General features: G+C 44.4%; 47 protein-coding genes and 1 riboswitch (1 of these 48 running past the window's edge). Of the genes, 22 read left to right on the top strand and 25 right to left on the bottom strand.

The window, feature by feature from the left end; translation table 11 throughout:
• Positions 1–1,109 carry the 3' portion of an NAD(P)/FAD-dependent oxidoreductase gene (locus ACE1OE_RS21015; RefSeq protein WP_102471365.1) on the top strand. It extends 181 nt beyond the left edge of the window, so 1,109 of the gene's 1,290 nt are visible here — the last part of the coding sequence; its start codon lies off the left edge, out of view; its stop codon occupies positions 1,107–1,109.
• Positions 1,110–1,202: 93 nt separating this feature from the next.
• Here ACE1OE_RS21015 and ACE1OE_RS21010 read toward each other — a convergent pair whose 3' ends face one another.
• The 4 genes from ACE1OE_RS21010 to ACE1OE_RS20995 form a co-directional block, all read right to left on the bottom strand.
• Positions 1,203–1,748, bottom strand: a complete 546-nt coding sequence (locus ACE1OE_RS21010) for a GNAT family N-acetyltransferase (protein ID WP_449212184.1) — start codon at positions 1,746–1,748, stop codon at positions 1,203–1,205.
• Positions 1,749–1,838: 90 nt separating this feature from the next.
• Positions 1,839–2,645, bottom strand: a complete 807-nt coding sequence (locus ACE1OE_RS21005; RefSeq protein ID WP_449212183.1) for a peptidoglycan binding protein CsiV — start codon at positions 2,643–2,645, stop codon at positions 1,839–1,841.
• Between the two features lie 138 nt (positions 2,646–2,783).
• Positions 2,784–6,242 (bottom strand): transcription-repair coupling factor, encoded by a 3,459-nt coding sequence (mfd, locus tag ACE1OE_RS21000; RefSeq protein WP_449212182.1) that lies wholly within the window; start codon positions 6,240–6,242, stop codon positions 2,784–2,786.
• A gap of 5 nt (positions 6,243–6,247) precedes the next feature.
• Complete coding sequence (locus ACE1OE_RS20995; RefSeq protein ID WP_102471369.1) at positions 6,248–6,817, bottom strand: PilZ domain-containing protein; 570 nt, start codon at positions 6,815–6,817, stop codon at positions 6,248–6,250.
• Between the two features lie 173 nt (positions 6,818–6,990).
• On the opposite strand from ACE1OE_RS20995, the gene lolC reads away from it, so the two are divergent.
• The 3 genes from lolC to lolE are packed head-to-tail and all read left to right on the top strand — an operon-like array spanning position 6,991 to position 10,129.
• A complete protein-coding gene (lolC, locus tag ACE1OE_RS20990) occupies positions 6,991–8,199 on the top strand; it encodes a lipoprotein-releasing ABC transporter permease subunit LolC (RefSeq protein ID WP_449212181.1) in 1,209 nt (402 codons plus the stop codon).
• Positions 8,192–8,881 (top strand): lipoprotein-releasing ABC transporter ATP-binding protein LolD, encoded by a 690-nt coding sequence (gene lolD, locus ACE1OE_RS20985; protein ID WP_102471370.1) that lies wholly within the window; start codon positions 8,192–8,194, stop codon positions 8,879–8,881. The genes lolC and lolD overlap by 8 nt, the downstream gene beginning before the upstream one ends.
• A gap of 3 nt (positions 8,882–8,884) precedes the next feature.
• On the top strand, positions 8,885–10,129 hold the full coding sequence (lolE, locus tag ACE1OE_RS20980; protein ID WP_449212189.1) for a lipoprotein-releasing ABC transporter permease subunit LolE: 1,245 nt from the start codon (positions 8,885–8,887) through the stop codon (positions 10,127–10,129).
• Positions 10,130–10,418: 289 nt separating this feature from the next.
• Here lolE and ACE1OE_RS20975 read toward each other — a convergent pair whose 3' ends face one another.
• Complete coding sequence (locus tag ACE1OE_RS20975; protein WP_102471372.1) at positions 10,419–10,928, bottom strand: DUF2062 domain-containing protein; 510 nt, start codon at positions 10,926–10,928, stop codon at positions 10,419–10,421.
• Positions 10,929–10,936: 8 nt separating this feature from the next.
• Here ACE1OE_RS20975 and ACE1OE_RS20970 point away from each other — a divergent pair, with 8 nt between their 5' ends.
• Genes ACE1OE_RS20970 through kdsB form a run of 5 tightly spaced genes read left to right on the top strand, consistent with a single transcriptional unit; the run spans position 10,937 to position 16,948 of the window.
• Positions 10,937–13,231: a DNA internalization-related competence protein ComEC/Rec2 gene (locus ACE1OE_RS20970; RefSeq protein WP_449212180.1), complete on the top strand. Its 2,295-nt coding sequence runs from the start codon at positions 10,937–10,939 to the stop codon at positions 13,229–13,231.
• A gap of 31 nt (positions 13,232–13,262) precedes the next feature.
• On the top strand, positions 13,263–15,017 hold the full coding sequence (gene msbA, locus ACE1OE_RS20965; RefSeq protein ID WP_102471374.1) for a lipid A ABC transporter ATP-binding protein/permease MsbA: 1,755 nt from the start codon (positions 13,263–13,265) through the stop codon (positions 15,015–15,017).
• The gene (lpxK, locus tag ACE1OE_RS20960; RefSeq protein ID WP_449212179.1) at positions 15,014–16,015 is read left to right on the top strand and encodes a tetraacyldisaccharide 4'-kinase; all 1,002 of its coding nucleotides are present in this window, start codon (positions 15,014–15,016) and stop codon (positions 16,013–16,015) included. The genes msbA and lpxK overlap by 4 nt, the downstream gene beginning before the upstream one ends.
• Positions 16,005–16,184, top strand: coding sequence for a Trm112 family protein (locus ACE1OE_RS20955; RefSeq protein WP_102471376.1), 180 nt, complete (start codon positions 16,005–16,007; stop codon positions 16,182–16,184). Before lpxK ends, ACE1OE_RS20955 begins: the two co-directional genes overlap by 11 nt.
• The gene (gene kdsB / locus ACE1OE_RS20950; protein ID WP_372060843.1) at positions 16,184–16,948 is read left to right on the top strand and encodes a 3-deoxy-manno-octulosonate cytidylyltransferase; all 765 of its coding nucleotides are present in this window, start codon (positions 16,184–16,186) and stop codon (positions 16,946–16,948) included. Before ACE1OE_RS20955 ends, kdsB begins: the two co-directional genes overlap by 1 nt.
• A 17-nt stretch (positions 16,949–16,965) precedes the next feature.
• On the opposite strand, the gene ACE1OE_RS20945 is transcribed toward kdsB, so the two are convergent.
• Complete coding sequence (locus ACE1OE_RS20945; protein WP_449212178.1) at positions 16,966–17,691, bottom strand: pseudouridine synthase; 726 nt, start codon at positions 17,689–17,691, stop codon at positions 16,966–16,968.
• A gap of 312 nt (positions 17,692–18,003) precedes the next feature.
• Here ACE1OE_RS20945 and ACE1OE_RS20940 point away from each other — a divergent pair, with 312 nt between their 5' ends.
• Positions 18,004–20,229, top strand: a complete 2,226-nt coding sequence (locus ACE1OE_RS20940; RefSeq protein ID WP_449212177.1) for an NADP-dependent isocitrate dehydrogenase — start codon at positions 18,004–18,006, stop codon at positions 20,227–20,229.
• 146 nt (positions 20,230–20,375) lie between these two features.
• On the opposite strand, the gene ACE1OE_RS20935 is transcribed toward ACE1OE_RS20940, so the two are convergent.
• The 8 genes from ACE1OE_RS20935 to ACE1OE_RS20900 all read right to left on the bottom strand — a co-directional run bounded on the left by ACE1OE_RS20935 (position 20,376) and on the right by ACE1OE_RS20900 (position 32,441).
• Positions 20,376–21,908: a SpoVR family protein gene (locus tag ACE1OE_RS20935; protein WP_102471380.1), complete on the bottom strand. Its 1,533-nt coding sequence runs from the start codon at positions 21,906–21,908 to the stop codon at positions 20,376–20,378.
• A 12-nt stretch (positions 21,909–21,920) separates the two neighbouring features.
• Positions 21,921–23,192, bottom strand: coding sequence for a YeaH/YhbH family protein (locus tag ACE1OE_RS20930; RefSeq protein ID WP_102471381.1), 1,272 nt, complete (start codon positions 23,190–23,192; stop codon positions 21,921–21,923).
• Between the two features lie 78 nt (positions 23,193–23,270).
• On the bottom strand, positions 23,271–25,205 hold the full coding sequence (locus tag ACE1OE_RS20925; RefSeq protein ID WP_102471382.1) for a PrkA family serine protein kinase: 1,935 nt from the start codon (positions 25,203–25,205) through the stop codon (positions 23,271–23,273).
• Positions 25,206–25,492: 287 nt separating this feature from the next.
• Positions 25,493–25,993: a YfbU family protein gene (locus ACE1OE_RS20920; protein WP_449212176.1), complete on the bottom strand. Its 501-nt coding sequence runs from the start codon at positions 25,991–25,993 to the stop codon at positions 25,493–25,495.
• Between the two features lie 162 nt (positions 25,994–26,155).
• Positions 26,156–26,896 (bottom strand): pyruvate formate lyase 1-activating protein, encoded by a 741-nt coding sequence (pflA, locus tag ACE1OE_RS20915; protein WP_449212175.1) that lies wholly within the window; start codon positions 26,894–26,896, stop codon positions 26,156–26,158.
• Between the two features lie 242 nt (positions 26,897–27,138).
• On the bottom strand, positions 27,139–28,119 hold the full coding sequence (locus ACE1OE_RS20910) for a lipid A deacylase LpxR family protein (RefSeq protein WP_449212174.1): 981 nt from the start codon (positions 28,117–28,119) through the stop codon (positions 27,139–27,141).
• Positions 28,120–28,351: 232 nt separating this feature from the next.
• Entirely contained in the window at positions 28,352–30,628 is a 2,277-nt protein-coding gene (gene pflB, locus ACE1OE_RS20905) for a formate C-acetyltransferase (RefSeq protein ID WP_449212173.1), read from the bottom strand.
• Positions 30,629–30,893: 265 nt separating this feature from the next.
• Entirely contained in the window at positions 30,894–32,441 is a 1,548-nt protein-coding gene (locus tag ACE1OE_RS20900; protein ID WP_102471387.1) for a DUF3360 family protein, read from the bottom strand.
• A 440-nt stretch (positions 32,442–32,881) separates the two neighbouring features.
• Here ACE1OE_RS20900 and ACE1OE_RS20895 point away from each other — a divergent pair, with 440 nt between their 5' ends.
• From ACE1OE_RS20895 to hisIE, 3 genes are all read left to right on the top strand, one after another.
• Positions 32,882–34,372 carry a hypothetical protein gene (locus tag ACE1OE_RS20895; protein WP_449212172.1) on the top strand — a complete coding sequence of 497 codons (1,491 nt, stop codon included), beginning with the start codon at positions 32,882–32,884 and terminating at the stop codon, positions 34,370–34,372.
• Positions 34,373–34,704: 332 nt separating this feature from the next.
• A complete protein-coding gene (gene hisF, locus ACE1OE_RS20890) occupies positions 34,705–35,478 on the top strand; it encodes an imidazole glycerol phosphate synthase subunit HisF (RefSeq protein WP_102471389.1) in 774 nt (257 codons plus the stop codon).
• Positions 35,475–36,101 carry a bifunctional phosphoribosyl-AMP cyclohydrolase/phosphoribosyl-ATP diphosphatase HisIE gene (gene hisIE, locus ACE1OE_RS20885; RefSeq protein WP_102471390.1) on the top strand — a complete coding sequence of 209 codons (627 nt, stop codon included), beginning with the start codon at positions 35,475–35,477 and terminating at the stop codon, positions 36,099–36,101. The genes hisF and hisIE overlap by 4 nt, the downstream gene beginning before the upstream one ends.
• A gap of 244 nt (positions 36,102–36,345) precedes the next feature.
• Here the strand turns inward: hisIE and cspD are convergent, their stop codons facing one another.
• Positions 36,346–36,567 (bottom strand): cold shock domain-containing protein CspD, encoded by a 222-nt coding sequence (cspD, locus tag ACE1OE_RS20880; RefSeq protein WP_198593072.1) that lies wholly within the window; start codon positions 36,565–36,567, stop codon positions 36,346–36,348.
• Positions 36,568–37,113: 546 nt separating this feature from the next.
• On the opposite strand from cspD, the gene clpS reads away from it, so the two are divergent.
• Together clpS and clpA are read left to right on the top strand one after the other, a co-directional pair.
• The gene (gene clpS, locus ACE1OE_RS20875; RefSeq protein WP_102471392.1) at positions 37,114–37,434 is read left to right on the top strand and encodes an ATP-dependent Clp protease adapter ClpS; all 321 of its coding nucleotides are present in this window, start codon (positions 37,114–37,116) and stop codon (positions 37,432–37,434) included.
• Between the two features lie 41 nt (positions 37,435–37,475).
• On the top strand, positions 37,476–39,752 hold the full coding sequence (gene clpA, locus ACE1OE_RS20870; RefSeq protein WP_102471393.1) for an ATP-dependent Clp protease ATP-binding subunit ClpA: 2,277 nt from the start codon (positions 37,476–37,478) through the stop codon (positions 39,750–39,752).
• A gap of 162 nt (positions 39,753–39,914) precedes the next feature.
• Here clpA and infA read toward each other — a convergent pair whose 3' ends face one another.
• The 3 genes from infA to aat form a co-directional block, all read right to left on the bottom strand.
• Positions 39,915–40,133, bottom strand: coding sequence for a translation initiation factor IF-1 (infA, locus tag ACE1OE_RS20865; RefSeq protein ID WP_005600159.1), 219 nt, complete (start codon positions 40,131–40,133; stop codon positions 39,915–39,917).
• 81 nt (positions 40,134–40,214) lie between these two features.
• Positions 40,215–40,913, bottom strand: coding sequence for an arginyltransferase (locus tag ACE1OE_RS20860; RefSeq protein ID WP_449212171.1), 699 nt, complete (start codon positions 40,911–40,913; stop codon positions 40,215–40,217).
• The gene (aat, locus tag ACE1OE_RS20855) at positions 40,910–41,656 is read right to left on the bottom strand and encodes a leucyl/phenylalanyl-tRNA--protein transferase (RefSeq protein ID WP_449212170.1); all 747 of its coding nucleotides are present in this window, start codon (positions 41,654–41,656) and stop codon (positions 40,910–40,912) included. Before aat ends, ACE1OE_RS20860 begins: the two co-directional genes overlap by 4 nt.
• Before the next feature lie 222 nt (positions 41,657–41,878).
• Between aat and aroA the strand changes: the two genes are divergently transcribed.
• Positions 41,879–43,159: a 3-phosphoshikimate 1-carboxyvinyltransferase gene (aroA, locus tag ACE1OE_RS20850; protein WP_449212169.1), complete on the top strand. Its 1,281-nt coding sequence runs from the start codon at positions 41,879–41,881 to the stop codon at positions 43,157–43,159.
• Between the two features lie 40 nt (positions 43,160–43,199).
• Here the strand turns inward: aroA and ACE1OE_RS20845 are convergent, their stop codons facing one another.
• Positions 43,200–43,445 carry a YciN family protein gene (locus ACE1OE_RS20845; RefSeq protein WP_102471593.1) on the bottom strand — a complete coding sequence of 82 codons (246 nt, stop codon included), beginning with the start codon at positions 43,443–43,445 and terminating at the stop codon, positions 43,200–43,202.
• A gap of 334 nt (positions 43,446–43,779) precedes the next feature.
• On the opposite strand from ACE1OE_RS20845, the gene topA reads away from it, so the two are divergent.
• From topA to ACE1OE_RS20825, 4 genes are all read left to right on the top strand, one after another.
• Positions 43,780–46,413, top strand: a complete 2,634-nt coding sequence (topA, locus tag ACE1OE_RS20840) for a type I DNA topoisomerase (protein WP_449212168.1) — start codon at positions 43,780–43,782, stop codon at positions 46,411–46,413.
• Positions 46,414–46,910: 497 nt separating this feature from the next.
• Positions 46,911–48,128 carry a glucose-1-phosphate adenylyltransferase gene (gene glgC, locus ACE1OE_RS20835; protein ID WP_102471398.1) on the top strand — a complete coding sequence of 406 codons (1,218 nt, stop codon included), beginning with the start codon at positions 46,911–46,913 and terminating at the stop codon, positions 48,126–48,128.
• A gap of 1 nt (position 48,129) precedes the next feature.
• Positions 48,130–49,587 (top strand): glycogen synthase GlgA, encoded by a 1,458-nt coding sequence (glgA, locus tag ACE1OE_RS20830; protein ID WP_449212167.1) that lies wholly within the window; start codon positions 48,130–48,132, stop codon positions 49,585–49,587.
• Between the two features lie 195 nt (positions 49,588–49,782).
• On the top strand, positions 49,783–50,577 hold the full coding sequence (locus ACE1OE_RS20825) for an alpha/beta fold hydrolase (RefSeq protein WP_102471400.1): 795 nt from the start codon (positions 49,783–49,785) through the stop codon (positions 50,575–50,577).
• Between the two features lie 34 nt (positions 50,578–50,611).
• Here the strand turns inward: ACE1OE_RS20825 and ACE1OE_RS20820 are convergent, their stop codons facing one another.
• The 5 genes from ACE1OE_RS20820 to torD all read right to left on the bottom strand — a co-directional run bounded on the left by ACE1OE_RS20820 (position 50,612) and on the right by torD (position 54,704).
• Complete coding sequence (locus ACE1OE_RS20820) at positions 50,612–50,932, bottom strand: DUF2007 domain-containing protein (protein WP_449212166.1); 321 nt, start codon at positions 50,930–50,932, stop codon at positions 50,612–50,614.
• Positions 50,929–51,615, bottom strand: a complete 687-nt coding sequence (locus ACE1OE_RS20815; RefSeq protein WP_372060856.1) for a TVP38/TMEM64 family protein — start codon at positions 51,613–51,615, stop codon at positions 50,929–50,931. The genes ACE1OE_RS20820 and ACE1OE_RS20815 overlap by 4 nt, the downstream gene beginning before the upstream one ends.
• 123 nt (positions 51,616–51,738) lie before the next feature.
• The gene (locus ACE1OE_RS20810; RefSeq protein ID WP_449212165.1) at positions 51,739–52,329 is read right to left on the bottom strand and encodes a TfoX/Sxy family DNA transformation protein; all 591 of its coding nucleotides are present in this window, start codon (positions 52,327–52,329) and stop codon (positions 51,739–51,741) included.
• A 113-nt stretch (positions 52,330–52,442) separates the two neighbouring features.
• Positions 52,443–52,526, bottom strand: a riboswitch (cyclic di-GMP riboswitch).
• 172 nt (positions 52,527–52,698) lie between these two features.
• Positions 52,699–53,709, bottom strand: coding sequence for an HTH-type transcriptional repressor PurR (gene purR, locus ACE1OE_RS20805; RefSeq protein ID WP_449212164.1), 1,011 nt, complete (start codon positions 53,707–53,709; stop codon positions 52,699–52,701).
• A gap of 347 nt (positions 53,710–54,056) precedes the next feature.
• Positions 54,057–54,704, bottom strand: coding sequence for a molecular chaperone TorD (gene torD / locus ACE1OE_RS20800; protein WP_449212163.1), 648 nt, complete (start codon positions 54,702–54,704; stop codon positions 54,057–54,059).
• 291 nt (positions 54,705–54,995) lie between these two features.
• Between torD and torR the strand changes: the two genes are divergently transcribed.
• On the top strand, positions 54,996–55,706 hold the full coding sequence (gene torR, locus ACE1OE_RS20795) for a two-component system response regulator TorR (protein ID WP_102471594.1): 711 nt from the start codon (positions 54,996–54,998) through the stop codon (positions 55,704–55,706).
• Positions 55,707–55,939: 233 nt separating this feature from the next.
• Here the strand turns inward: torR and elyC are convergent, their stop codons facing one another.
• The gene (gene elyC, locus ACE1OE_RS20790; protein WP_449212162.1) at positions 55,940–56,887 is read right to left on the bottom strand and encodes an envelope biogenesis factor ElyC; all 948 of its coding nucleotides are present in this window, start codon (positions 56,885–56,887) and stop codon (positions 55,940–55,942) included.
• Between the two features lie 114 nt (positions 56,888–57,001).
• Here elyC and ACE1OE_RS20785 point away from each other — a divergent pair.
• The coding region (locus ACE1OE_RS20785; protein ID WP_449212161.1) for a methyltransferase domain-containing protein at positions 57,002–57,671 on the top strand (670 nt) is incomplete at its 3' end.

The raw sequence follows: 57,671 nt of genomic DNA, 5'->3' as shown, positions 1-57,671 counted from the left end.
CGTTGAGCTACCGAGCTCACGCAAAAAATCATCATTTTGATTTTCAAATGGGTAGCTTGAAAGCTATCAACCGCGAAAAAAAGTGTATTGAACTTAGCGAACTTAAAGACGAACAGGGCTCGTTGTTAATGCCTGCTCGTGATATTGATTATGACATCCTCGTGTTGGCAATTGGCTCGACTTCCAATGATTTCAACACTCCAGGGGTACGTGATAACTGCATTTTCTTGGATAGCCCAGAGCAAGCTCACCGTTTCCGCACCGAAATGAACAACGAATTTTTAAAACTGCACGCTAAAAGTGGCCAGGGTACCGTCGATATTGCCATTGTTGGAGCGGGCGCTACGGGTGTTGAGCTCTCAGCTGAGTTGCATAACGCAGTGAAAGAGTTGCGCACTTATGGCTTCGGTGATTTAGACTCAAGTAAGCTTAATGTAAACCTCGTTGAGGCGGGAGAGCGCATACTCCCTGCATTACCTCCTAGAATCTCCTCTGCGGCGCACTCCGAGCTTACTAAGCTTGGTGTAACGGTTCGTACTTCTACAATGGTGACTCAGGCGGACGCAGAAGGTCTAACGACAAAAGATGGTGAGCGTATACCTGCACAAATTATGGTGTGGGCTGCTGGTATCAAAGCACCTGATTTCATGAAAGATATCGCAGGCTTAGAGACCAATCGTATTAACCAGCTGGTCGTCAAAAACACGCTACAAACCACTCGCGATGATGACATTTTTGTTATTGGTGATTTAGCGCAATGCACCCAAGCGGATGGGTCATTTGTACCGCCGCGTGCCCAAGCGGCGCACCAAATGGCGAGCAGAGCATTTAGTAACGTTGTAGCGAAGCTGTCAAACCGTGACCTCAAAGCTTATGAATATAGCGATCACGGTTCACTGGTTTCATTGAGCCGTTTCTCGACAGTGGGTAGCTTGATGGGTAACTTGACGAAAGGCTCTATGATGGTAGAAGGGCGTATTGCTCGCGTTGTCTATATCTCGCTTTATCGAATGCACCAGGTGGCGCTGCATGGTGTGGTGAAAACTGGGCTTATGATGCTTGTTGGCCGAATCAACCGAGTGTTGAGACCGAATCTTAAGCTGCACTAATCAAGCTCATAAATTTAGCGGTTCTGTCGTGGTCAACACGTTTCGGAACCCTAAATTAGTCAGATGATTGAATAAGGCACCCATTTGGGTGCCTTATTTTTTTGGCGGTACTAGAGAATAAACGAGTCCGGTTTTAGGCTGTCCATTAAAAATGAATCGGTTTTCGGCCTGGCACTCATAGCTCGCACCAATACGTATTGCTAAATCTTGGCTGGGTTGGTTGTTTGGGTCACACACTATTTCTAATCGCGTGAGTAATAAACTGACAAAACTAAACTCGACTAATGCTTCAACTCCTTCTTTGGCATAGCCTTGGGATTGCGCTGAATCGGCCAACCAATAGCCCAAGCTGCCCATATTAAAGGTGTGATAGAACTCATTGAGTGCCACCATGCCCACGAATGAACCCGAATCTCTTTCAAAAAGTCCAAACCCGAACGATTGAGCTTTAATCCAATTGACTCTTGTCGCCCCAATAAAGTCTTGCGCTTCTTGAGTACTAAAACCAGCGTGACACCAATCAATCCAACGGTGCAGTGATGGTGAATGACGAATGGCATGAGCGACCTCTATTGCGTCCTCTTGTGTGAGTAAGCGTAAGCACAATCTAGGGGTATAGATACAATAATTGGTGTTCATAGTGTGGGATGTCGATTGATGACGATAGTCATAGCTGGCTGAATATCGTGTAATGCGAGATAAAGAAAAGGCCCATATTTGGGCCTCTTACTAGTTAGCAACTCTTCTTACTTGAATGATCATCCCTAATAGAGGGTGATCTAAGTAGTGAGTTTCGTTACTGCGCATGCGTCGCTTTTGATCGAGGCGATAGTTTTTCAAAAAGGTTTGCACCTCGGTCTGTACTTCGACTTCTTGCAGGTTACCTGCGATGACATTATTGTCTGGCTCTGAAGCATCGCCAGTTGCCAGTGGAGCCATCAGTTCGGTATCACTTTCTTGAATAGGGGTAGGGCCCGCTATCACGACTTCTTTACTGCTTGGCGATTTTAAATCGAGTTGGGCTTCTGCGTACAAGTAGTGCTGAACGTAGATTTGCAGTTTGCCATCAAGTTCATAAAGCGGTTTATCGATGGCCACTTCTGTGACGCCGTCAACGGGAGAAGACTGATTGTCATTACTGCCTTTTACGCTGCCGTTGGTGTTGAACGTCGAAGAATAGTCTTTGCCTGCTCGAATATGAAAACTAGGCGCCGAGGCTTTTCCTTGATCGCCTTGACGCCACGCTTTATGTAAGAGGACAGAGTAACCAGCATGCTTTTTCAGCTTTGCCACTTCGTCATTTAACTGATAGGCGGAATAAGGCAGCATTTTCACACCTTTTGACGCCCGATAATTGGCATCATTCATGGCACCACTGCGTTTAAAGTCGATCTGTGTGAGGTCATTTGGCCAAGACTCATTAACCTTTTCAGGATTCACGGCACGCTTAAAAATGATCACTTCAATATCAAACTGTCGCTGTGCCAAACTTGGCATAGAAACTAATAGGAGCAGCAGTGGGATCAACTTTTTCATTCTTTCTCCATTGATTGACACTATCGTTGTGTTCAACCACATTATATCAACTAATACAGGGTGTTGCCGAGACAATTCCATCACGCGTTACTCAACACCCTTTAGCACGTTGTTATCTTGATTGGTTTCAATCCTAAATCAACGTTTCGGGCCCTGATTTTTTTCAAATTCTTCCAACATATTATTTAGGAAATTTAGACGCTTGCGACGATCCGTCAAGCTTTCTATGAATTTGAATTTTGTCGGCCCTTCCATGGCAAACTTGTGTGGCTGAGCTTGTAGCAGTTTAACTAAGAAGGCTGGGTCTATGTCAGCATCAGGATAAAATTCGATGTAACCCCCTTTGTCGTGCGCCTCCAGTTTTTTCACTTTTAGTTGAGCCGCACGTAGCTTCATTGCTGAAATGGCCAGCAAGTGTTTGGCTGCATCGGGTAGCAAACCAAATCGGTCAATCAATTCGACTTTTAGTTCACTGAGTTCTTCGTCATCGGCCACACTTGCTATGCGTTTGTACATAGACAGTCGCATATTAACATCTGGTATATAGTCGTCAGGAAGCAAGGCAGGAATGCGTAATTCAACTTCTGTCTGCTCACGCAATAAGTCGTCAAGTGATGGCTCTTTGCCTTCTTTGAGTGCTTCTACGGCTTGTTCTAACATTTCCATATACAAAGAAAAACCAACCGAGTGAATCTGGCCACTTTGCTCGTCGCCCAGTAGTTCACCAGCCCCTCTAATTTCCAGATCGTGCGTGGCAAGCGTAAATCCGGCGCCCAAGTCTTCTAGGGATGCAATTGCATCGAGTCGCTTAATGGCGTCTTTGGTTATCGCTTTAGGGTGGGGCGTGAGTAAGTAAGCATAAGCTTGGTGATGCGAACGTCCAACACGGCCTCGTAATTGGTGTAATTGAGCTAAACCGAGGTTGTCGGCTCGGTCCATAATAATGGTATTGGCGGTCGGAACATCGATACCCGTTTCAATGATTGTCGTACATACGAGCAGATTGAAGCGCTGATGATAGAAATCATTCATAATGCGCTCAAGCTCGCGCTCTCGCATTTGTCCGTGGGCCACGGTGATGCGGGCTTCAGGGATAAGTTTAGCGAGGTCCTCGGCCACCTTATCAATGGTTTCCACTTGGTTGTGCAGAAAGTACACTTGTCCGCCACGCATAATCTCACGCAGAGCGGCTTCACGAACGACGCTGTCATCACGCTCGCGAACAAAGGTCTTAATCGCGAGGCGACGTGCTGGTGGGGTAGCGATAATCGATAAATCTCGCATGCCACTCATTGCCATATTAAGCGTTCGTGGGATAGGTGTGGCGGTTAACGTTAAGATGTCGACGTCGGCGCGCATGGCTTTTACTTTTTCTTTTTGACGAACACCAAATCGGTGTTCTTCATCGACAACCAGTAGGCCAAGATCTCTAAATTTGATCGTGCTTGAAAGCAGCTTATGTGTCCCTACCAGAATGTCGACCTTGCCTTCTTTGACATCCTCTAAAATGAGTTTTTGCTCTTTCGCAGTTTTGAAGCGCGACAACACCTCTACACGAATAGGCAAATTGGCAAATCGGTCACGAAAGTTTTCAAAGTGCTGCTGGGCAAGGAGTGTGGTTGGTACTAATACCGCCACTTGTTTATTGTTGTCGGTTGATAAGAACGCTGCACGCATCGCCACTTCGGTTTTACCAAAGCCTACATCCCCACATACAAGTCGGTCCATTGCCTTCGCTTGGCACATGTCAGATAGTACTGCATTGATGGCTTGGGCTTGGTCGTCCGTTTCTTCAAACGGGAAGCCGGTTTTGAACGTGGCGTATTGATCTCTATCGAGCACAAACTTATAGCCCGGCTTGAGCTCTCTTTTGGCATAAACGTCAAGCAATTCAGCCGCGACATCGCGTACTCTTTCCGCTGCTTTACGTCGAGCTTTCGTCCAGGCTTCTCCGCCAAGCTTATTGAGCGGCGCTGTGTCTTCTGCGCCACCTGAGTACCGGCCAATGAGGTTCAATGAGGCGACCGGAACATAGAGCTTAGCTTCGTTTTGATATTCTAGCGTGACGTATTCTGTAGTGATTCCACCAGCCTCAAGGGTTTGAAGCCCGAGGTATCGACCAATCCCGTGGTCCACATGAACAACGGGTTGACCTGGTTTTAATTCCGCAAGATTACGAATAATGGTGTCGCTGTTGACGGACCGTTTTTCTTTTTTCCTGCGTTGCACAACGCGTTCACCAAGCATGTCGCTTTCGCAGACAAGGGCAAATCGTTTTCCTTGGGCAAAGCCGTATTCACATTGACCAATGATAAGACTGAATTTGTCTTTACTGGCAAGGGCTGACGCGAGGCTTTCGTGTTCTTGAGGGCGCAGCTTAATGCGATGCAGTAGTTCAATGAGTGCTTCACGTCTTCCTTCTGATTCAACAGAAAAAATGATCTGGCCTTGGTATTGCTCAGTGAACTGGCGAACCTGTGCCATCGGCTCTTTGAGCTGATGTTGGACTGAGATGTCAGGCAGTGGGCTAATATCGGCGTTTTTTCTGCCTGCCTTGGCGTCAATCGTGTCACTAGAAACAATAAGTTGGGCGTGCTGTTTTAGCCCAGTATAAAACTCATCTTTTTGTTGCCATAACGCGGCCGGTGGCAATAGTGGACGAAGAGGATCAACTTTTCTCTGTTCATAACGTTGTGCAACGTCATTGAGGAAATGCTCGATAGAAGCGTCGATATCTCCAACCATAATGAGTTGCGAGTCATCATTGACGTACTCGAACAGCGTCTCAGTATGATCGAAGAACAATGGCTGCCAATACTCTATACCAGCCGGCCAAATCCCTTTAGAGACCTGGCTATAGATCGACTCTGGCTCTCTACGTGCTTCAAACTGCTGACGCCAGCGTACGCGAAATTCTTCGATGGCTTCTTTGGTGGTCGGGAACTCATGCGCAGGCAGTAAGCGTATCTCGTTGATGTCTTCCACTGAGCGCTGATTTTCGGGATCAAACGTTCGAATGGTATCAATTTCGTCGTCGAAAAAGTCGATTCGATAAGGCGCATCGCTGCCCATCGGGTATAAATCAAGGATGGAACCGCGACTTGCATATTCACCCGGACCAAAGACTTGCTCAACTTGGCGGTAGCCCGAATTTTCAAGCTGATGGCGTAACTTTTGTAGCGAAAATAAATCACCAACTTTCACCATTAAGGTGTGTTGCAATAAAAAGTCGCGTGGCGTTTGCCTTTGAAGCAATGTGCTGACCGGAATAATGGTGATGCCAGAACTTTGCTGCGGCAGTGTATAAAGCTTGGCTATTCGCTCAGAGATAATATCTTGATGTGGCGAAAAATTGTCATAAGGCAGGGTTTCCCAATCAGGAAATATACCGACATTATCTGGATAAAACTGCTCAATCTCTCCTTGCAGTTTAATCGCCAGCTGTGGGTCTGGAACGACGAGGAGCGTATGACTATTATGTGCTTGTGCGTGCTCACTGATAGCAAGTGCAAGTGAGCCACCAAGTAGGTTGCCCAGATATTTTTTATCGCCCGCACCTGATGGCATGTTTAGGGGGAGTAACGAAGAATTGGTCATAGTGTTTAACTTTTTTCTCGGTCAAGCGAACGCTGTCTTAATAATTTTTGCTGATGGTGCAGCGCGGCTTTAATTAGCATGTCTTGATGGTCTTCAAGAATACGTACGAATGCGAGTGTCATTGAAAATGACGAATCTGTTTGTTGGACGTTGGTGACTTCACCGTAACAATAGATACCAGCAGGTGGCGAATCCAAAAACAGTTTTATGGTGGCTAACTGCCCAAGCTCTAACGGGGCGTTGCTGCTATAAGCTATCTCGCCCGCCCCAAAATGGGTGGTGATTTGACGATACTCTGCGTGGTCTTGCTGAGCAATCATATAGTTGAGCAGGAGGTTCAGTTTGGTATTTTGTTGTTCGATGAGTTCGGCGACGTGTTTTAGGTTTTGTTGTTGCAGTTCGTGTTTAGCGGCGTCGCGTTGTTGATCAAGTTGGCTAAACTCACAGGATGCGACAAACGGGGCAGGGATTTGCGCAAGGTACTCTTCTAAGCTAGGTAACACTGCCCCCACGTCTAGGGGTTCAATGTTTGCTCTAATTGCGCCGTTTACGGTAAAGAAGTCATTCTGTGACATAGATAATTCCTGTTTAATTGTGCTAATTATCTCTGGCTATCACTGAGTTATCAAGAAATTGACCGATCAAATCGTTAAAAGTCTGTCATTTAAAACGAAAATCACATTCAGGGCTACAACCTAAGCGCATTTCTCGTTACATTAGCCTTAGATTTTTTTCTATGGTTGGTGCTATGTTTCACCCATTACCCGTTTTTATCGGATTACGCTATTTGCGAGGTCGTTCAGGCGATCGCTTTAGCCGCTTTGTTTCTTATATGTCTACGGCCGGAATCACGATCGGTGTTTTGTCTTTGGTGACGGTTTTGTCTGTGATGAATGGGTTTGAAGCGCAACTTAAAGGGCGCATTTTAGGTGTATTGCCTCAAGCTGTCATCACACATTCCAGCGGTACGATTTCAATCGACGAGCCACCGCCCAGCTTCTTAGCTGACTTCCCAACAAGTCAGGCTCCGGTTCCTATTGTTCGAAGTGAATCCGTCGTGCAGAGTCACCAAGGGCTTGCAGCTGTCATGATGTTGGGTATTGAGCCTGACAGTGATGATCCCATTCGTCACCGGATGGTGAGTGGCAGTGTTAATCAATTGAAAGCGGGGGAGTATAAGGTCTTACTTGGGCATACCCTTGCGCGCGAATTGGATGTGCAAGTCGGGGATAAGATTCGTCTTATGGTCACCAGCGCAAGTCAGTATACGCCGCTTGGTCGCATTCCAAGTCAACGTATGTTTACCATTGCGGGACTTTATAGTACTGGCTCAGATATCGATAGCTCACTCATTGTGACTCATATTACCGATGCCGCCAAATTGATGCGGTTTAAACCGGAAGAGGCGAGTGGTTGGCGATTATTCTTCAATGATCCGTTTGTCGTTTCTGATCTGAGTAAAACGGAACTACCCGAGCACTGGCAATGGAGCGACTGGCGAGACCAGCGTGGTGAGCTGTTTCAAGCCGTACGAATGGAAAAGAATATGATGGGGTTGATGTTAGGCCTGATCATCGGTGTTGCGGCATTTAACATTATCTCGGCGCTGATCATGGTCGTGATGGAAAAACAGGCAGAAGTGGCGATTTTGAAAACTCAAGGGATGTCTGATAAGCAAGTACTCGCCATTTTCATGGTACAAGGGGCCAGTAGTGGTGCCATCGGTGCCTTGGTCGGTGGCGTATTGGGTGTTTTGATGGCGAATAACCTTAATGCACTACTTGATGCGATGGGGGTTGCTTTGTTTAGTTTTGGTGGTCAGTTGCCGATTTTGGTTAACCCTGCTCAAATTGTTATCGTTGTTGTTGGCGCGGTGTTACTGAGCCTAGTCGCCACATTGTTTCCTTCTTACCGTGCGTCGTCCGTGAAACCAGCTGAGGCTTTAAGATATGAGTAATACATTAATCGCTTGCCATGATATTAGAAAAACGTACCACGATGGCGCGGTCGATACCGAGGTCTTAAAAGGCGTGAGCTTTGAGGTGGCAAAAGGAGAACTGGTGTCGATTATTGGTTCATCTGGTTCAGGGAAGTCAACACTGCTGCATGTGTTAGGCGCATTGGATGAAGTGTCGCAAGGTGATGTCGAGTTCTTAGGTCAATCTTTGTTATCTTTAAATGGCAACCAACAAGCTAAGATTCGAAATCAACATCTGGGTTTTGTATACCAGTTCCACCATCTTCTTAGCGATTTTACGGCGCTTGAGAATGTCGCCATGCCGTTGCTTATCGGTGGTATGAATACCAAGCAGGCGAAAGAAGAAGCGAATGATTTACTCACGCGAGTTGGCTTGAGCCACCGTGTTACGCACCGCCCTTCAGAACTGTCGGGAGGAGAAAGGCAGCGTGTTGCCATTGCTCGCGCATTAGTGAATAAGCCCTCACTTGTCTTGGCGGATGAACCAACGGGCAACCTCGACCACAAGACCGCTTTGTCAATTTACGATTTGATGCGAACGTTGAACAAGGAGTACGGCACCGCCTTTTTAGTGGTAACGCATGATAACGAGCTAGCAGAAAAAATGGATAGACAGCTTCATATGCAAGATGGTCTATTGATCGATATAGCGCAGAGTTAAGGAATCAACGTGTCACTATCCTTTTTTATTGGCAAACGATTTAGCCAAGCTAAACAACGAAATCGCATGGTGTCGTTTATATCGATATCGTCGATAGTCGGTATAGCGGTTGGAGTCGCGGTGATTATTGTCGGTTTATCGGCAATGAACGGGTTTGAGCGTGAGTTAAAAAATCGCGTGCTGTCAGTGATCTCTCACGGCGAGTTCGAGGGGGTGAATCAACCTATCGAAAACTGGCAAAAGATCATGGAGACTTCTCTCAATCATACCAGCGTGGAAGCGGCGGCGCCGTATATTCGCATGACAGCATTAGTTGAAAAAGGCAGTCAGCTAAAGGCGGTGGAGGTGAGAGGCGTTGATCCGAAACTGGAAGAGCAAGTGTCGTCTTTACCTAGCTTTGTGAACAAACAAAGTTGGCAATCTTTTCGGGCCGGAGAGCAGCAAGCGATTTTGGGTAAAGGCGTGGCAGACCAAGTCAATGCGAAAATTGGTGACTTTGTCACCTTGATGATCCCCTCGACCAGTAATACCAGTAAGGTACAGTCTCCAAGGCGAATTCGGGTTAAAGTTGCAGGTTTGCTCGAGTTGAATGGGCAGATTGACCATAGTCTGGTGATTGTGCCTTTGCAAGATGCTCAGAGCTACGCCCGAATGGGAGATAAAGTCAGCGGCGTTTCGATTAAAGTGGATGACGTCTTTAATGCCCCATTGATTGTAAGACAAGTCGGTAACTCGCTCTCAGAGTATGTCTACCTGAGAAGCTGGAAACAAAAATATGGCTTTTTATATCGTGATATTGAGCTGGTTAGAACGATCATGTACCTAGTTATGGTATTGGTGATTGGCGTGGCTTGCTTCAATATTGTCTCGACGTTGATGATGGCAGTAAAAGACCGTTCTGGTGAGATTGCGATTTTGCGAACGATGGGGGCGTCCGATCGATTGATTCGACGAATCTTTATTTGGCAAGGCGTCTTTTCGGGCGTCGTGGGCAGTATTGTTGGTGGTATAGCGGGTGCTTTATTGGCATTGAATCTTACTCCAACTATCTCGGCCTTAGAAGAGCTTGTGGGTCATCAGTTTTTGTCAGGTGATATTTATTTTGTCGATTTCCTACCGTCTCAGTTGATGTGGAGTGATGTGGCGTTAGTGTCAGGTACGGCTATTGCGCTGAGCTTAATTGCCACCTGGTACCCAGCATCAAAAGCGAGTCAGCTCAATCCTGCTTCGGTACTCAGTGCAAAATAGATACTGGATGGGTTTCGATGGCCTAATTGATGCTTGATTGTTTAAGCGAGAGACAAATAAAAAAGGACCTAGTGGTCCTTTTTTGCTTACTGACATACAGAACGATTTCACACCACCGATACATTGCTCGTATCGTGACTCTCGATCATTGTGCACACCTCAAAGCCGCTCTAATTTAGCGGTTGTCAGCTTAATCTTAGGATGTCCACTAGGCTAGAGCCTCAGTGGTAGTCGCTATGCATTTTCAAGGTACCGCCGCGAGGATTCGACCCGCTTATATCGGAGTTGACTACCTCAGGGAACGTTGCTGCCAGCTTCTTACTACTGAATAGCGCCATAAGCCACGAATGCCAAAATAGCCGGCAACGGCTGCAAGCGCGCCACAAAGCATGCATCCCAACAAAAAGGGAGGCCCGATTGTAGACATTTGTGCTGCCAGATACTGCCATGAAAGTTCAAAATGAAAGGGTTGTGTCGGTGTGTTCAAACAAAATGCACCCACTTTATAGGCGAAGTAAAACAGCACCGGCATGGTAACGGGGTTACTGATCCAAACTAAAGCCACCGATAACGGCAGATTAACGCCAAATAATATCGCGAGACCAGCGGCCATAATCATTTGACTTGGAAGTGGGACGAAAGCCATAAACAAGCCGACGGCAAATGCGCCCGCGGCAGATCGGCGGTTCAAACACCAAAGATTGGGGTTATAGAGGACATTGCCGAATATTTTCAACGCCTTTTGTTTTTTGATCACTTCGTGATCGGGCATGAAACGTTTAATGAACTTTCTTGGCATAGGAAAACATGACTCTCTTTACAAGCATCACCGTACCTTTGGTTTACACCCTAATATTAGTAAGTGCAACCTTTTGGCCAGTAATGCCGAATATCTATTGGTTGATTCCTTTATCCTTAATCAGTGTCGCCTGGGTGATAAAACGTCGCTTCGTAGCATTAACGGTATTCATCGCACTATCCGTGGCATTAATTCAAGGAAATCTACTTAAGCACCAATCGGAACAGCTTTTTCGATTCGGCACAGATGTTACCATAAAAGCGAACGTTGACAGCTATTTTAAACAAATAAGTCAAGGCTATGAAGTTGACGTCACCATCCTCGAGATAAATGATGAGCCAACTTATCGGCTTAATCGACCGCAAATTAAGCTTAGAGTCACGACGCCGATAGAGATTGGTTCAGTGGTGTCAGCTCCCGTTCGTCTAAAGCGAATTGTCGGGCTGTTAAACTCAGTGGGGTATGATAAGGAAAAGCATTATTTTTCAACTGGCATGATTGCCCAAGCGGATATTGCCCCCTCATCACATGTACTCATATCGAGTGCCCGTTATTGGAAATCATTTACCTATCGTCAAATCCAAAAGGCGACAGAAGCAAGTCGTTACCAAGCGTACTACCTGGCCCTCATCTTTGGTGACCGCTCCTTGCTGACGCCGAGAGACTGGGCTCAGCTTCGTGAAAGTGGGTTATCACATCTGATGGCGATTTCTGGGTTACACGTTGGAATTGTATTTGCTATTGGTGTGCTTGTTGGGCGATGTGTACGAGTCGTGTGTAGCAAGCTATTGAAGCCAGGCCCTTTATTATCAGTGAGTCAGGCGTGGGGTGGTGTGACTATTGGCTTTATGCTTGCGGGTGGATATGGTGCGCTTGCCAATTACTCTGTACCCACGGTGAGGGCGCTGTTGATGCTCGTGGTCCTTTATTTTTTTTATGCGAGAAAGGTTAAGACGGACACCGTCGTCATTGTGTTGATCAGTTCGAGCGTAATATTAACCTTGCTTCCGTTTTCATCTGCCAGTATGAGTTTTTGGCTATCTTATTACGCCGTGACGGCTTTGATTATTTTATCGGTTGGTCGTTATGCTCCCGAACGGAGTGAGGGCGATAAAAAGCACCACTGGGTGTATTTTCATCTTGGATTGGCCATTTTGTTTTTACCCCTTTTGGTGTTTCTTTTTAATGGGGTTTCGCTGGGCAGTTCTTTTTACAACCTCGTATTCGTGCCCTGGTTTACGTTTGTTGTTATCCCAAGTTTGTTAGTTATTACGTTATGTTCTCTTGTCGTGAGTCATAACGGGTTATATGGCGCTGTGATGGATCCGTTATTGTCGGTTGTGGATGTCGCGCTATCTTATTCACATTGGTTTTGGCTTGAGCTTGAGGTGCTTTATGTTTGGCTATTGATGACGTTGATTTGTTTATGGTATTTACGCGTTTGGATGAATGTTCAGGTACTCGTCTGCCTTGGCGTCACTGCTGGAATAACGGTTATAGAGTCGGACAAAAAGTCTGGTTTTCAGGTCAATGTCTTGGATATAGGTCACGGGCTTGCGGTGATTATCCAGCAAGGTAAAGAAGCGGTGATATATGATACTGGGATGGAGGTTAACGGATTTAGCATTGCTGAGCGTGTCATTACGCCGACGTTAACACGATTAGGTATAGATTCCGTTGAAGGCTTGATATTGAGTCACTCAGATAATGATCACGCAGGCGGAGCGCAAGCTCTTATTAATACATGGCCGCTGACCTGGATACGTCGCCCCGATGTGAGCGATCGTGCACGTCCTTGTAAAAAGGGAGAGAAGTGGTACTGGAAGTCTGTAACCTTTGAGGCCTTATGGCCCCCGAAACTCGTGACACGAGCATACAACCCACATTCGTGTGTTGTACTCATGACGTATTATGCCGCGGAGTCAGGGGCCAGCTATCGAGTACTGTTTGCTGGTGATGTAGACAAAATTGGCGAAATCTTATTATTTCGCGACCTGTCTTTGCAGAATATTGATGTGTTAATTGTTCCACATCACGGTAGTAAAACGTCGTCGTCGAGGTTTTTGATGAGCAAAGTGACAGCGAATTATGCGGTCGCCTCGACTCGCTTTGGTGGACGATGGAACTTGCCTAATCCGGCGATTAAAGAAAGCTATCAGCGACGCGGCAGTACTTGGCATGATACTGGATCGGCGGGACAGGTGGTTTATCGATTTAATGGTCAAGAAGTGAGCGCTTCTTCGCTTCGGAGCGATAAGCTTGCGCCTTGGTATAGGCAGATGTTGAGAAGCGGAGTAGAATAAAGGGAAATGAAGAAAAAATGATTGATAAATTATGTCGCTAAATCAAGACGAAACAACGCTGCAAACCTTTAAGCGCTTGTGGATTTATATCCGCAAATACAAAACAGGCTTGACCGTCGCCGTTATCGCCCTCGTGATTAACGCCGCCGCTGATACTTACATGCTTTCTTTGCTTAAACCGCTTCTTGATGAAGGTTTTGGCGACGTTGAATCGAATTTCTTGAAGATTTTGCCGATCATAATATTAGGTATGATGTTTGTGCGAGGTTTGAGCGGTTTTGTATCGACGTATTGCTTGAGCTGGGTATCAGGCAACGTTGTCATGCAGCTGCGTAGGACGATTTTCCGTCACTTTATGCATATGCCTGTCTCATTTTTCGACAAAGAATCAACCGGCGGGCTGCTTTCAAGAATTACTTACGACTCGGAACAAGTGGCAGGGGCGACGAGCCGTTCTCTTGTCAGTATAGTGCGTGAAGGCGCGAGTATCATCGGGCTGATATTTTTGATGTTTTGGAATAGCTGGCAATTGTCTTTGGTTTTGATTGCGGTGGCTCCTATCGTGGCATGGGCGATCGGTTTTGTATCAAAGCGTTTTAGAAAAATCTCGCGCAACATGCAAACCTCTATGGGTGAGATGACGACGTCAGCAGAGCAGATGCTGAAGGGGCACAAGGTGGTGTTAACCTACGGTGGCCAGAAAGTCGAAAGCGAACGCTTTGATAATATGAGTAATCAAATGCGCCAACAAACAATGAAAATGGTCGGTGCATCTGCGATTGCGAATCCAGTGATTCAAATGATTGCTTCTCTCGCATTGGTATCGGTGTTGTATCTCGCCAGTTTTGATTCTATCCGAAGTGAACTCACACCGGGTACCTTTACGGTTATTTTCTCTGCCATGTTTGCGCTTATGCGTCCTCTTAAAGCTCTAACTAGTGTGACGGCAGAGTTCCAACGTGGAATGGCGGCCAGCCAAACCTTGTTTGCGCTAATTGACCTTGATACGGAAAAAGACGGCGGAACGAAAGAACTACAAAAAGTTAAGGGTGATATTCATGTTAATGACATCACCTTTACCTACCAAGGCACGGACAAACCCGCGCTACGAAACGTGAGTTTCGAACTTCCGGCAGGCAAGACGATTGCACTAGTAGGGCGCTCGGGTTCGGGTAAAAGTACCATCGCCAATTTGTTTACTCGTTTTTACGATGTTGACAGTGGTCATATTGCTCTTGATGGCCACAAAATTGATGATTTAAAACTGACAAACCTTCGCCAGCACTTTGCGCTAGTATCGCAAAATGTCCATCTATTTAACGACACTATTGCCAATAATATCGCTTACGCTGCCCAAGGCGATTATAGTCGTGAGCAAATAGAGCACGCGGCAACACAAGCTCATGCGATGGAGTTCATCGAGGGACTCGAGCATGGTCTTGATACGGTTATTGGCGAGAACGGTGCGAGCCTTTCTGGCGGTCAACGTCAACGAATTGCTATTGCCCGGGCTCTGCTGCGCGATGCGCCTGTATTAATTCTCGATGAAGCAACGTCTGCATTGGACACAGAATCAGAGCGAGCGATTCAATCTGCCCTTGATGAATTGCAAAAAGACAAAACAGTGCTCGTTATCGCGCACCGCTTATCCACTATTGAAGAGGCGGATGAAATCCTCGTCGTCGACGAGGGTGAGATCATCGAACGTGGCAATCACGAAGCATTGATCACTCATCAAGGCGCGTATGCTCAGCTACACCGTATCCAGTTTGGTGAGCATTCGTGATAGAAAAGCTTTGGTTCAACCAGCACCCGCTTCGATTCTTATTATGGGTGCTGTTGTGGCCACTAAGCCGTTTGTATGGAATCATTTCAAACAGGCGTCGACACGCGTATCAACAAGGTGAAAAACCGGTTTATCGATCCTCATTACCCGTGGTGGTTGTGGGTAATATTACCGCTGGTGGAAATGGCAAAACACCCATGGTTATATGGTTAGTTGAACAGCTAACCGCGCTTGGTTTTAAGCCTGGTATAGTTTCCAGAGGCTATGGTGCAAAAGCGCCGCATTACCCATTTCGAGTCGATGAAAACTCGTCAACGGCGCATTGTGGTGATGAGCCTAAATTGATTTTCGAACGAACAGGTGCGCCCGTTGTCGTTGACCCTGTGCGTGCTCAGGCCGTACAAGAGTTAGAGAAACAAAACGTTGATGTCATCATTACCGATGATGGACTTCAACACTATGCACTAGACCGCGCATTTGAGATTGTCGTCGTAGACGGACAGCGTCGTTTCGGCAATGAATCCCTTATTCCTCTTGGTCCATTGAGAGAGCCACTTTCTCGGCTTAACGAGGTTGATCTCATTGTCGTCAATGGATCTCAAGCGAAAAGTGAGAGAGAGAAAGTGTTTCAATTGGAGCCTGACTGCGCTGTAAATTTGCGGTCAGGTGAGAAAATGCCGGTTCATGAGCTTGGGTCACTAGCCGCTTTTGCTGGCATTGGACATCCGCCCCGTTTCTTTGCTACGTTGAAGCACCTTGGCGCTAATGTTTTATGTGCCCAAGGGTTTGCTGATCATAAAGAGTTTGAATTGTCGCAACTTATCGCCTTAGAAGAAGGCGTGGATAATGTCATCATGACCGAAAAAGACGCGGTCAAATGTCGACATTTTGCTCGTGAGAGTTGGTGGTACCTGCCTGTGTCCGCGCATTTTTCAGACAACGATAGTACACAAATACTGACAAAAATTAGAAAGGTTATAGAAAGTTATGGATCATAGACTTCTGGAAATTGTGGCATGCCCAATTTGTAAAGGTAAGCTGACGTTTGATAAGGATAAACAAGAGCTAGTCTGCAAGTTAGACAGGCTTGCCTACCCAATTAAAGAAGGCATTCCAGTATTACTGGAGCCAGAAGCCAGAACCATGGGCATGGATGAGGGACGTTAATGTCATTTACGGTCATTATTCCTGCGCGTTACGAGTCTTCCCGTCTACCGGGTAAGCCTCTCGCGGATATTGCGGGCAAGCCGATGATTCAACATGTTTACGATAAAGCCATGTTATCGGGGGCGAAACGTGTCATTATTGCCACCGATGACAGTCGCGTTGAATTAGCAGCAAAGGGTTTTGGTGCTGAGGTGTGTATGACGTCGTCATCGCATGAATCGGGAACGGAACGACTGGCAGAGGTTGTTCAGCTCATGGGCATTGAACCCGAACACATCGTCGTTAATGTCCAAGGCGATGAGCCATTAATTCCACCGTCCATTATTACGCAAGTTGCCAATAACTTAGAGCAAAGCGTCGCCCCAATGGCAACGCTAGGTGTGAGTATAGAGACGGAGCAAGAAGCCTTTAATCCTAACGCGGTTAAAGTGGTGACTGATGAGAAAGGGTATGCGTTGTATTTTAGTCGCGCGACTATTCCTTGGGATCGAGACGCGTACAGTACGCCATCAAAACAGTCACCTGCGCAGCCACTATTGAGACATATCGGTATTTATGCGTACCGTGCGGGGTTTATTAATACCTACGTTACGTGGAAGCCTAGTGTATTAGAAAAGATCGAGTGTTTAGAGCAGCTTCGAGTACTTTGGTATGGCGAAAAAATTCATGTTGAATTGGCGTTGGAAGCTCCTCCAGCGGGTGTAGATACGCCAGAGGATCTCGAACATGTACGTCAATTGATTGCTGAGCAACCTACGCCGTAACGTTAAGCCTTACTCAACTAATTCGAAGGGTAAGTGGTTAGAGCGGGGTGGTCAGCCGGAAGGCTTTCCCACTCGCCAGGTTGTAATTGGTTGAGTGTAAACTTACCCACTGAAGCCCGGATAAGACGCAGTGTCGGGTAGCCAATATTGGCCGTCATGCGTCTTACTTGCCGGTTTCGCCCTTCAATAATCGTGATCGCAAGCCAAGTGGTTGGAATGTTCGCTCGAAAACGTACTGGTGGATTTCTTTCCCATACATCGGGCGCTTCCATTCGTACTACCTTAGCCGGCAGCGTTGGCCCATCTTTCAATGTCACGCCATTGGCTAGCGTTTCGAGCTCTGCATCTGAAGGCGCACCGTCTACCTGCACCCAATATGTTTTTTCAGACCTAGAGCTAGGTTGGGTTAGGCGTGCTTGTAATACACCGTCATTCGTCAGGATGAGTAACCCTTCGCTATCACGATCTAATCGACCCGCAGCATACACCTCTTTGACTGGTATAAAATCAGCCAAGGTTTTTCGTCCGTCCCCATCAGTGAATTGACTTAACGTATCGTAAGGCTTGTTGAATACGATTACCTGGCGATCCTCAAGCGATACCCTTGGTTTACTGTCATCGTTTTTGTAACGGCGTGAAGGACGACGATTTGATGAGGAAGATGAGCTTGAAGATTGTTTGAAATGTGTTGATTTTGCTTTCGCGCGCGGCTTGGATTGAGTGCGCGTTGTTTTAAATGTCATGTTAACTACCCTGCAAAAATGTAAACAAACTGTTTGCATTAGTTTTGCCTAACGCTGTTTTGAGCTATCATAAGCGCGCTCAAAAACAGGATTTATGCACAAGATAATAGACTAATTGCTCATTTTTGTTTAATTATAGTTGCTCAGGATTTCGTTAAACTTGACTAAATGCCTCTAATTGCTCGTTAATGCACCACATTTGGGTGCAGTAACTAGAGTAGCGAGTTTGAGTTATAACGTTTACGCTGCCTCTTTCGGTATGCGTTAATTGATAAGGGTAACCTTGCCCAATTAGAACGATAGGGAAATTTCATGCCTACAGAAAAGCCGACCATTATTTACACGATTACGGATGAAGCACCAGCGCTTGCCACGTATTCACTACTACCGATTATTCAATCATTCACTGCCTCATCTGGTATCAACGTTGATACGAGAGACATCTCATTAGCAGGGCGCATTATTGCAAACTTCCCTGAATATCTGAATGATGAGCAGCGTATCGGCGATGCGCTGAGTGAGCTTGGTGAGCTTGCTAAAACGCCTGAAGCAAATATTATTAAGCTTCCGAATATATCCGCATCAATTCCACAATTGAAAACGGCAATCCAAGAGCTACAAGCTAACGGATACGCACTGCCTGACTACCCAGAAGATCCAAGCTCACCAGAGCAAGAAGCCATCAAGTCGACTTACGACAAAATTAAAGGTAGTGCGGTAAACCCAGTATTACGCGAAGGTAACTCAGATCGTCGTGCTCCATTGTCAGTGAAAAACTACGCGAAGAAAAATCCGCATTCAATGGGTGCTTGGTCGAAAGACTCACAGTCGCATGTTGCGAGTATGTCGGATAAAGATTTCTTCGGTAGCGAAAAGTCAGTCACCGTTGCCGAGGCAACAAACGTTAAGATTCAATTCACTTCGGTTGACGGTAAGGTCACGACGCTAAAAGAAAACGTAGCGTTGCTTTCTGGTGAGATTATCGACGCATCGGTTCTAAATAAGAATGCCTTGGTTGAATTTTTCGAAACACAAATTGCGGAAGCTAAGCAACAAGGTGTGCTGCTGTCTCTTCACTTGAAAGCGACAATGATGAAAGTCTCTGACCCAGTTATCTTCGGTCATGCGGTTAAAGTGTACTACAAAGATGTGTTTGCCAAGCATGGTGCGTTATTTACCGAGCTTGGTGTTGACGTCCGTAACGGTATCGGTGATGTGTACGCAAAAATTGCATCATTGCCTGCGGCTCAAAAAGCTGAGATCGAAGCTGACCTAGAGGCTGTGTATGAAACACAACCGCCACTTGCGATGGTTGACTCTGACCGTGGCATCACCAACTTGCATGTACCAAGCGATATTATCGTTGATGCGTCAATGCCAGCAATGCTGCGCTCTTCTGGTCAAATGTGGGGCCCGGATGGTAAGCAACAAGACACCAAAGCTCTGATTCCAGACCGTAGTTATGCAAGCATTTACCAAGCTGTGATTGATTTTTGTATTGAGAATGGAGCGTTTGATCCAACGACAATGGGTAGTGTACCTAACGTTGGCCTTATGGCTCAAAAGGCCGAAGAATATGGCTCTCATGACAAAACATTCATTCTAGACGATGCAGGTAAAGTTGAAGTCATCAATAGCGAAGGTCTAACGCTCTTAGAGCAAACCGTCGAAGTCGGTGATATTTTCCGTATGTGCCAAGTTAAAGACGCGCCAATCCAAGATTGGGTAAAACTGGCGGTCACGCGTGCTCGCGCGTCAGGCGTGCCAGCGGTCTTTTGGCTAGATGAAGCTCGTGCACATGATGCAGAGCTGATTAAGAAAGTAAATCAGTACCTCCCAGACTATGATACGAGTGGTTTGGATATTCGAATTCTTGCGCCGCTAGAGGCAACCATTTTCTCATTAGACCGCATTAAGAAAGGGCAAGACACCATTTCTGTCACTGGTAACGTGTTACGTGATTACCTGACCGATCTTTTCCCTATTCTTGAGTTGGGCACTTCAGCGAAAATGCTCTCTATCGTTCCACTCATGAACGGTGGTGGTTTGTTTGAAACGGGTGCGGGTGGCTCAGCGCCTAAGCACGTACAGCAAGTTCAAAAAGAAAACCACTTGCGTTGGGATTCATTAGGTGAATTCCTAGCATTAGCGGCCTCTTTAGAGCACCTGAGCACGGTTAGCGGTAACGAACGTGCCAACGTATTAGCGAAAGCGCTAGACTTGGCGACTGGCCAATTCTTGGATATGAATAAGTCCCCGTCTCGCAAAGTCGGTGAATTAGATAACCGTGGCTCACATTACTACCTTGCGCTGTACTGGGCTCAAGCGCTTGCGCTTCAGACTGAAGATGCGGCTTTGGCGAGTGAATTTGCACCTATTGCAGAGCAGCTGGCATCCAACGAAAGTGTGATTGTCTCTGAGCTTAATAATGCTCAAGGTGTACCAGGGGATCTTGGTGGTTACTACCTACTTAATGATGACTTAGTTTCACCATTAATGCGTGCAAGCTCAACACTGAACGCAATCGTCAATCGTTAGGGCTTTTGAATCGTTGGGTGACTAACCCAGTGACGATGATTGATACCTAAATGAAAACGGTCCTTGTTAAGGACCGTTTTTTTTATTTTCTGAAGAGCTGTTTAAAGAGTGAGGATATAGGCTATTCACGTGTTTAGACAAAAGCTTTAGATCGTCGAGTTGTATGCCTCTCGTTTTGGACAAGTGGCAAGTATCTCGCGTCGCCCTGATTCTTTCACTTCCTCTAATATGACATCAAAGCCCCATAACCGGTACAAGTGCTTGAGAACTTCCTCGTGCCCACCGTCTAGTGGGATACGATTGTGAGGCACATGTTGTAATGTCAACGATCGGTCGCCGCGAACATCAACGTTAAACACTTGTATGTTAGGTTCAAGGTTACTTAGATTGTATTGAGCCGCCAATTTTTCTCGTATTTTTCGATAGCCCATCTCGTCATGAATAGCTGAGATCTCGATAAAGTTCTTTCTATCGTCATCAAGGATAGAGAACAGCTTAAATTCCCTCATTAATCGAGGTGAAAGATACTGGCTGATGAAACTCTCGTCTTTAAAGTTGTGCATCGCAAAATGCATGGATTCTAACCAATCGCTGCCCGCCAAGTCTGGGAACCACTCTTTATCCTCATCGGTGGGCTCTTCGCAAATGCGTTTAATATCTCTAAACATGGCAAACCCGAGCGCATAAGGGTTAATACCACTGAAATAAGGGCTGTTATAGGCAGGTTGAGCAACCACGCTAGTGTGGCTATGGAGAAATTCGAGGATGAATTTATCGCTGACCAAACCTTCGTCATAAAGGTGGTTGAGTATGGTGTAATGCCAGAAAGTCGCCCAGCCTTCATTCATGACTTGCGTTTGCTTTTGTGGATAAAAATACTGGCTGACTTTACGCACAATACGAACAATTTCACGCTGCCATGGTTCTAGGAGTGGGGCATTTTTTTCAATGAAATACAGGATATTCTCCTGCGGCTCGCTAGGGAATCGGCTTTTTTGTGTGGATTCTTTTTCTTTATTTTGTGGCACTGTCCGCCATAGTTCATTGACTTGAGATTGGAGGTAAGCCTCGCGTTGCTGTTGACGGATGGTTTCCTCAGCGATGGATATTTTTTCCGGTCTTTTATATCGGTCAACGCCATAATTCATTAAAGCATGGCAGGAATCGAGGGTTTGCTCTACCTCTTCTACTCCGTATTTTTGCTCACATTCGGAGATGTAGTTTTTGGCAAATAACAGATAGTCGATAATTGAACCGGCATCTGTCCAAGTTTGAAATAGATAGTTACCTTTGAAAAATGAGTTATGACCGTAACAAGCGTGAGCCATGACTAAGGCTTGCATGGTGACAGAGTTTTCTTCCATCAAGTAGGCAATACAAGGGTCTGAGTTGATGACGATCTCGTAGGCTAGCCCCATCTGACCGTGTTTATAACCTTGTTCAGTTTGGATGAACTTTTTACCAAAAGACCAATGGTTGTAATTGATGGGCATCCCAATACTAGAATAGGCATCCATCATTTGCTCTGACGTGATGACCTCGATTTGATTGGGGTACGTATCCAATTTATATAAAGCTGCGACGCGCTTGATTTCAGTGTGATAGCGCTCAAGCAAGTCAAATGTCCAATCAGGACCATCAGGCAGTACCTTCGATGTCGTTTTAGCTTCGGTGGTCATAGACACATCTCCCTATGTCGTTTCCTTTTGAAACAATTCCCTGAACACTGGAAAAATATCTTCAACGGAACGTATGTTTTTCATCGCAAAATTGTCAAAGTCATTTTCGAGCTTTTCATATTCATGCCACAGTGTTTGATGAGTGCGACGAGTGATTTCGATATAAGAGTAATATTGACATGCAGGTAGTAAGCTGTTGACGAGCAGTTCTTTGCATCGAGGGGAGTCATCCGCCCAATTATCGCCATCGGAAGCCTGTGCTGCATAGATGTTCCATTGCTCAAGTGGGAAACGCTCTTGCACGATTTGTTGCATTAGCTTCAATGCACTTGAAACAATGGTTCCACCGGTTTCTTGCGAATAGAAAAACTCATGCTCATCCACCTCTTTTGCCTGAGTGTGGTGGCGAATAAACACGACTTCAACGTTTTCGTATGTACGCGTCAGAAACAAATAGAGCAATACATAAAAGCGCTTAGCGATGTCTTTGGTGGCTTGGTCCATCGAGCCAGACACATCCATCAAACAAAACATGACGGCTTGGCTTGAAGGTACCGGACGTTTTTCATAGTTCTTGAAGCGCAGATCAAAGGTGTCAATAAAGGGCACGCTTTCGATTTTTTTACGAAGATTGGCTATTTCTTCTTTGATGCGTTTTTCTTCAATAGGCTGAGCGGGTTCACTCATTTGAATATCGTCTAACTGTTGATATAGCTCCTCAACCAATCGACGCTTCCCGGCGGTCATAGCCGTTCTGCGTGCTAATGATTGTTGCAATGAACGTACAATAGCGATGTTGGATGGCATACCAGCCGTTTGGTAGCCAGAGCGGTGCGTTTTCCACTCTTTTATTTTATTGATTTGATTTTTTTGTAGGTTAGGTAACGCTAAGTCTTCAAAGAGGATATCGAGATATTCATCTTTTGAGATCTGGAAAACGAATTCATCTTCCCCTTCGCCATCTTGACTGGCATCGCCTTGACCCGCGCCACCGCCCTGTCCTCCCTTCGGGGGACGTTCAATTTTGTCACCAGTAATGAATTGGTCATTACCCGGATGCACTTGCTCTTTTAATCCGCCTTTACCTTGATGAAAGATTGGCTCGCTGATATCAGTATTGGGTATCGAGACATCTTCGCCGGTTTCCGTATTTGTGATTGAGCGTCGGTTCACCGCATCAGTGACGGACTCTTTGATTTTTTGTTTATGTCGGCGCAAGAATCGTTGTCGATTAACGGCACTCTTATTTTTACCATTTAGGCGTCTATCGATAAATTGAGACATGAGCTATTACTCCCTGTATTCCCCTCACCAAGCAGGACCCGAGCGTTCGCTCGGGGCTGCGTAAAAAGCTCGGTGTGTTTAAGAGGACTTACGAACGCGCAAGTACCACTCAGACAATAGCCTTACTTGTTTTTCGGTATAGCCTTTTTCCATCATACGGTTGACAAAATCGTCGTGCTTACGTTGATCGTCTGATGAAGTTTTGGCATTGAAAGAGATGACGGGCAGCAGTTCTTCAGTGTTAGAGAACATTTTCTTTTCGATTACGGTGCGTAATTTTTCGTAACTCGTCCAAACTGGATTCGAACCGTTATTGTTTGCACGTGCTCTAAGAACAAAGTTAACAATCTCGTTACGGAAGTCTTTTGGATTGCTGATCCCTGCTGTTTTCTCAATTTTTTCGAGTTCCTCATTAAGTGAAGAACGATCAAATAACTGCCCAGTTTCTGGATCACGATACTCTTGATCTTGAATCCAAAAATCGGCATACGTGACGTATCGGTCAAAGATATTTTGGCCGTACTCAGAATAAGATTCGAGATAAGCAGTTTGAATCTCTTTACCGATGAACTCAACATAGCGAGGTACAAGATAACCCTTTAAGAATTCAAGGTATTTTTCGCCCACTTCTTGAGGGAACTGTTCTCGCTCAATTTGTTGCTCGATGACATAAAACAGATGTACCGGGTTGGCCGCGACTTCTGTTTGGTCAAAGTTGAACACGCGAGACAAGATCTTAAAGGCAAACCGTGTCGATAACCCAGACATGCCTTCATCAACGCCAGCGTAGTCTCGGTATTCTTGATAGCTTTTTGCCTTAGGATCCGTGTCTTTAAGCGTTTCGCCGTCATAAACCCGCATTTTAGAGAATAACGATGAATTCTCTGGATCTTTTAGGCGTGAAAGGACACTGAACTGACCTAATAACTCTAGCGTACTTGGTGAACAAGGTGCTTTGGTCAGCTCACTGTGTTCAAGAAGTTTTTGATAAATTTTAACTTCTTCAGAGACTCGTAAACAGTAAGGAACTTTCACAATATAGACACGATCTAGGAATGCTTCGTTATTCTTATTGTTTCTAAACGTTTGCCATTCTGATTCGTTCGAGTGCGCCAGAATCATACCGTCAAAGGGCAGGGCAGAAAGCCCTTCAGTACCGTTGTAGTTGCCTTCTTGCGTTGCTGTCAATAATGGGTGTAGCACCTTAATTGGCGCTTTGAACATCTCTACAAATTCCATCAAGCCTTGGTTCGCCCGACAAAGTGCACCCGAGTAGCTGTAGGCATCAGGGTCATCTTGTGAGAAATGCTCAAGTTGTCGAATATCGACTTTACCCACTAACGATGAAATGTCTTGGTTGTTTTCATCGCCGGGTTCGGTTTTCGCTATCCCGACTTGGTCGAGAATCGATGGACGCACTTTCACCACTTTAAATTTGGTAATATCACCACCAAAATCGTGCAGACGTTTTGCTGCCCAAGGAGACATCACTGAACGAACATAGCGCTTTTCAATGCCGTATTCACTTTTAAGTAAATCGCCATCCTCAGACACATCAAACAGACAGAATGGGTGATCATTTACTGGGCTTCTTTCGCCGTTTGCAGATAAAACGTAGATAGGCATCTTTTGCATTAATGCTTTAAGTTTTTCAGCAAGTGATGATTTCCCTCCGCCTACAGGACCGAGAAGGTATAAAATTTGTTTTCTTTCTTCCAAGCCTTGAGCGGCATGCTTGAGGTAGGAGACGATCTGTTCAATGGCGTCTTCCATTCCATAAAAGTCTTCGAAGGTTTTATAGCGCGATATGATTCTATTTGAAAAAAGGCGGCTCAAATGTGGATCTTGTGCCGTGTCGATGACCTCAGGCTCACCGATCGCAAGTAAAAGACGTTCAGCTGCATTAGCGTAAGCACTTTTTTCGTCTTTACATAGACTCAAGAATTCTTGAATTGATAGCTCTTCATCTTTTGCGGCTTCGTACCGCGATTGATAATGGTCGAAAATACTCATAGCTGATTCCCCTTAAACCGGCAAAGCTGACTGATAACACACAAATAATGCGACTCCATGTCAATTTAAAGACTAGTAGGCTTTTGAGATTTATGCTTTACAATTATGTGTTTATTTGTAAACCAGTGGAGAAGGGCGGATGAAAATCAGTGGAAGTCTCAGGTATTAAACAGCGGTCTTGTTTTTGGGAATTGTCGGTATTTCTATTGGGGCACTTGAATGAATAACGCCCCGCTTGATAGTTGCGAGGCGTATTAAATTTGAGCTATCACACTTCGTGTAGACGATTAAGCGTTAAATATTTGCTTAAATTCAGCACTAGATAAATGGTACTGACGAGGACAATTTTTCCACGTAACCAGCATACGACGATATTTTTCAAGCATTGGCATTTGGCTGTTAAAATGATGGTCTGCTTTATCAAATTGTGGATATAACCCTTCAGAGTCAACTAAAAAACGGACATAATTGACAAGTTGAGCCTCACTTGCAATGTCAAAGCCTAGAAATAACAAACGACGTTGATCGACGTCTTTACGCTCATTTTGGTCGAGCATTTTGTTCGATTCTTGCATGGCGTGGTACATCTCCATGATGTCGATAATTTCACGACATTCATCTTCAACGAGACAACCGAACTCTTTGTTCATCTCACGCATTTGAAGTTCATAGCCACGTTCAACAATGGTTTGTAGTCTTTTATATTTGTTTTCACTTTCAGGGCTAAGTTTAGCCATTAGGTAATATTGATTCGACAAAATTAGACGTTGAGCATTAGTCATTTCCATCTTTGGAGCCTCACTACAGATAGTCTTTTATTATATGCGGTGTACCGCATTTGAATTTTAGTTAGGGTACCAGTTTACGGCCAATAAGGAACATGATCTCAACACAAAATTGTGACAAAAAAACGCGCATCAAGCGCGTTTTTGTTCTGAGGTGCATATCGGTTAGTATTTTACGACATCTGTATATTGTGAAAGGATATCAACGATGCCATCCATCACTTCTTTTGATGGTGGTTGCGTTCCCTCTAATGGGTAGTCATACCCCAGAGCTTCCCACTTATGTGCACCGAGTTTGTGGTATGGCAATAGCTCCACTTTTTCAATGTTATCCATACCTTGAATAAATTGGCCTAACAAATGCGCAGATTCAGGGTCGTCGGTGTACCCAGGAACAATGACATAGCGGATCCAAGTTTTCTGATTTATTTTTTGTAGATAGCGAGCGAAATCTAAGGTTCGTCGGTTAGAGACCCCAATGAAATCTTGGTGAATTTCGTCTTTCATATGCTTGATATCTAGCATAACGAGATCGGTTGCGGCGAGCACTTCGTCCACCACCTCGGTGTGCTTTCGAATATAGCCATTGGTGTCTAAACACGTATGGATACCTTCGGCTTGTGCTGCTTGGAAAAAGTCACGGACAAACTCAGGTTGAAGCATCGCTTCGCCACCCGAACATGTAATACCGCCGCCTGAGGCATTCATGAAATGACGGTATGATTTCGCTTCAGCGATCAATTCATCAACCGTTACTTCTTTCCCGCCGTGAGTGTCCCATGTATCGCGATTATGACAATACATGCAGCGCATAAGGCAGCCTTGTAAGAACACGATAAAGCGTATCCCGGGGCCATCGACTGTACCACAGGATTCGTATGAGTGAATGCGTCCAGATATTGACATGAGCTCTTTCTCTACTAATTATTTTTACCCGCTATTTTATTATAAAACAGCGGCGCCTAACAGGAAAACTGGCGGAAACCTTCATCCTGTGAATACAGCGTATGATGTTGTTAATAATAGGTAACTGTTAGATGCTGGAATAGTGGTACCCGTCACGTTCATTTGGGCTTTATTGATTGTGACGAGTCTTGAAACGACTCTGCGGCAACTGCAGGTAATGATTAGGTACGCGGCGTAGCCACTTAAAAAAAAGCAAACATAGACATCCCGCCGTTAGTGTAAATCGAACGAGGTGCTTCTTTATATTCCGAGGATTTAGTCGCTAGAAAGGTACTGATACCAATATATTGGTTATACCAAGTTACTCCAACAATAGCCTCTGCTTGGAGTGGTTCTAATGTGACATTATAGGCGGCGCTTGGCTCTGGAATACCAGGTCGATCGCCTTGAATGGTCAGATCATTAAATCGATAGCGGGCTTTTGCTCCCAAATAGCCAAACCAGCCGGTGTTTGAAGCGCCAATCATGCCAGCCTTAAATGGATTTTCACTGCTGATATTGGCGGACCCAAAACTGCCACTTAAGTCCTTTCCCCACCTGAACATCGCACCTGTAGATAGAGCACTTCTAAAGTTACCAATGTTAGTCTCTGTGACGTTCGATATTTCCCATGAGGTATGCTCAGACAGTGACTGCCTTTGTAAATTGAAATGTGTTAAATAGCCGATACTGCCGGCGGCTTGATCTTCAATTTGATATTCCCAGCCTTTAGGCTCGGTTGACCTTGTTATTGAGTGAACAAGCTTCTGAGCTCGGTCAGCAAATGAGCTTTCGCCAGTAGCGCCTATGGTAAGGTTGAACCGTTGCGCTTGTTGAGGGTGCAAGCTGATATAGTTTAGTTCTGCGTAAAAAAAACCCGCATAGGGGCGATCATTGGCGACAGGTTTGGAAGAATTGATATCCGAAGGTGTCCACATCTTATGCCCGAGTTGGAATTCTATCTTATCAAGTGATGATGCTTTCCAGTACGACAAACTCAATGGTTTAAAAGCAGGATAGGGTGAAATTTTTCCACTCGTATAGGAAAAGAATAGGCCGTTAGTATAGTCTTCGTCAGTACCAAACACACTGTCATTGTCTATTGAGAACGCAAGGGTAGAGCGTTCAGACGCGAGCGCACTTACAGATAACAAAACTAAAGGGAATACAACACTATAATTCATGACCCACTCTCTTTCAGTACAACGGATAGAGTTAATCTAAGTTAAGACGATAGTGTGATATTTGTGAAGGGGAAGGTTGGATATTAGATGCGAAAGTTCGGTGTAGAGAGGGGGAGAATTGTAAGTAATATTTACACGTAACGATTAATACTAAATGGGAAAATAAGCCTATTATTGGCTAAAAAAAACCTCGCCGAAGCGAGGTTTATGTCTAAATCATTATAACGTTAAATTATAGAGACTCAGTAAATGTACGTGCGATTACGTCTGCTTGCTGCTCTGGTGTTAGAGAGTTAAAGCGTACTGCGTAACCTGATACACGGATTGTTAACTGAGGGTAATTCTCAGGGTGCTTAACTGCGTCTTCAAGAGTGCCGCGGTTAAGAACGTTAACGTTAAGGTGTTGACCACCTTCGATGCCAGCTTCGTGGTGGAAGTAACCATCCATTAGGCCTGCAAGGTTAGCACGTTGGCTGTCTTCTTCTTTACCTAGCGCGTTAGGAACGATAGAGAAAGTGTAAGAGATACCATCTTGTGCGTCAGCGAACGGTAGTTTACCTACAGAAGTAAGTGAAGCTACAGCACCTTTTTCGTCACGACCGTGCATTGGGTTAGCACCAGGAGCGAAAGGAGCGCCAGCACGACGACCGTCTGGAGTGTTACCTGTCTTCTTACCGTATACCACGTTTGAAGTGATAGTAAGGATAGACTGAGTAGGGATTGCATCACGGTACATCTTAAGCTTACGGATTTTGCCCATAAACGTAGAAACAAGTTCACATGCGATGTCATCAACGCGTGCGTCGTTGTTACCAAATTTAGGGTAATCGCCTTCGATTTCGAAATCAGTTGCAATGCCGTCTTCGTCACGTACTGGTTTAACAGTAGCGTACTTGATAGCAGACAATGAGTCAGCAGCAACAGAAAGACCTGCAATACCACATGCCATAGTACGACGAACGTCACGGTCATGTAGAGCCATTAGAGACGCTTCGTAGCTGTACTTATCGTGCATGAAGTGAATGCTGTTTAGCGCAGTCACGTATTGCTTCGCTAGCCAATCCATGAAGTGGTCTAGACGGTCCATTACTTTGTCGTAATCAAGAACTGAATCAGTCATTGGTGCTTCTTTAGGACCAACCTGCATTTTCAGTTTCTCATCAATGCCGCCATTGATTGCGTACAACATTGTTTTAGCAAGGTTAGCACGAGCGCCAAAGAACTGCATTTGTTTACCAACAATCATTGGAGATACACAACAAGCGATTGCGTAGTCGTCAGATTCTAGGTCAGGACGCATTAGGTCATCATTTTCGTACTGGATAGAAGAAGTATCGATAGATACTTTTGCACAGAACTTCTTGAAGCCTACAGGCAGTTGCTCAGACCAAAGAACCGTGATGTTTGGCTCTGGCGATGGACCCATTGTGTATAGGCTGTTTAGGAAACGGAAGTTAGTACGTGTCACTAGTGTACGACCGTCGATACCCATACCACCCATTGATTCTGTTGCCCAGATTGGGTCACCAGAGAACAACTCATCGTATTCAGGAGTACGTAGGAAACGAACCATACGTAGCTTCATGACGAAATGGTCAATCATTTCTTGTGCTTCAACTTCTGTGATCTTACCAGCAGCGATATCACGCTCGATAAAGATATCTAGGAAAGATGAAGTACGGCCAAGAGACATTGCTGCGCCGTTTTGTGATTTAACTGCAGCTAGGTAGCCGAAGTAAGTCCACTGAATCGCTTCTTGAGCAGTTTGAGCTGGCTCAGAGATATCGAAACCGTATTTTTCAGCCATAACTTTGATTTGGCCAAGTGCACGGTGTTGCTCAGAGATTTCTTCACGAAGTTGCATTGTTGCTACTAGGTCTTCGCCGTTTTCGAAACGCTCTTGAAGAGAAGCAAATTGAGCTTGCTTATCTTTCATTAGGAAGTTGATACCGTAAAGTGCTACACGACGGTAATCACCGATGATACGACCACGACCGTATGCATCAGGAAGACCTGTTAGAACACCTGATTTACGACATTTTAGGATGTCAGGCGTGTAGATATCGAAAACACCAGCATTGTGTGTTTTACGGTATTCAGAGTAGATTTTTGAAACCATTGGGTCGAGAGTGCGACCGTATGCTTTACAAGAACCTTCAACCATACGTACACCACCGTTAGGGATGATTGCACGTTTAAGTGGTGCTTCAGTTTGAAGACCAACGATAGTCTCTAGGTCTTGCTCAATGTAGCCTGCATCGTGTGCAGTGATGGTAGAAATAACAGAAGTATCGAAATCTACAGGTGCTTTAGTCGCGTTTTCCTGTTTGATACCTTCCATTACTTTAGCCCAAAGCTTGTTAGTTGCTTCAGTACCTTCAGAAACTAGGAAGTCTTCGTCACCTTCATAAGGTGCATAGTTCTTTTGGATGAAATCACGAACGTTTACTTCGTTTTGCCACTCACCTGTCGCAAAACCTTCCCAAGCTTTAGCAAATTGCTCTGCCATGACATACCTACCTTGTTAGTAGAAAAAACACGTACTGTTCTCAAGTAATCGAGTGCTCTCCGAATGGGGAACCAGTACACACATTAATAAAAATATTTATGGTCAATCATAGTACCAATTAATCATAAATATTGTTATTCATCAGGTTGAAATCAAGTCTACACTAAAAATTTATTGTAAAACTTAAACTAAATCAATAAAAATTAAAAAAACATAATAAAAATTTGGGTAGCGACGGGCACTACCCAAATTTTTCACTGCATTTCTATAGGAATGCTGGGATTCCATACTGGCCTTCTAGCATACCAACAGCAAGCATTGCTATCAGACATACGACGAAGACACCGACAGGGATCACGATCTTGTCTACAAAAGATAGACGAGATGCACGCTCTTTGTCGCCAATAAGGCCATTATTATCGAGGAACATGGTTAGCGCCCAAGCAAGTACAGGGTTCGCTACCACAGCTGCAAAGATACAGATGCCTGCTGCTTGAGAGTCTTTTGTTTCTCTTACCATTTGCATACCTGCTTCAAGTAGCGGCAAGAATACCCCAACTAGCAGCGCAACACGCATCACTGGTGGCCATACTGCAACATCCATCGGGAAGCCTAGGATTGCAACAATGATACATAGAGAACCAAGAAGAATCGCGCCCGCTGGAATTGGACGTTTTGCGATAGCTGCTGGGATCATGTACGTACCCCAAGAAGAGGTAATGTTACCACCACCTACTGCAGTACCAACCATTTGACGAACTGAACACATCGTCATGGTGTCATCAACATCCATCAATACTTTTTCAGTTTTGCGAGGATAGTTAAGTTCTTGGAAGATACGGTGACCTAAGAAATCCGGTGACCACATTGCTACCGCTAAGATCGCGAATGGTAATGAAGCAATGAAGTGTGCAAGATTTGGTAAACCTAATTGCCAACCTTGTTCTGTGCTGCCCCACCAGTAAACAGGGTTCAGGTTCGGGATCCCCATTTGTGTTTCAAATGTTAGGTCAAAGCCGGCGCCTAAACCTAGAGCAATCAATAACCCGGTAATCGCACAAACTGGAATCGCTAACCAACGCTTGTTGATTTTCGCAAGATAGGCGTACACAGCAATGTTAATACCAAGAACCACTAAGCCAACATAGCCCATGCTCCCAGCGTCAACCGTGGCAGACGAAAGGCCTACTGCCCATTCTTGAATCGATCCGATTTGACTCATGGTCCCGGTGAAGCCTAGGAAAATCAATAGACCACCAGCGGTACCTTGCGAGGTGAGATTCACCAGCTTGGACCCACCTTTGAAGTAGCTCAATAGTAGACCGAAGACACCCAATAAAATAGCAAGAGCAAGAGGGTGAGCGCCTGCAAGAGCAATCGAGCCAATCAGTGGAATCATTGGTCCGTGGTTACCGGCAAGGTTAGCTCTTGGATTGAAGAAGCCAGAAGCAAGAATACAGAACAACAAAGCAGGGATTAGCATCTCTACACGTGCAACTTCAATTGCAAATTCTTTGCCAAGGTTTACATGGTCCCATGCTGCGGTTAAACCGTCAGCCCAAGACATCATTACCGCTGAATACATGGCGATAATACCAATAGTACCCGCCAGGGCAGGTACTAAGTCTTCGAGTTCAAAGCGGAAATCACGACCCGGCAGGTTTAATCCATAGCGGCGTGGTTTCATGATTTGAAGTTCGTGGTCTAGGTATTCAGAGCGGCTGGCAAACTCAGAAGCAGGACGGTGAAGCTCTTGATAGCTTTTAGTCTCAATATCTGAATCAGAATGCGCTTTATTAACGGCGTCTGACATAGATTCCTCATTTATAAAAAGTTAGTCGTTTGGCGTTTTAGTCGTTTGGCTTGATAGAAGAATACATTCGCTGAATATGAAATGGATACTTACACGCGACTAGCGTGCTTAAGAATAGACGATATCTATAACAAGTAGGCGAATTATTCGTGCTATATCAATGCAGCCGAGTCTAGCAAGCAACGCTAAGAGCTTGATTGATCTTGATCACTTTACGAAAAAATGTGAAAGAAAATTACAACCAATGTTTGAATGTGCGCACTTGATTAACATTCTGCGTAAGTCGCTTTCACAAATTAACAATATGAGTCAGGTTTACTAAGTGGAAAGAACTCAATCCATTGCAACAAAACTAATAGGTGGCATATTCCTTGCTTAATTTAAGGTAATAGATTGGCATGGCAACGCTTTGCCGCACAAAAATCAGCTAGGAAAGAATGATGAAAAAAAGACTAATGTTGCCGCTTGTTGCCGCGATTTCTACAGTAATGGTTGGGTGTGGCGGAGGCGGCGGTGATAGCGGTGGATCTAGTGGCCCTGCACCAATCGTATATCAATGGCAAGTTGTTGATCTGTATTCGATTGAACGTTCAAAAGTATCTTCGGGTTGTGCGATTTTTGCGAATGATGACTCTGTCGATGGTAATGTCATCGCAGCGAGAGTTGCTGATCGCAACTTCCGTATTTTGTTTCATGACGAGAATGGTCAGGTTGTAACAGAAAAGACGATAGATAACATTCCGACAAATGGGCTTGTTTCTATTAAGAAAGATGACATACCTTACAAGGGCTATGTGGCTTTGGAAGAGTTAAGTGGCCTCGTGTCTGGGCAAAGAGAGTCTTATATCTTTGGTGTGCAAAAAGATTTGATGCACAGTATGACTATTGCCGTAAGAAATGAGCAACCTAGTGGAAATGCTTGTTATCGTGGTGGTTTAGCGCTAGAAGAAAATGCTAACGATGATGCGGTGATTGCTGTGTCACCTGACAGCTCAGGTGCGACTAAATTTCAAACTAGTGCATCAGGAGCGAAAGTGTTGGAAGGAAGTACGTTAATTGACTTACCAGTGGTATCGGGGTTTCCTGCATTAGAAAGAAAGATAGTAACTGGTTTTAACCCAACGGGAAGCAAGCTAAATTCGCTTACGCACTATGCCATTATTGAGTCAGCCGACGTGTATGATAAGCAAACGCCTCCAACCAGTAAGCCTATTAGAGAAATGACCAGCTCAGATGTGGTTCAATATCCATTTACAAATACAAATATCACATTAAATGAAGCAAGTAAGGTGAAAGTTGTACTTGATAACGACGTTTATGGATGGCAACCGATCAATAGCGACACCAACGACTTTTCATACGTGGCGTCTGAAAAGAGGTTATCAAATTGGACGGCCGAAGTTTATGGTAAGACTACCTATGATTGGAATTATGTTGGGTTACTCCCACTATCTGCTTCACCTGCAACTATTGTAGCTCCTACAGTCACTGATTTTACTGGGACATCGATATCAAATTGCGACTCGGGATATTGCGTAACTTCAACGTCTTACAGTGTGAACGATTTCGCTATCCAAAGAACGGCAATTCGCAGTAAAACTGATCAAAATAAGAATTTCTATCAATCAATATACGGTCCCGTAACATCATCGCAAGTCGTCTTAGAAAGCCCAACGGAGCAGGTTTCGCCGACTACGGCGAGTGATACTATCGAGATAGGTTTGGTCGCAGTTGATGAAAGTAATGTAAGTTTTGCTTACTCAGCTCAATATCTAATGAAGAATTCTATAGATATGCAAGATCATGTTGGTAATGGAAGCGCGGCTTACTCTGATTTTAATGGTCGAGTAGTGCTGGAAGCTGACTCCCTTACTGAAGATATCAACATGATGAAGTCTGAGCTTACCTTTTTGACTAATCGAAATAATTAACGATATGAATGCAGTGTTGAAATGATTAAATTGAAGAGCCTCGCATAGAAATGCGAGGCTCTTTTTTTACGTGATAACATGAGAAGTTTGCTAGATGTGAAGCAGAGTGCAGATGGGGTTTTAAGAACAGTTGAACTTTTCAATGAAATGTAAAAAAGGTTGTTATATAGTGTTTTGACGTACGATTTAGTTACATGACTGAAGTGGAACAATACACCCGCATTAGACTTGCTTCTAATCGGTGTGAAGCGACGGTGTTAAATCACATGAAAGTGAAGGTTTGAAGGTTAAAAGGGAACGATAACTCCGTTTTATGCCGAAGGGAGCAAGTAGTGCTAGCAAAAAGAATAATTCCTTGTCTGGATGTCCGAGATGGTCAAGTGGTGAAGGGTGTCCAGTTCCGTAACCATGAAGTAATAGGTGATATTGTCCCTCTTGCGGCTCGCTATGCCGAAGAAGGTGCAGATGAACTGGTTTTTTATGATATCACCGCATCGAGTGATGGCCGTGTTGTTGACAAAAGCTGGGTTGCTCGAGTCGCTGAAGTAATTGATATCCCATTTTGTGTTGCTGGTGGCATCAAGTCTGCAGAGGACGCTGCTCGCATTTTGGAGTTCGGGGCTGATAAAGTCTCAATTAACTCTCCGGCTTTAGCGAATCCTGAGTTGATTACTGAATTAGCCGACAAATTTGGTGTTCAGTGCATCGTGGTGGGCATAGATTCCTACTTTGATAAAGAGACGGGTAAATATCAGGTCTACCAGTTTACGGGTGATGAAAACCGAACCAAAGCGACACAATGGGAAACCCGCGACTGGGTGCAAGAAGTGCAGAAGCGTGGGGCTGGAGAGATCGTTCTTAATATGATGAACCAAGATGGTGTTCGGAGTGGGTACGATCTGACTCAACTCAACATGGTTCGCGAAGTTTGCCATGTCCCTCTCATTGCTTCAGGCGGAGCTGGGGCGATGGAACACTTTTCTGAAGTATATAAAGAAACAAACGTGGATGGGGCGCTCGCCGCGTCTGTCTTCCACAAGCAAATTATTAATATTGGTGAGCTAAAGCAATATTTAGCTGGTCAAGGTGTGGAGATCAGATTATGAGTAATACAGCTGCAGCATTAAAAGAACGTATTGACTGGGAAAAAGTAGATGGACTGATCCCTGCGATCATTCAGGACTTTCAGTCAAGCCAAGTGCTGATGATGGGTTACATGACACCAGATGCGTTAGATAAAACGACTGAGACTCAACAAGTCACGTTTTTCTCCCGTACAAAAGCACGACTTTGGACCAAAGGGGAAACATCTGGGAATGTTCTTCAACTAAAATCGATCGCGTTAGATTGCGATAATGACACGCTATTGGTGAAAGTAGACCCTATTGGACCGACCTGCCACACTGGGACCACAACGTGTTTCGACGCCGATCAACAAGAAGAATCACAAATGGTGTGGCTTCATCAGCTCGAGCAATTGCTCGCCGACCGAAAAAATGCTGATCCTGACTCCTCCTATACCGCGAGCCTCTATGCTAGGGGCACCAAGCGTATATCGCAGAAAGTTGGCGAAGAAGGCGTTGAAGTCGCGCTTGCGGCAACGTCGGGTGACAAGGCGGAATTAGTCTGTGAGTCAGCCGATCTAATTTACCATTTACTTGTTTTACTGCAGGACCAAGGTTTATCACTTAATGACGTTGTTAACAAATTGAAAGAGCGTCATAAATAGCTGACTCAGTAAACAAAGCATAAAAAAACCCTCTACAGAGGGTTTTTTTATGGAATCTACGTCGATAGTGCGGTAAATCACCTAACTAAATTGTAAGCCGTATAACATTATATTGCACAAATGAGTGGTAATCATTTAAGCCGCAGAGCAATTAGGTTGTTGATACCTAATATATTGTTGATACCCATTAGATCGTTGAAACATCGTGTCTTCGATTAAATATTTATTAGTGTGAACTTAAACGTTATTTGGCCATGTCACCGTCCACAGGGGTCACAGAACTTGCATGGTATCCTTTAGGCCCTTCTTCTACTTCATAGTTGACTTGTTGTCCCGCTTTTAATGTGCGGTAACCATCCATATGAATCGTTGAATAATGTGCAAAAATATCGTTGTCGCCACCTTCTGGACAAATGAATCCAAATCCCTTGGCATTGTTAAACCATTTTACTGTACCTGTAGCCATGCTATACATCCCTCATGCATTTTTCTGAAGTTGTTCGAAGACACGGGTTACCACTTCACCGTCGACACTTCCTTATCGGTCACTTAAATTTTCTAAGCTCTTTTAATTATCTCATCGCGGCTAGGATAAAAAATCCACAGTAAGTAAATTCCTACCCAAGGGAGAGTATCAAGATAAACTTGTTAAATTTTAGTCACTAAATAACCACTTTAGTCAATCATTAAACTTAGTCAATAAGAATGTCACATAAATAACTACATATTCTAAACATATTCACTTTGGTTTTAACAATGTCGTAAACGGTGGCTTTAGTTTGGGGCGTGATGATGTATTCTTAATGGGGAGGGGGAAATGTTTTTTCTACTTGGCTCATATGTGACACACACTAATAGCATTGTTTTGTTTGCAGCGATACAATTGGTGTCTTAGTCTCTAATATAGAGATGCTTTTCGAGTGTAGCGACAATGTACCTCTGTAACAGTAAGGTAACGATGTTGTTTATACAGTCTTTTGAATATTAACGAAAACTCTCAAACATTCTGGCCATGAGTAAAAATTTTGAATGGGTGACTCCAGACTCAGATTTACTGGAGAAAGAAAAAACTAAGGTTAAGCCACCGGGCATGTACCACGTTGTTTTAAATAATGATGATTACACCCCGATGGACTTTGTTGTAGAAATCTTGGAACGCTTTTTTTCACTCAACGAAGATCAAGCGACGCAAGTGATGCTACAGGTACATTATGACGGTAAAGCCGTATGTGGCACCTATACATCCGAAGTCGCTGAAACAAAAGTTGCTCAAGTGACCATGTATTCAAGGGAAAATGAACATCCACTTTTGTGTACCATGGAAAAAGCCTAATTTTCGAATGAATGGCAGTTGTCATTCCTTAGGAGGTACTTATGCTGAATAAAGAATTAGAATCGAGTCTCAACGGCGCATTTGCTCGTGCCCGTGACAAAAGACATGAATTCATGACCGTAGAGCATCTCCTTTTAGCATTGTTAGAAAACGATTCTGCTAAAGAAGCTTTAACGGCTTGTAGCGCAAATCTCGACAATCTGCGTGAAGAGCTCGACGCATTCATCGACCAAACTACGCCGTTAATTCCTGATAACGACGATACCCGTGAGACACAGCCAACACTAAGCTTCCAACGAGTGTTGCAACGCGCTGTTTTCCATGTGCAATCTTCTGGTCGTAGCGAAGTGACAGGGGCCAATGTGCTCGTTGCCATATTTAGTGAGCAGGAATCACATGCTGCCTATTTGCTGAAGAAAAACGATATTAGCCGTTTAGATATCGTTAATTTTATCTCTCACGGTATTACCAAAAACTCGGGTGCGTCAGACAGTGAACCGACAAGCGGCTCATTGGGCGGAGGAAGTGAACCCGTTGAAGATGCAAATGGTGAAGATCGCTTAGAAAATTTTGCGACCAACCTGAATCAAGTCGCCAAAGATGGTGACATCGACCCGCTTATTGGTCGAGACAAAGAGCTTGAAAGAACCATACAAGTATTGTGTCGTCGTCGTAAAAATAACCCATTGCTTGTGGGCGAAGCTGGAGTCGGTAAAACGGCTATCGCAGAAGGACTGGCATGGAGAATCGTTGAAGGCTTGGTGCCTGACGTGATTGAAAATTGCGTTATTTATTCTTTAGATATTGGGTCCTTGCTGGCCGGCACTAAATATCGAGGGGACTTCGAGAAACGCTTTAAAGCCATATTGAAGCAACTTGAGAAAGAAGATGACGCCATTCTATTTATCGATGAAATCCATACCATTATTGGCGCGGGTGCCGCTTCTGGCGGGCAAGTTGATGCGGCAAACCTTATCAAGCCATTACTGAGCAGCGGTAAGCTACGTTGTATTGGGTCAACGACCTACCAGGAATACAGTAATATCTTTGATAAAGAACGAGCATTATCTCGTCGTTTCCAAAAAATTGACGTGGTTGAACCATCATTAGACGATACCACTAAGATATTGATTGGTTTGAAACCTAAGTATGAAGCGCATCATGAGGTTCGTTATACCAACAAAGCACTTCGTGCCGCGGTTGAGCTTTCGGCCAAATATATTAATGAACGTCATCTGCCTGACAAAGCAATTGATGTTATCGATGAAGCGGGGGCTCGTAGCCGTTTAGTCCCAGCGAGCCGACGTAAGAAAACCGTCGGGGTTGCCGATATCGAGTCAATGGTTGCGAAGATGGCCCGTATTCCAGAAAAGTCAGTGTCTTCATCGGACAAAGACATTCTTCAAAATCTAGATGAAAAAATGAAGATGCTTGTCTTTGGTCAAGATAAGGCTATCGATGTTCTATCTGAAGCAATCAAGATGACTCGTGCGGGCTTAGGTAATGATGATCGCCCAGTCGGCTCTTTCTTATTTGCAGGCCCAACAGGGGTAGGTAAAACCGAAGTTACCGTTCAGTTGTCCAAATTACTGGGTATCGAGCTGCTAAGGTTTGACATGTCTGAGTACGGTGAGCGTCACTCAGTTAGTCGCTTGATTGGTGCGCCTCCTGGTTATGTTGGCTACGACCAAGGCGGACTGCTCACAGACTCAGTGATTAAACATCCGCATTCGGTTGTCTTATTGGATGAGATTGAAAAAGCGCACCCGGATATTTTTAACTTGCTGTTGCAGGTCATGGATAACGGTACATTAACGGATAACAATGGCCGTAAAGCCGATTTCCGAAATGTTATTCTTGTCATGACAAGTAATGCGGGCGTTTCTGAGACCGAGAAAAAATCGATTGGTCTTATTCAACAAGATCACCAACCAGATGCCATGGGAGCGATTAAGCGCGTATTCACACCTGAATTCCGCAACCGCCTTGATGGGATTATTTGGTTTAATAGTCTAGACGATACCGTTATCCATCAAGTGGTCGATAAGTTTATCGTTGAGCTCCAGGCCCAACTAGACTCACGAGGGGTATCTTTAGAGGTTTCTGCAGATGCGCGTGATTGGTTAGCTCTTAAAGGCTATGACAAGACGATGGGCGCGCGTCCAATGGGACGAGTGGTGCAAGACAAACTTAAGAAACCGCTGGCTAATGAGCTGTTGTTTGGTTCGCTTATAGATGGTGGCACGGTAAGAGTATCGCTAAAAGATGATGACTTAGACTTTGAGTATATTGGCTCGAAAGAAGAAGTTCTTCACTAGTCAGCATTCGTTTGCCAAAGAAAAAAAACGTACGAATTATCGTACGTTTTTTTTAACCATTCTTGGGGCTGCTTACGCTAAACCTAAGATGATGGCTTGTACTACTAAAAACAAAAAACGGAGCCTAAGCTCCGTTTTTTTGTGATCGGTTAAACCTAGAGATTAACGAGCACGGAAGACGATGCGACCTTTAGATAGGTCGTATGGAGTCATCTCTACAGTTACTTTGTCACCAGTAAGGATACGGATGTAGTTTTTACGCATCTTACCAGAGATGTGAGCTGTAACTACGTGACCGTTTTCTAGTTCAACACGGAACATTGTGTTTGGTAGAGTATCAAGAACAGTGCCTTGCAACTCAATTACGTCTTCTTTAGCCATTGAACCCTCTTTCGAAATGTGGCGCTTTTAACGGTCTGCATTGTGCCGTCAAAATCTTTATAAGTAAAGTTGTCGCGTATTCTACCCTTGCCACCGCTGATTTACTAGCCTTTGATGACGTTGGAAGCGGGTTTTATAGTTCATTGCGGAACATTGGTCGATTTGATACCCCAAATATAGCCATTGTTTATCATATTGTTGGCAGTATTGTGCTTGAAAGAGTACGGCAAGCGTTCCTAAGGACAACGAGATGTCAGGGTCAAAAAAGGTGTAAAAAGCACTAGCACTGTTTTCTAAAATATCAGTAATGGCAACACCCACAAGTGTGTCACCGTCATAAATATGCAAAAAGTGCATTGTCATCCAGCCACATTTTGCAAAATCAAAGAACTGTTCTTTTTTAGGGGGGTACATACTGCCACTTGTGTGGCGAGCGTTAATATATTTGGCATAAAGCTCAAACCAGTTTTCATCGAGCTCTGAATTAATCCTCCAGGAGAGGTGCTTAGACTTGGCCAAAAGGCGTTTTTGGCTTTTTGTTGGTTTGAAATCAGGGATAGCGACTCTAAGTGCCTGACAAGATTGGCAGTGATCGCATTGGGGTTTATAAATGACATCACCACTGCGTCGAAACCCGTTAGCCAGTAACATCTCGAAGTGTTGTTCGTCATGACAATATTTTTCTAAAACGATAGCAACTCGTTCATCCTGGCCTTTGAGGTAACTACAGGGTTGATTGGTCGTTAAGCCAATACGGATTTGCTGTGAAGCCATATTCATTTGCTTGCTTCCTCACGTTTTATTGACGTCGTTGAGTGGCTGACTTTGATTTCTTGACGGTGGTAGCAGCCTTTGTCCATTGCCACTTCTCTACGCTGATGGAGATTTTCGATAAACGTTTCTCTCGTCAATTCTATTGCCCCCAGTGACTCTAAGTGAGGATTCATTACTTGGCAGTCAATGAGTGTGCCGCCATGACGCATGAAATGCTGACAAAAATACCAAAGTGCAATTTTGGATGCGTTTGTTTTTAGGGAAAACATTGACTCGCCACAAAACAAAGTGCCGATGGAGAGTCCATAAAGGCCACCCACCAAGGTATCCTCGTCCCAAACCTCGACTGAATGGCAATGTCCCTGCTTAGACAATGCAATGTAAGCGCGCCGCATGTCTTGGTTTAACCACGTTTCTTCTGCAGGACGGGTGCTGGAACAATAATTGATGACCTGTTCTGTTGCTGCATTAATCGTGATGCGATATTGCGCTTTTTTTTGAAATTTCTTCAGGCTTCGCGACGGTGTGAATTGGGTGGGGACAAACACCGCTCGCGGGGCTGGGCTCCACCACAATAAAGGTTCGTTAGGCCCAAACCATGGAAACACACCATGACGGTAGGCATTTAAAATTCTTTGTGGATTGAGATCGCCACCAAAAGCGAGTAACCCATTTGGGTCTTGCAGTGCTTCAAATGGAGAAGGAAAGTCAAAGCAGTCAGGGCCGAGTTCAGGTAGATAGATAGTCATGATAATAAGTTTAGATGCTCTTGCCGTAATTATACGTTATTTTCGCAAGTTATACGCGCGCAATCAGTACTAGCTAGCTAGTACTGATTGCGCAAAAGGTAGGCGGTTTCAGCGGATAAAAGCTGGTGTTATCCGTGTAATTTGGGTACGCTGCTTTTACGAAGAATGACGATGACATTCGTTGCAGGACATACGATGTCAGTAAAGGATTAGATACAGCTAATGGAAAGTTTAACACTCCAACCCATCAATAAAGTCTCCGGAACCGTAAACCTTCCTGGTTCAAAAAGTGTTTCCAATCGCGCATTGTTGTTGGCGGCTTTAGCTCAAGGTACGACGACATTAACCAATCTTTTGGACAGTGATGACATCAAGCACATGTTGAACGCATTAACGGCGCTCGGTGTCAGCTATGAATTGTCAGATGATAAGAAACAGTGTGTTGTGAACGGATTAGGTCGACCTTTTTCTGTGAGTCAAATGACGGAATTATTCTTGGGCAACGCAGGTACTGCGATGCGTCCACTTGCTGCAGCATTATGTCTGGGGCAGGGTGAGTATGTCCTAACTGGCGAACCAAGAATGAAAGAGCGCCCAATTGGACACTTGGTTGACGCATTGACTCAGGCTGGTGCGCGAGTTGAGTATCTAGAAAACGAAAATTATCCACCGCTAAAACTGTATGGTACCGGTCTGAAAGGTGGAAAAGTGACGATTGATGGCTCTATTTCTAGTCAGTTTCTTACGGCATTTTTAATGTCAGCGCCGTTTGCTGAATCAGACGTTACTATCGAAATTGACGGTGAACTCGTTTCTAAGCCTTACATCGATATTACACTGCATATTATGCAGCAATTTGGTGTTGTGGTAGAGAATAATAATTATCAAACCTTCGTCATTAGAAGCGGGCAGCAATACCGCTCTCCTGGTCAATTTTTAGTGGAAGGCGATGCGTCTTCAGCCTCTTATTTTTTAGCGGCGGCAGCGATAAAAGGTGGCGAAATTAAAGTCACAGGTATCGGTAAAAATAGCATTCAAGGTGATATCCGTTTTGCTGACGCATTGGAAAAAATGGGTGCGGAAATTGAATGGGGAGAGGATTATATTACGTGTCGTAGAGGCGAACTTGTTGGCATCGATATGGATTACAACCATATTCCCGATGCGGCCATGACTATCGCAACAACCGCGTTGTTTGCAACGGGTAAGACTGTGATTCGTAACGTTTATAACTGGCGTGTTAAAGAAACCGATCGATTAGCTGCGATGGCCACTGAGCTTAGAAAAGTAGGGGCGGTTGTTGAAGAGGGGGAGGACTATATCATTGTCGAACCTGTGGCTAAATTGACGCATGCGACGATTGACACTTATGATGATCATAGGATGGCCATGTGCTTTTCATTGGTGGCGCTTAGTGATACACCTGTCACGATTAATGACCCTAAGTGCACATCGAAAACATTCCCGGATTATTTCGAAAAATTGGCTGAATTGAGCCACTAACGAATATGATTTAAATAAAGCGCCCATTCAGGGCGCTTTATTATTTCAGGGTGAATTCTTTAGAGAGATGGTGAGCTAAGTACTTAAACATGTTGAACACGGCGGTGGTATTTGGCGTTGGTAATCCTTGCTCATCGAGAAAATAATGCCCCTTGAAAACCAGAACCTCTTCTTTTTCTTCTACACTCTCTGCACGCATGCCTTCCAAATAGTCGTCATGCTCTTGAATTATTTGGTTTGCGATTAGCAATAAATCAAACTCGGAAATGGGTTGTTTCTCGGACATATAAGCGCTCTCAATCATTAGTTAATATCCGATAGTGTATTGAGGTGTAGGGGGTTTGCAAGTGCTAAGTTGCGGCCTAGAATGCCGGGTATTATGTGATAAGAAACAAATTTTGATTATCAACACTAGTCACAGCAAGGGTATGGCGTTTAGTATGGCGCCAGTGTTTCAACGTGTAAACTCGGTTCGATCGGACATTTGTCGAGCGATTAGAATACAATTGTAAAAAAACAGGTTGATCTTCTTTTGTTCTCGCTCAATAGTAAAAAGAAGCATAAATTTCGAACATCGTGCGATTAATACTCGCAATGTGATATAGGACGTTAGTGTCATTATGGGAAAGTCACTGGTTATAGTGGAGTCACCCGCTAAGGCTAAAACCATCAACAAATACCTAGGTAAAGACTTTGTAGTGAAGTCGAGTGTGGGTCACGTACGTGATTTACCTACCGCAGGTCAAAGTACTGGTAAAAAAGCAGCGGCAGTCTCAACCAAAGGTTTAAGTGTCGAAGAAAAGGCACGAATTAAAAAAATAAAAGATAAAAAAGCGCTCGTTAAAAAAATGGGTATCGACCCATACAGCGATTGGGACGCAAACTACCAAATCTTGCCTGGCAAAGAAAAAGTGGTTGCTGAGCTCCAAAAATTAGCGAAAGACGCAGACTACGTTTATCTCGCAACCGATTTGGACCGCGAGGGAGAAGCTATCGCATGGCACCTTCGTGAGATCATCGGTGGCGATGAACAGCGATATAAACGAGTCGTTTTTAACGAAATTACTAAAAACGCAATCCAACAAGCCTTTGAGACTCCAGGCGAGCTCAATATGGATGGCGTTAATGCACAACAGGCACGTCGATTCTTAGACCGTGTTGTTGGCTTTATGGTCTCGCCGCTGCTTTGGAAAAAAGTGGCTAGAGGCTTGTCAGCAGGTCGAGTCCAATCGGTCGCCGTTAAGCTATTGGTTGAAAGAGAACGCGAGATCAACGCGTTTATTCCTGAAGAGTTTTGGGATATTCACGCTGATACGAAAACAGCGAATAACACGGATTTCCGTTTATTAGTTGCCCAAAAAGATGGCAAAGCGTTTAAGCCGACGAATGAAACCGAGGCAAACGCAGCGACATCCGTGTTGGAAAAGGCCGCTTATGAGGTATGTAAGCGAGAAGACCGACCAACACAGAGTAAGCCATCGGCGCCTTACATTACGTCAACACTTCAGCAGGCTGCGAGTACCCGTCTTGGATATGGTGTTAAAAAGACCATGATGTTGGCGCAGCGTCTCTATGAAGGTGGTTACATCACCTACATGCGTACCGACTCAACAAACTTGAGTTCAGAGGCTGTCGATACACTGCGAGATTATATCAACAGTGAATTTGGCGCAGAGTACTTACCGGACAATGCTCTACGCTACGGAAGCAAAGAAGGGGCGCAAGAGGCGCACGAAGCGATTCGTCCTTCAGATGTTACGGTCAAAGTTGATGATTTACAGGGTATGGAAGCAGATGCTCATAAACTGTACTCACTGATTTGGAACCAATTTGTCGCGTGTCAAATGACACCTGCAAAATATGACTCAACAACCGTGAGCGTCAAAGCAGAGGGTTTCACCCTGAAAGCGAAAGGTCGTATTCTTAAGTTTGATGGTTGGACTCGTGTTCAACGCCCAATGGGTAAAAACGAAGATGCGATTCTACCTGCGGTAAAAGTAGGGGATAAGCTTGATTTAGTCGCTTTGGATCCAAAGCAACACTTTACCAAGCCGCCAGCTCGATTCACTGAAGCTGCGTTGGTTAAAGAGTTAGAGAAAAAAGGCATTGGTCGCCCATCGACGTATGCATCGATTATCTCGACTATCCAAGACCGTGGCTACGTAAAAGTAGAACAGCGTCGTTTCTATGCTGAGAAAATGGGAGAGATTGTTACCGATCGCCTGAACTACAGCTTTGATGATTTGATGAACTATGACTTTACGGCTCGAATGGAGCAAAAGCTCGATCAAATCGCTGAAGGTGAAACCAGTTGGAAAGGCGTTCTTAACGACTTCTTTAATGAGTTTACCACCGATCTTGAGAAAGCAGAGCTTGATGAAGATACGGGAGGAATGAAGCCTAACCATATCGTCGAAACCGACATCGAGTGTCCGACATGTTCTCGTCCAATGGGTATACGTACCGCATCAACGGGTGTGTTCTTGGGATGCTCTGGTTATGCTTTACCACCCAAAGAGCGCTGTAAAACAACGATCAACCTTGGTGATGAAGAGGGCGTCGTCAACGTTCTAGAAGAAGATGTTGAAACGGCCGCGTTGCGAGCGAAGAAACGTTGCCCAATCTGTGAAACGGCGATGGATGCTTACCTCATTGATGATAAGCGTAAGCTTCATGTATGTGGTAATAACCCGAATTGTGAAGGTTATGTCGTTGAGCATGGCGAGTACAAGGTTAAGGGTTATGATGGCCCAACGGTTGAATGTGACAAATGTGGCTCTGAAATGGTGTTGAAAAACGGCCGATTCGGAAAATACATGGGTTGTACGAACGAGGAATGTAAAAATACTCGTAAAATTCTTAGGAACGGTGAGGTTGCGCCACCTAAAGAAGACCCGGTTCATTTCCCTGAGCTACCTTGTGAAAACTCAGATGCGTACTTCGTGTTACGTGACGGAGCATCTGGTTTGTTCATGGCAGCGAGTAACTTCCCTAAATCAAGGGAAACACGTGCGCCGCTTGTCAGTGAACTTGCGCAGTATAAAGAACGTATCTCGCCTAAGTTCCATTACTTAGCCGATGCGCCTGCAGCAGACCCAGATGGCCGTCCAGCTGTTGTTCGTTTTAGCCGTAAGACGAAAGAGAACTATGTTCGTTCCGAAGAAGATGGTAAACCATCAGGTTGGACCGGATTGTTCGTAGACGGGAAGTGGGAGATTACGGATAAACGTAAGAAACCCAAAAAAGAAGCGTAGATAACTATAAAAACAGCACCTTAGGGTGCTGTTTTTTTATGTCCGTAATAAACGTAGGTTAGGGATCAAGACGTAGCGATACAGTCCGTATATCATCGATTATTTTATAAAACATAAGCTGGTATATCTATAACAATAAATTATGTTAAGGTGACTCTGCTGTTAACCTATTGTGTTTAAAATGTGACTTAACAATGATATTTTGTGACCAATGCCAAGTGCTGAAATGCAATTAGGTTCCATCAAGCATAATGACATATTTTGGGTTGTAATCTTTTTTCAACACGATAATTTAGAACGAAACCATACGCAGATTATGGTTCTAACAAACTCTATTTGTGCGACTACCTTTAGCATCGCGCACTTTGATATACAGATTCAACGTTTGAGTGTTCGATGCCAACATCGACATCATCATCCGTGACTAATAAAGTCAGACTCCCCCGTCCAAGAGACAAGTCTGGCGACAATGATAACGCTATAAAACGGAGAATATAATGGCTGGTGTATTAGGAATGATTCTTGCTGGTGGCGAAGGGTCTCGCCTTCGTCCTTTAACTGAATCTCGCACGAAACCTGCGGTGCCTTTTGGAGGCAGTTATCGTTTAATCGATTTTGCCCTTAATAATTTTATCAATGCGGATCTAATGCGTATCTACGTATTAACGCAATTCAAATCTCAGTCGCTGTATCAGCATATGAGAAAGGGTTGGAACCTTGCCGGTATTACAGACCGCTTCATCGACCCAATCCCTGCACAAATGCGTGATGGTAAACGTTGGTATGAAGGTACAGCGGATGCTATCTATCAGAATATTAGCTTTATTGAGCTGTCTACCCCAGACCAAGTGTGCATCTTCGGCTCTGACCATATCTATAAAATGGATATCCGCCAAATGCTCGATTTCCATAAAAGAGTCGATGCAAAACTGACGGTATCTGCACTGCGTATGCCATTGTCAGAAGCCTCAGAGTTTGGCGTGATTGAAGTGGACGAAACAGGCAAGATGATTGGCTTTGAAGAAAAACCATCGAACCCGAAATCGATTCCAGGCCACCCTGATATGGCATTAATATCAATGGGTAACTACATCTTTGACGCCGACACTTTGTGTACAGAGCTAAAGCTTGATGCGGACAATACTGAATCAAGCCATGACTTTGGTAAAGACATTATCCCTAAGATGTTTCCTGAAGGTGAAGTCTATGTTTATGACTTCTCAACCAATAAAATCAGCGGTGAAAAAGGAACCACTTATTGGCGTGATGTAGGTTCGATTGACTCGTACTGGTCAGCTCATATGGATTTACTTGAACATGATCCTGATTTTTCATTGTACAACCGTAAATGGCCTCTACATACCTTTTATCCACCACTGCCACCAGCCACATTTATCGATGCAGAAGACCGTAAAGTGAAAGTGACTGACAGCTTAATTGCTGGAGGAAGTTATATTCAAGGTGCTTCCATTTATAAGTCGGTGCTCGGTTACCGAAGTAATATTGCCGCAGGCACTAAGATCAGTGAATCGGTCATCATAGGTGATGTAAAAATCGGTGCAGGGTGTACAATCAAGAACGCAATTATCGATAAAAATGTAGAGATTGCCCCTGGGACAGTGATTGGTGAAGATCTAGAGTTGGATGCGAAACGCTTCCACGTGTCTCCAGGTGGCATTGTTGTCATCAAAAAAGGGACAAAAGTTGGATTCTAGAATGAGAAACATAGATGTATGGTTTCCAGTTTCAGAAGCTCAAGGACTTGTAAAAAGTGGGGGCTTGGCTGATGTTGCCAAAGCCCTGCCTAAGGCATTGCAAGAGCTCGGGAAATCAGTTGCTATCACATTACCTGGTTATCAAACCTTACCGAATAAGCAAGATTATGAGTGTGTTCTATCGACAGAGTTAGAGCATTGGCCTCATACGGCTTATCAGGTCAAGAAAACTGAGCTCGACGGTGTCGATGTTTATGTCATTGAATGTGATAAATATTTTGACCGTCCAGAGTTGTATGCAGAACATAACCGGGCGTACGCTGACAATGGCGAAAGATTTAGCTTTTTTTCAGCCGCGAGCCTCGATGTGTTGCCTAAGCTTGGTATTAAACCTGCGGTAGTGCATGCGAATGATTGGCATACCAGTTTGGTGCCGTTTTTGCTTAAAACTCGATACGGTAGCGATGACCGTTTCAAGGATGTGAAGTCAGTTCTGACCGTTCACAATGCAATATTCAAAGGTATTTTTTCTTATAGCCAACTAGAAATTATCCCTGAACTTAATCTTTCCGGCATGGAGTTCCTGCAATACGGTGAAGGTTGGGTCAGTATGTTGCGAGCTGGCATTGCGTTTGCCGACAAAGTGAACGCGGTTAGCCCAAATTACGCTGCCGAGCTGGTTACCCCTCTGGGTTCTCATGGTCTAGTCGATGATTTTGTTCATCGTGCCAAAGACCTACACGGTATCGTAAATGGTTGTGATTATTCGGAGTGGGATCCGAGGAACGATGAGTTCTTACCGGTTAGCTATGAAGCCGAATTAGCGAGTATGCTAAAAGGTAAACTCGCGTCCAAAACGTTATTACAACAAGAGCTGAACCTGCCTGAGACTAATGTTCCTATGGTCGGGATGGTATGTCGTCTGACCCACCAAAAAGGGTTTCATTATATCCTGCCTATCTTAGAGAAGTTTCTCAAAAACGATGTGCAGATGGTTATTATTGGAACGGGTGAGTCTCAGATTGCGTCCCATTTACGTGATGTTGCCGCCGAGTATCCAGACAAATTGGCATTTGTAGAAGCCTATAGCAATCGCTTTGCTCATCTCGTAGAAGCGGGTTCGGATTTCTTCTTGATGCCATCTGAGTTTGAGGCTTGTGGGCTAAACCAGTTGTACAGTATGGCCTACGGCACCTTGCCTATCATTCGTAAGGTTGGTGGACTCAAAGATACAGTGATTGATTTTGATGATAACCCATCAGAAGCTACTGGCTTTGGTTTCGAAGAGCCGTGTCATGATGCGTTGCTTATTGTGTTGCAAAGGGCGCTGCTTTTTTATCTACAACAACCAGATGAAATGCATAATATCCAACTAAGAGCGATGCGTCGCGACTTCAGTTGGTTAGAGTCAGCAAAAGAATACAATAAAATGTATGAGATAGCGCTGCATCAACATTAATTTCGTTCCAACTCGAAAAGGCGACCTTAGGTCGCCTTTTTTATTTCCTGCCTATTTTTTCCGTTGCTTTTGTCAAGGACCGCTCTAGCTGGTTAACACTTCGAAATAATTTTCAAATAAATTATGTGCAGTTTTTAACAGCCGTTCCGTGAATTGTGATACCGTAATGCTCATCGCCATTACCTAAAAGATCCTATGTCAGAGAATCTACTGTTTCATAAAACTTACGCGCATCCTACGAGCAAAGAGTGGGTGGTGTTTGTACATGGTGCGGGTGGAAGTTCCTCGATTTGGTTTAAACAAATCAGAGCCTACAGAGAGCACTTTAATCTGCTGTTTGTCGATCTACGTGGGCATGGTAAGTCAAACGAGTTGATTAAAGATATTATGGCAAGTGGCTACACGTTTAAAAGTGTGACTATTGATATTCTTAAAGTGCTCGATCACCTTAAAATTCAATCGGCACACTTTGTTGGTATGTCACTTGGCACAATTATCGTCCGTAATATTGCTGAACTGGCCTCACCTCGAGTTCGTTCTATGGTGTTAGGGGGCGCTGTAACACGGTTTAATACCCGCTCACAGTTGCTTGTGAACCTAGGGAACTGGAGTAAGCATATTATCCCTTATATGTGGTTATATCGCTTATTCGCCTATATTGTTATGCCTCAGCGTGGACAAAAAGAATCTCGTCTTTTATTTGTGCGAGAAGCGAAGAAGCTGTGCCAGAAAGAATTTAAGAGATGGTACACGCTAACAACAGAGGTTAATCCACTTCATCGTTATTTCAAGGATAAAGAACTTCCTATTCCAACATTGTATTTAATGGGGGATAAAGACTATATGTTCATCCACCCAGTAAAAGAAATGGTAGCAGAGCATGAATCGAGCCGCTTGCTTGAAATTGAAAACTGCGGGCATGTCTGTAATGTCGAAAGACCAGATGAATTTAATAAACACTCCATCGCGTTTATTAAATCGGTACAGTAAAATAACCTTAAGTACTTTAATTGATGGTTAAGTGCTAACCGCTGAGTGCTAAGTGCTGACAGTTCCAGCATGCTCCAAACTGCGCTTCATTGAGCTCATTGCATTGTGGGCAGTGCCAGCTAGCTTGGTCGTGATTGTTCTCTTGTTGTTGCACCGCTAAGATTAACGATTTAGCTTTCGCCTCTTGGGATACTTCGTGTAACCAGATGTAAGGTAGGGAGCTTTCATCAAAAGGCACTTCGCCTCTCAATCCAAATACCCCCTCGCCACGTACCTCACACTGAACCCCTTCGGCAAACAGTTGCTGTTGCATGATATGTGTTTCGGTAGGATTATTACCTATGTATATCTTCATTTAGTCTGTACCTGGGGTGATTTTGAAAACCGAGCCATCGCCCATTTCGTGATTAAAGGAAATAACCCTAACAATGCAAAGGAAGCGAGAACAGCGGGTGATACTATGCCTGATAGACTGTCAATACTGGCGAGTTGGGTGCCTGCATTAAGGTAAACCGCAGTACCCGGTAGCATACCAAGTTGACTAACCAAATAGTATTTTGAAACGCGAATTGGGGTTAGCCCCATGAGTAGGTTAATTAGAAAAAATGGGAAAATAGGGATGAGTCTCAAAGAAAAAAGGTAAAAAGCACCATCCTTTTCAACGCCCTTGTTGATCGTCGCCAGTTTACCGCCGAACCGCTTTTGTACCCAATCACGTAGAAGAAAACGACTGCTAAGAAAAGCGAGCGTAGCGCCAATAGTACTTGCAAAAGAGACCAGCAATAAGCTCACCCAAAAACCAAATAACGCGGCGCCCAACAAAGTGACGACAGCGGCGCCTGGGACAGAGAAGGCGGTGATGGTGATATACAGAAAGAAATAGGTAAGCGCGGCAACCAAAAAATTATTGTCAATATAAGTGGCAAGCGCTGCCTGTTGTGCCTTGGCATTTTCTAACGTCAGGTATTGTCCAAACTCTACGCCTAGAAAAACAATAACGGCAACAAATCCTAAGCCCAATAACAATTTTTTACTCATGTCCTACTCCATGTCGATAATGCATCTTTAGTATAAGACACGAACATCGGAATTTAACTTTCAAACAGATAAAAAAAAATCAGCTAATGGGCTGATTTTTTTATAAGTAAGAGAGAACAAGTACTAATTGATATGATTGGCTAGCTCGTCGCGCTTGGCTTGTGGAATCACAGACCAGTGAGTACCATTAATCGCACCTTCTAACGCCCAAAGTAATTCGAGACCGACACTTGTCGAGTGTGTTTTTTGAATTGCCTTGAAGGCTTCAACGGATCCATGCTCTTGAAGTGAGTTCACCGATTCTATCCCCGCTTTTTTGAGCATGCGCTCTGTTGCAAGACGCAAATTCGGGAGATCTTTTAATCGGGTTGGTTTGCAGTCAGATTGTTTTACTTTTTCATCTTTTGCGTAATCCAACGCTGAGCGTGCATAGTTCAATATCAACTCACTGTCATTCCAGCTATCTTCAGGCAGGGCAAAATATTTTGTCACTACTGGGAATCCACGTTTTTTATAAACGTAAGGCTTGAAGCCGTTTTGCTTGAATGTCGCGACGGTTGTTGGGTTAGTTCTGATGTGTAATTTACTGTTCACTGCTAATGCAAACATCGTATCGTCAACAAAAATGCCAAATCCACCGAACATAGAGCGGGATTTGACTTTTCCAAGTTGAGCGAACAACTGCATCGAATTTTTTAATATTGGATTGTCCATATTTGTCTTTTCTCGGTGTTATTTGATTGTGTCACCAAAATCAGGTCCGAGAGTGTAGCAAACAGGCATCAATTCCTTGTTAAATTAAAAACAAGAATTCAGTGTCCTTTGCCATCGGTAACCCCGCTACCTACCATAAATGGTTTAGGCCGGAGGCTTTGCGTCCCAACTTTTCAGATGGTTTGCCCTGTGCGTGACTTTGTTAGAATAAAGAAAAAATGCGTTAATCTGCATTGAGATATAACTAAAGTGTGACGTTGCTTCAAAAATTAGGCGGGTATTTGTGCTTAAGAGGTAACATAAACTAACAATTAGGCGTCTAAAATCTGGGAACAAGATCAAAAAAAAGCGCCTAACTAGGCGCCTTTGTCATTTTGTTGTCAGGTTTTTGACAGAGTGGCGTTCAATTATCTCGGGGTGCATCTCAAATATACGTTTGTCATGACCTTTATCTTTTATGCGTTCTAGCAAAATCTCAAAGGCGTTCTTTCCGACACGACGTTTCGGTTGGTGAACCGTCGTCAGTGGTGGAGAAAAATACTCAGCAAGCTCAATGTTATCGTAACCAATCACAGAGATATCTTCTGGTACGTTCAAACCGAGTTGTTGTAAACGACTCATAAGGCCTAACGCCATCGTATCGTTAAAGCAGAACACGGCGCTTGGTCGTTCTTCCATTGCGGCAATACGATTCGCTGCGATGACCGCTGTGTCACACTCAAAGTTACCTTCAAATATACGGTCTTCTTTCATTTCGATGCCGGCTTCTGATAGCGCACGCTTGTAACCAATAATGCGTTCTTGGCACACCGCTTTTTCTAGGTGACCGCTCAAACATGCGATGTCCGTATGGCCTTTATCAATTAGGTATTTTGTGGCGAGATAACCACCTTCCTCCGAATTATCAATGATCTTATCTGCTTGCGAGCTCTCAGGACCCCAGTCCATGATCACTTTAGGAATATCGGAGTGACGATCAAGCATGCTAAGAAGCTCTTCTGTGAGATCTGAACACATGACGAGAATACCGTCGACGCGCTTCTCTGCTAGCATTCGAATGTAATCTCTCTGCTTTTCATACACGCCACCAGTGTTACACAGAATTAATGTGTAACCTTGACGATAGCAATAGCTTTCAACGCCATCGATAACCTCGGAGAAGAATAAGTTCGTTGATTGTGTAACCAACATACCGATGGTTTTCGTTGAGTTACATTTTAAGCTTCGCGCAACGGCGCTTGGCGCGTAATTGAGTTCTTCTACGGCGGCGTTGACTTTTTCTTGTGTGGCTTCGGCAACAAAACGTGTTTTGTTAATAACGTGAGACACAGTAGTAGTTGAAACGCCAGCTAGACGGGCGACATCTTTGATTGTTGCCATAGCTTTATCCTATTAGTAACGGCTTTTGCGTATGGTCAGCAAAAACGTCGTTGCGGTAATGCAGCTTTGTTTAATTAAAAAAGCGCTTTGGTGTATGGAATGCGTACCGAGTAAGTGAACCTAGTGACACATTGGATTCCAATTGTGGGTTAGCTATTCACCTGACAAGGACATAATAGCTAAAGATAGGAAAGCATGGGGCACTAAAATTTGGTTTTCGCATTGAAACGGCGGATTGTAATGCTAGTCGGTGACTCTAGCAACGTTTCAACCGACAAATTTGATGATAAATTAAAATTAATACGGGGTGACACCGCCACCTTGATTGATAGCGGTGTCTGCATCGGTTACTCAGCAGTTAAATAGTTAAGGTCTAACTGACAAAATGCAATGAGGAGTGTTGCTACCGCGGCGTAAAATCCAAATTCATCATACTCTTTACATTTTTTTTCGAATTGAGGCAGCCATGTCATCAAGTGCTGATTAAGGTAATCAGCTTGCTCTAATAATGCGTTGTTGATGTGCGCCTCGGACTCCAGTTCATTAGAACGAATAATAAGGTTGCCGAGAAAGTCCAACTCTATCGCGAGGTGATCGGCTGGCTCATTTAAGTCTTCAGAGACGGCGACATTGTGTTTTTTTAACAGCTCGGTCATGTCATTAGCCGGTTTATCATTGAGAAGACCTGATTCACCTATGTACATTGAGGCATAAGGTAATGCGCCATGCTTATCTGATTTAAGAAATAGGTCACAAAAATCTGCGGATAGCTCAAGTTGGGCGTCTTCTCGAGTCTGTAATCGGTTCAAGCCATCAATGAGTGTATTGATCGGCGCTTCGAGTGATGGGTTTTCACCGAGACCGCTCAAAAAAGAACGTATTTCGACACTGTGATATTTATCCAGTTCTTGTTGAGTAAGCTCTTTGGCAAATAGGCTAGAAAGCCACCAGTATATCTCTGCACGTTGTTCATTAAATGCTTTCAATTCTTGCATCTTGTTCTCTCCAAAAGTCTTGCCCTTATTTTAGACAATAAAAATGAACAGCAGTAAGGGCAATAATGAAAAAAATCGAACGTTTATGAAGATAAATGAATAAAAGAGCGGTTGATGGTTTTAAAGCGACACCAGATGGGCAAGGTTCTGATTGCATATAGTGGATAAAAAGTGTTCTTGTCTTGAATCAATAAAAACACGACTTTCTACACAATACCGTAATGTCCGCTAGAATTGTGACTAATTATGAATAGAATGGCTTCGGTCATAGATAGAATAGAAACGGTGAATATGAGTTATCACGTATTAGTAGTTGAAGATGATGTCGTTACGCGTAGCAAGTTGTCTGGTTACTTTGAGAGTGAAGGCTATTTAGTAAGCGAGGCTGAAAGCGGTGAAGAGATGCGACAAGTATTGCAGTCTTCCAGTGTCGACCTTGTCATGCTTGATATCAATCTTCCTGGTGAAGATGGTCTGATGTTAACTCGAGAGTTACGTAGCCAGTCTGATATCGGTATTATATTGGTAACAGGTCGTACTGATAGTATTGATCGGATCGTTGGCCTAGAAATGGGCGCAGATGACTATGTAACGAAACCGTTTGAATTAAGAGAATTATTGGTCAGAGTTAAAAACTTACTGTGGCGTATCGCCCAAGCTCGTAAGCAGCCCTTAATATCGCAAAGTGCCGAGAACGAGCATGTTGTGCACTTTGGGGAGTGGTTATTCGATAAACAACGCCGCTCATTAAGTTGCAATGGTGAACCAGTAAAACTGACAAAAGCCGAGTATGAGCTTTTAGTCGCGTTATCTACTTACCCTAATCAAGTTCTGAGTCGTGAGCGAATCTTGAACATGATCAGTCATCGAGTTGACGCGCCAAATGATCGCACTATTGATGTATTAATCCGACGTATGCGCACTAAAATGGAAGCGGATCCGAAAAACCCACAAATATTCATCACGGTTCATGGTGAAGGATATATGTTTGCGGGTGACTAGCGACTACGTTTAATTTAACGATGTAGGTTGCACTCTTTCACAAAAAATAGCGTGTCTCATCATTAAAAAACAGTACTCAATTGTAAAAAAAGCCAGGCGTTTAACACAGCCTGGCTTTTTACATCAATGTACTTAGATCCAGTGCACTTAGATCCAGTGCACTTAGAACCAGAGCACTTAGCGCCAGCGTACTTAGAACCACAGCAATTAGAGCGAGATGATATTATCCCTAGCTAAGGTTGAGCAGATTCTGCAGGTGGGCTAAGCGCCTTGTCAGAGTTAGTATCCACTGGCATGCCTTCATTTCCCTGTTCACCCTCAACGTTACTCTCTCCTACAACGGTTGCATCGTCGTCACCTTCTAACGTTGAAAGTGGATTATTTTCAGGCGTGAGCTCATCTGTAGACGACACTCCCTCGCTAGCAACCCAGTCACGTAACCTTTGCCATGCCAGCCCCATGGTTTCATGCCAGTATCGCTCTGTTTGTTCGAGGTAGCGAGCTTGTGGGGTATATTTTTGCCATGCTTGCTCAATATCTTTTTGGGCCAAAAAGTTAGTGGGCGCAGGGTAGGGTACTAAGCCTGCAGATTCAAACTCGTACATCGCTCTTTGCATATGACTGGCTGACGTCACAAGAACCAATTTTCTGTTTTTGACAAACGCGGTGGCTTGTCTCGCTTCTTCCCAGGTGTCTTTCGCGGTTTCAAGCAAAATAATCTCGGACTTAGCGACACCAAGTCCCAGTGCGACCTTCGCCATCATTCTTGCGTGGCTGACATCGGTGCCACCTGCGTATCCAGAGAGGATCATTTTTGCACCAGGGTACATACGCATAATTCGTATGCCTTCGCTGAGCCTCATAAGTGAGGTTCGACTAAGCTGCGACGTCGGAGGCAAGTCATCATCAACAGTATGACCCCCACCGAGCACCATGACATAGTCAATCGTTTCGTTGATCGGTAAGAAAGGCTTGTATTGACGCTCTAATGGCATCAATAATCGGCTTGACAAAGGTTGGAAGGCGATGAGAAAAATCCCACAAAGTGATACAAGAATAATCATGCATCCTATTCTGCGCCTTGCAGTAAACATAATAAGCGCGAGTCCCAAAAAACCTAGGATCAGCATAGCTGGCAAAGGCATTAGAAGGGATGACACGATTGTTTTCAGCTCAAACATAAACTAATAGTCCGAAAAAACACCACTTAACGCTAAAAAAGGAGCTTGCCCCTTTATTCCTGTCACTTATATGACAGAATAGCAGTCCGATTGGCTATCTTAACTTAATAAACCGTGATGCAAGACCGTAATTTCGACGATATCGCCCACAAATTTGCAAAAAATATTTACGGCTCAGAGAAGGGAGAAATACGCCAAACTATTGTTTGGGAAGACTTAACCCACGCTCTTGCCGTGTTGGATGATACTAGAAAAACACTGCAAATATTAGATGCAGGTGGTGGATTAGGGCAAGTTTCGCAAAGGCTTGCGGCAAGGGGACATCATGTCACCTTGTGTGACCTATCGTCCGAGATGCTGAAACTTGCAAGATCTGACGTGGAAAAAAAGGGTCTTCAGGCACAGTATCGCTGGGTCCACAGTGCGGTCCAAGATATTGATGAGCAGTTAGAAGGCCCCGTCGACCTTGTGTTGTTTCACGCCGTTATGGAATGGTTAGCTGACCCTAAATCAGCGCTTAAAACCGTATTAAGGCAAGTCAAACCCGGTGGCGTTGCCTCCATTATGTTCTATAACCATCATGGGTTGGTGTTTAAGAATGTCATTTGTGGCAATATCCCGCATGTGTTGGATGGAATGCCTCATAGAAAAAGATTTAAGCTTCAGCCGCAACAGGGGTTGAAGCCAGACGAGGTGTATCAGTGGATTGAGGAAGCGGGATTTATGATTCATGGTAAATCTGGCATTCGCTCATTTAGTGATTACATCGGCAATATGCAGTACA

The sequence above is a fragment of the Vibrio sp. E150_011 genome, from assembly GCF_053544015.1.
The sequence above is the reverse complement of the archived record's forward strand: the minus strand, read 5'-3'. Positions and strand labels throughout refer to the sequence as shown.

What these genes read in the sequence shown, in the direction of transcription:
- ACE1OE_RS20845 (WP_102471593.1), bottom strand. Translation starts at nt 43,445, where the DNA reads ATGTCCGAGAAACAACCCATTTCCGAGTTTGATTTATTGCTAATCGCA.
- lolC (WP_449212181.1), top strand. Translation starts at nt 6,991, where the DNA reads ATGTTTCACCCATTACCCGTTTTTATCGGATTACGCTATTTGCGAGGT.
- ACE1OE_RS20940 (WP_449212177.1), top strand. Translation starts at nt 18,004, where the DNA reads ATGCCTACAGAAAAGCCGACCATTATTTACACGATTACGGATGAAGCA.
- ACE1OE_RS20920 (WP_449212176.1), bottom strand. Translation starts at nt 25,993, where the DNA reads ATGGAAATGACTAATGCTCAACGTCTAATTTTGTCGAATCAATATTAC.
- ACE1OE_RS20995 (WP_102471369.1), bottom strand. Translation starts at nt 6,817, where the DNA reads ATGTCACAGAATGACTTCTTTACCGTAAACGGCGCAATTAGAGCAAAC.
- kdsB (WP_372060843.1), top strand. Translation starts at nt 16,184, where the DNA reads ATGTCATTTACGGTCATTATTCCTGCGCGTTACGAGTCTTCCCGTCTA.
- topA (WP_449212168.1), top strand. Translation starts at nt 43,780, where the DNA reads ATGGGAAAGTCACTGGTTATAGTGGAGTCACCCGCTAAGGCTAAAACC.
- clpA (WP_102471393.1), top strand. Translation starts at nt 37,476, where the DNA reads ATGCTGAATAAAGAATTAGAATCGAGTCTCAACGGCGCATTTGCTCGT.
- pflA (WP_449212175.1), bottom strand. Translation starts at nt 26,896, where the DNA reads ATGTCAATATCTGGACGCATTCACTCATACGAATCCTGTGGTACAGTC.
- glgC (WP_102471398.1), top strand. Translation starts at nt 46,911, where the DNA reads ATGGCTGGTGTATTAGGAATGATTCTTGCTGGTGGCGAAGGGTCTCGC.
- ACE1OE_RS20810 (WP_449212165.1), bottom strand. Translation starts at nt 52,329, where the DNA reads ATGGACAATCCAATATTAAAAAATTCGATGCAGTTGTTCGCTCAACTT.
- ACE1OE_RS20975 (WP_102471372.1), bottom strand. Translation starts at nt 10,928, where the DNA reads ATGCCAAGAAAGTTCATTAAACGTTTCATGCCCGATCACGAAGTGATC.
- ACE1OE_RS20825 (WP_102471400.1), top strand. Translation starts at nt 49,783, where the DNA reads ATGTCAGAGAATCTACTGTTTCATAAAACTTACGCGCATCCTACGAGC.
- pflB (WP_449212173.1), bottom strand. Translation starts at nt 30,628, where the DNA reads ATGGCAGAGCAATTTGCTAAAGCTTGGGAAGGTTTTGCGACAGGTGAG.
- ACE1OE_RS20900 (WP_102471387.1), bottom strand. Translation starts at nt 32,441, where the DNA reads ATGTCAGACGCCGTTAATAAAGCGCATTCTGATTCAGATATTGAGACT.
- ACE1OE_RS20930 (WP_102471381.1), bottom strand. Translation starts at nt 23,192, where the DNA reads ATGTCTCAATTTATCGATAGACGCCTAAATGGTAAAAATAAGAGTGCC.
- glgA (WP_449212167.1), top strand. Translation starts at nt 48,130, where the DNA reads ATGAGAAACATAGATGTATGGTTTCCAGTTTCAGAAGCTCAAGGACTT.
- ACE1OE_RS21010 (WP_449212184.1), bottom strand. Translation starts at nt 1,748, where the DNA reads ATGAACACCAATTATTGTATCTATACCCCTAGATTGTGCTTACGCTTA.
- mfd (WP_449212182.1), bottom strand. Translation starts at nt 6,242, where the DNA reads ATGACCAATTCTTCGTTACTCCCCCTAAACATGCCATCAGGTGCGGGC.
- aroA (WP_449212169.1), top strand. Translation starts at nt 41,879, where the DNA reads ATGGAAAGTTTAACACTCCAACCCATCAATAAAGTCTCCGGAACCGTA.
- aat (WP_449212170.1), bottom strand. Translation starts at nt 41,656, where the DNA reads ATGACTATCTATCTACCTGAACTCGGCCCTGACTGCTTTGACTTTCCT.
- ACE1OE_RS20955 (WP_102471376.1), top strand. Translation starts at nt 16,005, where the DNA reads ATGGATCATAGACTTCTGGAAATTGTGGCATGCCCAATTTGTAAAGGT.
- hisIE (WP_102471390.1), top strand. Translation starts at nt 35,475, where the DNA reads ATGAGTAATACAGCTGCAGCATTAAAAGAACGTATTGACTGGGAAAAA.
- infA (WP_005600159.1), bottom strand. Translation starts at nt 40,133, where the DNA reads ATGGCTAAAGAAGACGTAATTGAGTTGCAAGGCACTGTTCTTGATACT.
- ACE1OE_RS20815 (WP_372060856.1), bottom strand. Translation starts at nt 51,615, where the DNA reads ATGAGTAAAAAATTGTTATTGGGCTTAGGATTTGTTGCCGTTATTGTT.
- ACE1OE_RS20935 (WP_102471380.1), bottom strand. Translation starts at nt 21,908, where the DNA reads ATGACCACCGAAGCTAAAACGACATCGAAGGTACTGCCTGATGGTCCT.
- lolD (WP_102471370.1), top strand. Translation starts at nt 8,192, where the DNA reads ATGAGTAATACATTAATCGCTTGCCATGATATTAGAAAAACGTACCAC.
- ACE1OE_RS20945 (WP_449212178.1), bottom strand. Translation starts at nt 17,691, where the DNA reads ATGACATTTAAAACAACGCGCACTCAATCCAAGCCGCGCGCGAAAGCA.
- torR (WP_102471594.1), top strand. Translation starts at nt 54,996, where the DNA reads ATGAGTTATCACGTATTAGTAGTTGAAGATGATGTCGTTACGCGTAGC.
- clpS (WP_102471392.1), top strand. Translation starts at nt 37,114, where the DNA reads ATGAGTAAAAATTTTGAATGGGTGACTCCAGACTCAGATTTACTGGAG.
- ACE1OE_RS20925 (WP_102471382.1), bottom strand. Translation starts at nt 25,205, where the DNA reads ATGAGTATTTTCGACCATTATCAATCGCGGTACGAAGCCGCAAAAGAT.
- ACE1OE_RS21005 (WP_449212183.1), bottom strand. Translation starts at nt 2,645, where the DNA reads ATGAAAAAGTTGATCCCACTGCTGCTCCTATTAGTTTCTATGCCAAGT.
- elyC (WP_449212162.1), bottom strand. Translation starts at nt 56,887, where the DNA reads ATGTTTGAGCTGAAAACAATCGTGTCATCCCTTCTAATGCCTTTGCCA.
- cspD (WP_198593072.1), bottom strand. Translation starts at nt 36,567, where the DNA reads ATGGCTACAGGTACAGTAAAATGGTTTAACAATGCCAAGGGATTTGGA.
- ACE1OE_RS20910 (WP_449212174.1), bottom strand. Translation starts at nt 28,119, where the DNA reads ATGAATTATAGTGTTGTATTCCCTTTAGTTTTGTTATCTGTAAGTGCG.
- purR (WP_449212164.1), bottom strand. Translation starts at nt 53,709, where the DNA reads ATGGCAACAATCAAAGATGTCGCCCGTCTAGCTGGCGTTTCAACTACT.
- ACE1OE_RS20860 (WP_449212171.1), bottom strand. Translation starts at nt 40,913, where the DNA reads ATGAATATGGCTTCACAGCAAATCCGTATTGGCTTAACGACCAATCAA.
- ACE1OE_RS20970 (WP_449212180.1), top strand. Translation starts at nt 10,937, where the DNA reads ATGACTCTCTTTACAAGCATCACCGTACCTTTGGTTTACACCCTAATA.
- ACE1OE_RS20895 (WP_449212172.1), top strand. Translation starts at nt 32,882, where the DNA reads ATGAAAAAAAGACTAATGTTGCCGCTTGTTGCCGCGATTTCTACAGTA.
- msbA (WP_102471374.1), top strand. Translation starts at nt 13,263, where the DNA reads ATGTCGCTAAATCAAGACGAAACAACGCTGCAAACCTTTAAGCGCTTG.
- torD (WP_449212163.1), bottom strand. Translation starts at nt 54,704, where the DNA reads ATGCAAGAATTGAAAGCATTTAATGAACAACGTGCAGAGATATACTGG.
- ACE1OE_RS20820 (WP_449212166.1), bottom strand. Translation starts at nt 50,932, where the DNA reads ATGAAGATATACATAGGTAATAATCCTACCGAAACACATATCATGCAA.